General features: G+C 71.4%; 54 protein-coding genes, 2 tRNA genes and 1 riboswitch (1 of these 57 running past the window's edge). Of the genes, 20 read left to right on the top strand and 36 right to left on the bottom strand.

Annotation, left to right across the window (positions count from 1 at the left end; all coding sequences use genetic code 11):
* On the bottom strand, window positions 1-1,259 hold a 1,259-nt coding region (locus tag AC5YDA_RS07770; RefSeq protein WP_496192930.1), incomplete at its 3' end, for an IS256 family transposase.
* 99 nt (window positions 1,260-1,358) lie between these two features.
* Window positions 1,359-2,375, bottom strand: coding sequence for an ABC transporter substrate-binding protein (locus AC5YDA_RS07775; protein WP_496188307.1), 1,017 nt, complete (start codon window positions 2,373-2,375; stop codon window positions 1,359-1,361).
* Between the two features lie 180 nt (window positions 2,376-2,555).
* Between AC5YDA_RS07775 and AC5YDA_RS07780 the strand changes: the two genes are divergently transcribed.
* Window positions 2,556-3,665, top strand: a complete 1,110-nt coding sequence (locus AC5YDA_RS07780) for an adenosine deaminase (RefSeq protein ID WP_496188306.1) — start codon at window positions 2,556-2,558, stop codon at window positions 3,663-3,665.
* Here AC5YDA_RS07780 and trxA read toward each other — a convergent pair.
* The 4 genes from trxA to AC5YDA_RS07800 all read right to left on the bottom strand — a co-directional run bounded on the left by trxA (window position 3,632) and on the right by AC5YDA_RS07800 (window position 5,546).
* The gene (gene trxA, locus AC5YDA_RS07785) at window positions 3,632-4,051 is read right to left on the bottom strand and encodes a thioredoxin (RefSeq protein ID WP_496188305.1); all 420 of its coding nucleotides are present in this window, start codon (window positions 4,049-4,051) and stop codon (window positions 3,632-3,634) included. The genes AC5YDA_RS07780 and trxA overlap by 34 nt on opposite strands.
* Window positions 4,052-4,104: 53 nt before the next feature.
* Window positions 4,105-4,689 carry a DNA-3-methyladenine glycosylase gene (locus AC5YDA_RS07790; RefSeq protein ID WP_496188304.1) on the bottom strand — a complete coding sequence of 195 codons (585 nt, stop codon included), beginning with the start codon at window positions 4,687-4,689 and terminating at the stop codon, window positions 4,105-4,107.
* On the bottom strand, window positions 4,679-4,951 hold the full coding sequence (locus tag AC5YDA_RS07795; protein WP_496188303.1) for a DUF2277 domain-containing protein: 273 nt from the start codon (window positions 4,949-4,951) through the stop codon (window positions 4,679-4,681). Before AC5YDA_RS07795 ends, AC5YDA_RS07790 begins: the two co-directional genes overlap by 11 nt.
* Window positions 4,952-5,114: 163 nt before the next feature.
* Window positions 5,115-5,546 (bottom strand): tautomerase family protein, encoded by a 432-nt coding sequence (locus AC5YDA_RS07800; protein WP_496188302.1) that lies wholly within the window; start codon window positions 5,544-5,546, stop codon window positions 5,115-5,117.
* Window positions 5,547-5,893: 347 nt separating this feature from the next.
* Between AC5YDA_RS07800 and AC5YDA_RS07805 the strand changes: the two genes are divergently transcribed.
* Together AC5YDA_RS07805 and AC5YDA_RS07810 are read left to right on the top strand one after the other, a co-directional pair.
* Window positions 5,894-6,529: an NADPH-dependent F420 reductase gene (locus AC5YDA_RS07805; protein ID WP_496188301.1), complete on the top strand. Its 636-nt coding sequence runs from the start codon at window positions 5,894-5,896 to the stop codon at window positions 6,527-6,529.
* A 41-nt stretch (window positions 6,530-6,570) separates the two neighbouring features.
* Window positions 6,571-7,302 (top strand): PIG-L deacetylase family protein, encoded by a 732-nt coding sequence (locus AC5YDA_RS07810; RefSeq protein WP_496188300.1) that lies wholly within the window; start codon window positions 6,571-6,573, stop codon window positions 7,300-7,302.
* A gap of 3 nt (window positions 7,303-7,305) precedes the next feature.
* Here AC5YDA_RS07810 and AC5YDA_RS07815 read toward each other — a convergent pair whose 3' ends face one another.
* The 6 genes from AC5YDA_RS07815 to tmk all read right to left on the bottom strand — a co-directional run bounded on the left by AC5YDA_RS07815 (window position 7,306) and on the right by tmk (window position 11,834).
* Window positions 7,306-8,274, bottom strand: a complete 969-nt coding sequence (locus tag AC5YDA_RS07815; RefSeq protein WP_496188299.1) for a bile acid:sodium symporter family protein — start codon at window positions 8,272-8,274, stop codon at window positions 7,306-7,308.
* A 41-nt stretch (window positions 8,275-8,315) separates the two neighbouring features.
* Complete coding sequence (locus AC5YDA_RS07820; RefSeq protein WP_496188298.1) at window positions 8,316-8,849, bottom strand: NUDIX hydrolase; 534 nt, start codon at window positions 8,847-8,849, stop codon at window positions 8,316-8,318.
* A gap of 26 nt (window positions 8,850-8,875) precedes the next feature.
* Window positions 8,876-8,948, bottom strand: a tRNA-Thr gene (locus AC5YDA_RS07825).
* A gap of 64 nt (window positions 8,949-9,012) precedes the next feature.
* The gene (locus tag AC5YDA_RS07830; protein WP_496188297.1) at window positions 9,013-9,864 is read right to left on the bottom strand and encodes a DoxX family protein; all 852 of its coding nucleotides are present in this window, start codon (window positions 9,862-9,864) and stop codon (window positions 9,013-9,015) included.
* 78 nt (window positions 9,865-9,942) lie between these two features.
* Window positions 9,943-11,103, bottom strand: coding sequence for a DNA polymerase III subunit delta' (locus AC5YDA_RS07835; protein ID WP_496188296.1), 1,161 nt, complete (start codon window positions 11,101-11,103; stop codon window positions 9,943-9,945).
* Window positions 11,100-11,834 carry a dTMP kinase gene (gene tmk / locus AC5YDA_RS07840; protein WP_496188295.1) on the bottom strand — a complete coding sequence of 245 codons (735 nt, stop codon included), beginning with the start codon at window positions 11,832-11,834 and terminating at the stop codon, window positions 11,100-11,102. Before tmk ends, AC5YDA_RS07835 begins: the two co-directional genes overlap by 4 nt.
* Before the next feature lie 110 nt (window positions 11,835-11,944).
* On the opposite strand from tmk, the gene AC5YDA_RS07845 reads away from it, so the two are divergent.
* Window positions 11,945-13,444: a catalase gene (locus tag AC5YDA_RS07845; protein ID WP_496188294.1), complete on the top strand. Its 1,500-nt coding sequence runs from the start codon at window positions 11,945-11,947 to the stop codon at window positions 13,442-13,444.
* An 82-nt stretch (window positions 13,445-13,526) separates the two neighbouring features.
* Here AC5YDA_RS07845 and AC5YDA_RS07850 read toward each other — a convergent pair whose 3' ends face one another.
* Window positions 13,527-14,177 carry an HAD-IA family hydrolase gene (locus AC5YDA_RS07850; protein WP_496188413.1) on the bottom strand — a complete coding sequence of 217 codons (651 nt, stop codon included), beginning with the start codon at window positions 14,175-14,177 and terminating at the stop codon, window positions 13,527-13,529.
* Window positions 14,178-14,249: 72 nt separating this feature from the next.
* On the opposite strand from AC5YDA_RS07850, the gene AC5YDA_RS07855 reads away from it, so the two are divergent.
* Window positions 14,250-14,684, top strand: coding sequence for an NUDIX hydrolase (locus tag AC5YDA_RS07855; protein WP_496188293.1), 435 nt, complete (start codon window positions 14,250-14,252; stop codon window positions 14,682-14,684).
* Between the two features lie 22 nt (window positions 14,685-14,706).
* Here AC5YDA_RS07855 and topA read toward each other — a convergent pair whose 3' ends face one another.
* Window positions 14,707-17,394, bottom strand: coding sequence for a type I DNA topoisomerase (topA, locus tag AC5YDA_RS07860; RefSeq protein ID WP_496188292.1), 2,688 nt, complete (start codon window positions 17,392-17,394; stop codon window positions 14,707-14,709).
* Window positions 17,395-17,552: 158 nt separating this feature from the next.
* Here topA and AC5YDA_RS07865 point away from each other — a divergent pair, with 158 nt between their 5' ends.
* Both AC5YDA_RS07865 and AC5YDA_RS07870 read left to right on the top strand, forming a co-directional pair.
* Window positions 17,553-18,701, top strand: a complete 1,149-nt coding sequence (locus AC5YDA_RS07865) for a S1C family serine protease (RefSeq protein ID WP_496188291.1) — start codon at window positions 17,553-17,555, stop codon at window positions 18,699-18,701.
* A 63-nt stretch (window positions 18,702-18,764) separates the two neighbouring features.
* Window positions 18,765-19,775, top strand: a complete 1,011-nt coding sequence (locus AC5YDA_RS07870; protein WP_496188290.1) for a S1C family serine protease — start codon at window positions 18,765-18,767, stop codon at window positions 19,773-19,775.
* Window positions 19,776-19,790: 15 nt separating this feature from the next.
* On the opposite strand, the gene AC5YDA_RS07875 is transcribed toward AC5YDA_RS07870, so the two are convergent.
* A complete protein-coding gene (locus AC5YDA_RS07875) occupies window positions 19,791-21,272 on the bottom strand; it encodes a methyltransferase (RefSeq protein WP_496188289.1) in 1,482 nt (493 codons plus the stop codon).
* Between the two features lie 67 nt (window positions 21,273-21,339).
* On the opposite strand from AC5YDA_RS07875, the gene AC5YDA_RS07880 reads away from it, so the two are divergent.
* Both AC5YDA_RS07880 and AC5YDA_RS07885 read left to right on the top strand, forming a co-directional pair.
* A complete protein-coding gene (locus tag AC5YDA_RS07880) occupies window positions 21,340-22,845 on the top strand; it encodes an amidohydrolase (RefSeq protein WP_496188288.1) in 1,506 nt (501 codons plus the stop codon).
* Window positions 22,846-25,137 (top strand): DEAD/DEAH box helicase, encoded by a 2,292-nt coding sequence (locus AC5YDA_RS07885; RefSeq protein WP_496188287.1) that lies wholly within the window; start codon window positions 22,846-22,848, stop codon window positions 25,135-25,137.
* Window positions 25,138-25,151: 14 nt separating this feature from the next.
* Here the strand turns inward: AC5YDA_RS07885 and AC5YDA_RS07890 are convergent, their stop codons facing one another.
* The 7 genes from AC5YDA_RS07890 to ssd form a co-directional block, all read right to left on the bottom strand.
* Window positions 25,152-25,523: an Rv3654c family TadE-like protein gene (locus tag AC5YDA_RS07890; RefSeq protein ID WP_496188286.1), complete on the bottom strand. Its 372-nt coding sequence runs from the start codon at window positions 25,521-25,523 to the stop codon at window positions 25,152-25,154.
* Window positions 25,520-25,825 carry a TadE family type IV pilus minor pilin gene (locus AC5YDA_RS07895; RefSeq protein ID WP_496188285.1) on the bottom strand — a complete coding sequence of 102 codons (306 nt, stop codon included), beginning with the start codon at window positions 25,823-25,825 and terminating at the stop codon, window positions 25,520-25,522. Before AC5YDA_RS07895 ends, AC5YDA_RS07890 begins: the two co-directional genes overlap by 4 nt.
* A gap of 71 nt (window positions 25,826-25,896) precedes the next feature.
* A complete protein-coding gene (locus AC5YDA_RS07900) occupies window positions 25,897-26,130 on the bottom strand; it encodes a DUF4244 domain-containing protein (RefSeq protein ID WP_496188284.1) in 234 nt (77 codons plus the stop codon).
* A 143-nt stretch (window positions 26,131-26,273) separates the two neighbouring features.
* A complete protein-coding gene (locus tag AC5YDA_RS07905; protein ID WP_496188412.1) occupies window positions 26,274-26,891 on the bottom strand; it encodes a type II secretion system F family protein in 618 nt (205 codons plus the stop codon).
* Complete coding sequence (locus AC5YDA_RS07910) at window positions 26,891-27,700, bottom strand: type II secretion system F family protein (protein ID WP_496188283.1); 810 nt, start codon at window positions 27,698-27,700, stop codon at window positions 26,891-26,893. Before AC5YDA_RS07910 ends, AC5YDA_RS07905 begins: the two co-directional genes overlap by 1 nt.
* The gene (locus tag AC5YDA_RS07915) at window positions 27,700-28,833 is read right to left on the bottom strand and encodes a TadA family conjugal transfer-associated ATPase (RefSeq protein ID WP_496188282.1); all 1,134 of its coding nucleotides are present in this window, start codon (window positions 28,831-28,833) and stop codon (window positions 27,700-27,702) included. Before AC5YDA_RS07915 ends, AC5YDA_RS07910 begins: the two co-directional genes overlap by 1 nt.
* Complete coding sequence (gene ssd, locus AC5YDA_RS07920; protein WP_496188281.1) at window positions 28,823-29,860, bottom strand: septum site-determining protein Ssd; 1,038 nt, start codon at window positions 29,858-29,860, stop codon at window positions 28,823-28,825. Before ssd ends, AC5YDA_RS07915 begins: the two co-directional genes overlap by 11 nt.
* A gap of 133 nt (window positions 29,861-29,993) precedes the next feature.
* Here ssd and AC5YDA_RS07925 point away from each other — a divergent pair, with 133 nt between their 5' ends.
* Window positions 29,994-30,764, top strand: a complete 771-nt coding sequence (locus AC5YDA_RS07925) for a class I SAM-dependent methyltransferase (RefSeq protein ID WP_496188280.1) — start codon at window positions 29,994-29,996, stop codon at window positions 30,762-30,764.
* A gap of 52 nt (window positions 30,765-30,816) precedes the next feature.
* Window positions 30,817-31,296, top strand: a complete 480-nt coding sequence (locus AC5YDA_RS07930) for a phage holin family protein (protein ID WP_496188279.1) — start codon at window positions 30,817-30,819, stop codon at window positions 31,294-31,296.
* On the opposite strand, the gene AC5YDA_RS07935 is transcribed toward AC5YDA_RS07930, so the two are convergent.
* A complete protein-coding gene (locus AC5YDA_RS07935; RefSeq protein WP_496188278.1) occupies window positions 31,286-32,974 on the bottom strand; it encodes an alpha-glucosidase in 1,689 nt (562 codons plus the stop codon). The genes AC5YDA_RS07930 and AC5YDA_RS07935 overlap by 11 nt on opposite strands.
* A gap of 70 nt (window positions 32,975-33,044) precedes the next feature.
* Between AC5YDA_RS07935 and AC5YDA_RS07940 the strand changes: the two genes are divergently transcribed.
* Window positions 33,045-33,911, top strand: coding sequence for a carbon-nitrogen hydrolase family protein (locus tag AC5YDA_RS07940; RefSeq protein WP_496188277.1), 867 nt, complete (start codon window positions 33,045-33,047; stop codon window positions 33,909-33,911).
* Between the two features lie 3 nt (window positions 33,912-33,914).
* Here the strand turns inward: AC5YDA_RS07940 and AC5YDA_RS07945 are convergent, their stop codons facing one another.
* From AC5YDA_RS07945 to AC5YDA_RS07970, 6 genes are read right to left on the bottom strand one after another with little or no spacing between them, the layout of a single operon-like run.
* Window positions 33,915-34,589 carry an NUDIX hydrolase gene (locus tag AC5YDA_RS07945; protein ID WP_496188276.1) on the bottom strand — a complete coding sequence of 225 codons (675 nt, stop codon included), beginning with the start codon at window positions 34,587-34,589 and terminating at the stop codon, window positions 33,915-33,917.
* Complete coding sequence (locus AC5YDA_RS07950) at window positions 34,586-35,194, bottom strand: TlpA family protein disulfide reductase (protein WP_496188275.1); 609 nt, start codon at window positions 35,192-35,194, stop codon at window positions 34,586-34,588. Before AC5YDA_RS07950 ends, AC5YDA_RS07945 begins: the two co-directional genes overlap by 4 nt.
* Window positions 35,191-35,862 carry an endonuclease III gene (nth, locus tag AC5YDA_RS07955; protein WP_496188274.1) on the bottom strand — a complete coding sequence of 224 codons (672 nt, stop codon included), beginning with the start codon at window positions 35,860-35,862 and terminating at the stop codon, window positions 35,191-35,193. The genes AC5YDA_RS07950 and nth overlap by 4 nt, the downstream gene beginning before the upstream one ends.
* A gap of 3 nt (window positions 35,863-35,865) precedes the next feature.
* On the bottom strand, window positions 35,866-36,327 hold the full coding sequence (locus AC5YDA_RS07960; RefSeq protein ID WP_496188273.1) for a RidA family protein: 462 nt from the start codon (window positions 36,325-36,327) through the stop codon (window positions 35,866-35,868).
* Window positions 36,324-36,488: a Sp36 family protein gene (gene sp36, locus AC5YDA_RS07965; RefSeq protein ID WP_496188272.1), complete on the bottom strand. Its 165-nt coding sequence runs from the start codon at window positions 36,486-36,488 to the stop codon at window positions 36,324-36,326. Before sp36 ends, AC5YDA_RS07960 begins: the two co-directional genes overlap by 4 nt.
* Before the next feature lie 31 nt (window positions 36,489-36,519).
* Window positions 36,520-36,792, bottom strand: a complete 273-nt coding sequence (locus tag AC5YDA_RS07970; RefSeq protein ID WP_496188271.1) for a WhiB family transcriptional regulator — start codon at window positions 36,790-36,792, stop codon at window positions 36,520-36,522.
* A 184-nt stretch (window positions 36,793-36,976) separates the two neighbouring features.
* Between AC5YDA_RS07970 and AC5YDA_RS07975 the strand changes: the two genes are divergently transcribed.
* The 3 genes from AC5YDA_RS07975 to AC5YDA_RS07985 all read left to right on the top strand — a co-directional run bounded on the left by AC5YDA_RS07975 (window position 36,977) and on the right by AC5YDA_RS07985 (window position 40,531).
* Window positions 36,977-39,508, top strand: a complete 2,532-nt coding sequence (locus AC5YDA_RS07975; protein WP_496188270.1) for a transglycosylase domain-containing protein — start codon at window positions 36,977-36,979, stop codon at window positions 39,506-39,508.
* A complete protein-coding gene (locus tag AC5YDA_RS07980) occupies window positions 39,505-40,407 on the top strand; it encodes a metallophosphoesterase (RefSeq protein WP_496188269.1) in 903 nt (300 codons plus the stop codon). The genes AC5YDA_RS07975 and AC5YDA_RS07980 overlap by 4 nt, the downstream gene beginning before the upstream one ends.
* Window positions 40,408-40,454: 47 nt before the next feature.
* Window positions 40,455-40,531 (top strand) — tRNA-Pro (locus AC5YDA_RS07985).
* A 53-nt stretch (window positions 40,532-40,584) separates the two neighbouring features.
* Here AC5YDA_RS07985 and AC5YDA_RS07990 read toward each other — a convergent pair.
* Window positions 40,585-41,976, bottom strand: a complete 1,392-nt coding sequence (locus AC5YDA_RS07990) for an MFS transporter (RefSeq protein WP_496188268.1) — start codon at window positions 41,974-41,976, stop codon at window positions 40,585-40,587.
* A 79-nt stretch (window positions 41,977-42,055) separates the two neighbouring features.
* Between AC5YDA_RS07990 and AC5YDA_RS07995 the strand changes: the two genes are divergently transcribed.
* Window positions 42,056-42,829 carry an IclR family transcriptional regulator gene (locus tag AC5YDA_RS07995; protein ID WP_496188411.1) on the top strand — a complete coding sequence of 258 codons (774 nt, stop codon included), beginning with the start codon at window positions 42,056-42,058 and terminating at the stop codon, window positions 42,827-42,829.
* Window positions 42,830-42,833: 4 nt separating this feature from the next.
* On the opposite strand, the gene AC5YDA_RS08000 is transcribed toward AC5YDA_RS07995, so the two are convergent.
* The 4 genes from AC5YDA_RS08000 to AC5YDA_RS08015 form a co-directional block, all read right to left on the bottom strand.
* On the bottom strand, window positions 42,834-43,916 hold the full coding sequence (locus AC5YDA_RS08000) for an ABC transporter ATP-binding protein (RefSeq protein WP_496188267.1): 1,083 nt from the start codon (window positions 43,914-43,916) through the stop codon (window positions 42,834-42,836).
* The gene (locus AC5YDA_RS08005) at window positions 43,910-45,583 is read right to left on the bottom strand and encodes an ABC transporter permease (RefSeq protein WP_496192920.1); all 1,674 of its coding nucleotides are present in this window, start codon (window positions 45,581-45,583) and stop codon (window positions 43,910-43,912) included. Before AC5YDA_RS08005 ends, AC5YDA_RS08000 begins: the two co-directional genes overlap by 7 nt.
* A gap of 7 nt (window positions 45,584-45,590) precedes the next feature.
* Window positions 45,591-46,697, bottom strand: a complete 1,107-nt coding sequence (locus tag AC5YDA_RS08010; RefSeq protein ID WP_496188265.1) for a thiamine ABC transporter substrate-binding protein — start codon at window positions 46,695-46,697, stop codon at window positions 45,591-45,593.
* A 40-nt stretch (window positions 46,698-46,737) separates the two neighbouring features.
* Window positions 46,738-46,843, bottom strand: a riboswitch (TPP riboswitch).
* A gap of 15 nt (window positions 46,844-46,858) precedes the next feature.
* Window positions 46,859-48,118, bottom strand: coding sequence for an aspartate kinase (locus AC5YDA_RS08015; RefSeq protein WP_496188264.1), 1,260 nt, complete (start codon window positions 48,116-48,118; stop codon window positions 46,859-46,861).
* Window positions 48,119-48,240: 122 nt separating this feature from the next.
* Between AC5YDA_RS08015 and AC5YDA_RS08020 the strand changes: the two genes are divergently transcribed.
* Together AC5YDA_RS08020 and lplAB are read left to right on the top strand one after the other, a co-directional pair.
* Window positions 48,241-48,702 (top strand): DUF1707 SHOCT-like domain-containing protein, encoded by a 462-nt coding sequence (locus tag AC5YDA_RS08020; protein ID WP_496188263.1) that lies wholly within the window; start codon window positions 48,241-48,243, stop codon window positions 48,700-48,702.
* A gap of 17 nt (window positions 48,703-48,719) precedes the next feature.
* Window positions 48,720-49,769 (top strand): lipoate-protein ligase LplAB, encoded by a 1,050-nt coding sequence (gene lplAB / locus AC5YDA_RS08025; protein WP_496188262.1) that lies wholly within the window; start codon window positions 48,720-48,722, stop codon window positions 49,767-49,769.
* A 38-nt stretch (window positions 49,770-49,807) separates the two neighbouring features.
* Here lplAB and AC5YDA_RS08030 read toward each other — a convergent pair whose 3' ends face one another.
* Window positions 49,808-50,383 (bottom strand): PRC-barrel domain-containing protein, encoded by a 576-nt coding sequence (locus AC5YDA_RS08030; protein WP_496188261.1) that lies wholly within the window; start codon window positions 50,381-50,383, stop codon window positions 49,808-49,810.
* A gap of 237 nt (window positions 50,384-50,620) precedes the next feature.
* Here AC5YDA_RS08030 and AC5YDA_RS08035 point away from each other — a divergent pair, with 237 nt between their 5' ends.
* Complete coding sequence (locus AC5YDA_RS08035) at window positions 50,621-52,678, top strand: acyltransferase family protein (RefSeq protein WP_496188260.1); 2,058 nt, start codon at window positions 50,621-50,623, stop codon at window positions 52,676-52,678.
* Window positions 52,675-53,598, top strand: coding sequence for an alpha/beta hydrolase family protein (locus AC5YDA_RS08040; protein ID WP_496188259.1), 924 nt, complete (start codon window positions 52,675-52,677; stop codon window positions 53,596-53,598). The genes AC5YDA_RS08035 and AC5YDA_RS08040 overlap by 4 nt, the downstream gene beginning before the upstream one ends.
* Before the next feature lie 80 nt (window positions 53,599-53,678).
* Here AC5YDA_RS08040 and ileS read toward each other — a convergent pair whose 3' ends face one another.
* Window positions 53,679-56,183, bottom strand: the 3' portion of a protein-coding gene (gene ileS / locus AC5YDA_RS08045) for an isoleucine--tRNA ligase (protein WP_496188258.1). Its footprint extends 630 nt past the window's final position; the window shows 2,505 of its 3,135 coding nt (coding positions 631-3,135); the start codon falls outside the window, past its right edge; its stop codon occupies window positions 53,679-53,681.

Below are 56,183 nucleotides of genomic sequence, written 5' to 3' on the forward strand. Positions count from 1 at the left end.
TAGTGAGTGGCTCTCTCGAACCTGCCTGCGAAGGTGATCGCGAAGGCGTTCAGGGCGGGCTTCCACCTGACGACCCAGCGTGCCTTTCCGTGGCCGGTGGGGTCAAGCGATCGGGTGGTCAGGTACAGGCACTTCATCGCGGCGGCCTCGTTGGGGAAGTGGCCGCGGGCGTTCACCGCCCGGCGGTAACGGGCGTTGATGCTCTCGATCGCGTTCGTCGTACAGATCACGCGTCGGATCTCCACGTCGTACTCCAGAAACGGCACGAACTCGGCCCACGCGTTCTCCCACAACCTGACGATCGCCGGATAGCGCCCGCCCCAATCGTGGGCGAACTCGGCGAACCGATCCCTGGCCGCGGCCTCCGACGGGGCGGTGTACACCGGCTTGAGGGCCTTGACGATGGCGTCGCGGTGTTGCCGGCCGGCATAGCGGAACGAGTTTCTGATGAGGTGGACGATGCACTGCTGGACGACGGTGCGGTCCCAGGTGGTGGTGATCGCCTCCGGCAGTCCCTTCAGCCCGTCGCACACGGCGATCAGCACGTCGTCGACGCCGCGGTTCTTCAGCTCGGAGAACACCTGCAGCCAGAACCTGGCGCCCTCGGCGCCGTCGCCGGCCCAGATCCCCAGGATGTCTCGTTCGCCGTTGGTGGTGACGCCCATCACCACGTAGAACGGGGTGTTGCGGACCTGGCCGTCGCGGACCTTGACCACGATCGCGTCGACGAAGATCACCGGATAGAGCGGGTCCAGTGGCCGGCTGGACCATTCAGCGAGCTCGCCGGCGACCTTCTCGGTGATCCGGCTGATGGTGTCCTTGGACACCTTCGCCCCATACACCTCCTCGAAATGGGCGGCGATCTCACCGGTCGTCAGGCCGCGGGCCGACAGCGACAACACGATCTGGTCGATCCCGTCCAGGCGCCGTTTCCGCTTCGGCACGATCACCGGCGTGAACGAGCCGTCCCGGTCCCTGGGCACCTCGATCTCGACCGGCCCGATCTCGGTCAACACCGTCTTCGACCGGGTGCCGTTGCGCATGTTCGTGCCCAGCGGCGCTGCGCCGTGCTCGTGGCCCAGGTGCTCGGTCAGTTCCGCCTCCAGCGCGGTCTCCAGGACCTGCTTGGTCAGCCCCGACAACAACCCGCCCGGGCCGACCAGGGACATTCCCTGAGCCTTGGCCTGGGCGAGCAGCTGCTCGGCGAGCTGCTTCTGATCGATGATCTCTCCCGTCACGGGGTCGATCATCTCGGTCATCTCGGTCGTGTCAGTCACGGCCATCTCCTTTCGGATCAGGCCGGACCCCCACACACCGTTACTCCGACAGTCCCTCCCGCTCCGAAAGCGCTGTCGAGGTCACCCGAGGAGGCCCTTGGTGTCGACAGGCTTGTCCGTCATGCCGTACTTGAGGCCCTCATCGGCCAGCTTCTGCAGGGCGGCCTGGTCGATGGAGGTCGGCCACTTCGGCAGGACGACGGCCTTCTGGACCGTCGGGTCGATCTTGGTGTAGGTCGACAGGAAGGCGCGCAGTTCGTCCGGGTTCGCGGTGGCGTACTCGTTGGACTTCGTGAGCGCCTCGCCGAAGGCCTTGATCACGTTCGGGTTGCTGGACGCGTACTCCTTCGTGGTGAAGAAGCCGCCGATCTGCAGGTTCTTGTCGAAGCCGGCGAGGTTGTAGTCGACGACCTTGCCACCCTGGCCCTTGATGATCGAGGTGTAGGGCTCGACGGTCCACGCGGCGTCGATGTTGCCACCGGCGAGCTGGCCGGCCATGTCGGGGAAGCCCATCTCGACGAACTTGATGTTGGCGGGGTCGCCGCCGTCCTTCTCCACGCCGTAGCGGACGAGGACCTCACCGATGTTCTTGAGGGTGTTGACCGCGACGGTCTTGCCCGCGAGGTCCTTGGCGGAGGCGATCGGCGAGTCGCCCTTGGCGACGACGCCGCCGAAGTCCTCGGACGGGTCACCGGTGGTGGCCACACCGGCCGCCACGAGTTGAACCGGCAGGTTGCGCGACTGGGCGACGATCAGGCTCGACAGGTTGGAGAAGCCGATCTGGTTGGAGCCGGACATCACGGCCGGGACGATCGCCGCGCCACCCTGGGCGTCCTGCACGGTGATGTCGAGGCCCTTCTCGCTGAAGAAACCCTTGCTGACGCCGAGGCGGAAGGGAGCGGTGTCGACGATCGGGATGACGCCGACGGTGAGCTTGGTGGAGGCGGGGACCGCGGCCGTCTGGCCGGGGGCCGCAGCCGTGTTCGCGGGAGCAGGGCTCCCGCCACTGCACGCGGCGAGCACGACAGCGGTGATGCTGGCGAGGACGACGAGGGCGCCCTGGCGGCGACGGCGGGGCTTCGATGCCGTGTTCTTCATGCGTACGGACCTTCCATGAGTGCGACGGCTGTCGGGGCGGGGTCTGCGATGTCCCGGCAGTACCGAACAGCCAGTTGAAGTTGTCAACGATTGATAGAATCCATGGCTAATGCTTCCCTGTCAATGGAAAGCTTCCCTCGGCGGACGGCCGTTGCGTCATTGTGACCTAGCATCGACGCCATGGATGCGGGGGTGGCTGGAGGGGGACACCTCGCGGCGCTCCCCAAGGCCCACCTGCACCTGCACTTCACGGGTTCGCTGTCGGTACCGACCCTGCAGTCCCTGGCGCACGCACGTGGCATCGAACTGCCCGAACAACTCGTGGACTCGATCGCCCTCGACGTGCCGGCCGACAAGCGCGGCTGGTTCCGGTTCCAGCGCCTCTACGACATCGCGCGCGCCGCCGTGACCGGCGAGGACGCGCTGCGCACGGTGGTCTCGTCGGCCGCCGCGGAGGACGCCGCGGAAGGGTCGCGCCGCCTCGAGTTGCAGGTCGACCCCACCTCGTACGCACCGTCCGTGGGCGGGCTGCAGCCGGCGCTCGAGATCATCCTCGACGAGGCCAGGGTCGCCTCGGCCGCGACCGGCGTTCAGGTCGGCATCGTGGTGGCGGCCTCACGCGTCCGGCACCCGTTCGACGCGCGGACGCTGGCCCGACTCGCCGCTCGCCACGCCGGGCAGGGGGCCGGCGAGGTGTGCGCCTTCGGGCTGAACAACAACGAGTGGGAGGGCGACACGTCCGAGTGGGACGGCGCCTTCCGGATCGCGCGCCGTGCGGGCCTCCCCGGGGTCCCGCACGGTGGTGAACTGCGCGGACCCGAACACCTCGCGGAGGTCGTCGAGCACCTGGAGCCGACACGGATCGGACACGGCGTCCGTGCCGTGGAGGACGCCACCCTCCTGGCGAGGCTGGTCGACGCAGGGATCGTCTTCGAGGTGTGCCCGGCATCCAACGTCCACCTGGGCGTCTACCCCACGCTGGCCGACGTCCCCCTGACCACCCTGCTGGACGCCGGCGCCCGGGTCGCCCTGGGCGCGGACGACCCGCTCCTCTTCCTGTCGCGGCTGGTCGACCAGTACCAGACGGCTCGGGACGTCCACGGGCTGACCGATCCCGAACTGGCCGACCTGGCCAGGACGTCCATCAACGCGTCGTTCGCCTCCGAAGCCGACAAGGCCCGATGGCTGTCCGAGGTGGACGACTGGCTCGTGGCACTGCACCCTGAACCCGGCCGACCCTCCTCGGGAACCGCCGCTCAGCGCAGCGCGGCGTCGATGCGCTGGCGGTAGGCCTGCGGCGACTGGGCGCCGATCACGGTGTCGACGGTGTTCCCGTCCTTCAGCAGGACGACCAACGGGATGCTCTGCACGGCGAACCGCGCCGACACGGCCGGGTTGTCGTCGACGTTCACCTTCACCCCCTTGACGCGTCCGGCGTACTCGGCGGAGATCTTCTCCAGCGTCGGTGCGATCATCCGGCACGGGCCGCACCACGGCGCCCACAGGTCGAGCACCACGAGCAGGCTCGTGTCGACGACCGCATCGAAGTCGGCGTCCTGTGCACCGACCAGCCAGGGCAGCGCCGCCTTGCACGAGGCGCAACGCGGGTGCCCCGTCGCCGCCGCCGGAACCCTGTTCTTCGTGCCGCACCGGGGGCACGCCACCACCTTCGCCATGGGTCCAATCTAGTGAGTCCCACACGCGTGGCCACCGCGCCGGCGTCCGTCGGTCACGCGCCGGGGCTCGCCGTCCGCGCGTTCGGGTGGGGCTTGTACACCGAGACGGACGCCGAAGCCTCGTCCCAGAACCGCCACGGCCACTCCCAGGCCCGGGAGACGTTGACTCGGGGACCCGACGCCACCAGCCCCGGGGCGCGTCCGGACTCCAACGCGAGCCCGCCGGCGCCGAAGACCGTCCCGTCGTCGGCACGCGTCACCCCGAGTGCCCGACACAGGTTCCCGGGACCGCGGGCCAGCCACGCGTCACGCACCCCCGGACGCCGTGCGCGCGCCTCCGCGGTGCCGGCCACCACCTCCCCCGCCCGGACGAGCACCGCCGACGCCACTCCCTCGGGGCCGCAGACGATGTTCAGGCAGGCGTGACCGTGCATGGTGTAGACGTAGATCCGTCCGCCCGGCTCGAACATGGACGCGTTGCGCGCGGTCCTGCCCCGCCAGGCGTGCGAAGCGGGGTCGTCCGCCCCCTCGTACGCCTCGACCTCGACGATCCGGACGGCCACCCCACCCAGGCGAAGCACACACCCGAGCAGGCCGGGTGCGACGCCGAGGGAGCGGTGGGACAGGTCAGGCAGCACCGAAGCGGGCCTCGCTGCGGGCTCGGGCCTTGGCACGCTCGACGTCGCGGTCCTTCGGGGCCGCCGTCGTCGACAGCGAGGAGACCAGCCGCTGGGTGGCCGCCTCGATCTCGGCCACGGCGGCGTCGAAGGCAGCCTGGTTGGCGATGGACGGCTTGTTCATGCCACTGATCTTGCGGACGTACTGGAGCGCGGCCTCGTGCACCTCGTCCGGGTGGGCGGGCGGCTCGAAGTTGAACAGCGGACGAATGTTGCGGCACATGCCCTCCACCATGCCAGCTGACCCCTGCCGCGGTAACTCCTGCCCCGCGACGAAGTCCTCGTACGCTGCCGGCGCCACTCCCCGTCGTCGACGAGGCACCCGTGGTGGTGGCGCTCGAACGGCAGCCCGCGCAGGGCGAGCAGAAACGGGAAGTCGTCGGCCCTCAGGCCCCGAGGTGCTCACGATCCTCGGGAGCGAGGGACGCCAGCCACGCCGACTCGCCACCTGCTGCCGGAAGCACATACCCGTACTCGACCATGTTCGTCGGCGGCAGCTCGAGCAGGTACACCCACACGGATCGGCGCTTCACGCCGAGAGTGCTCGTGACGGCTTGGATCAGGCCATCCAGGAGCAGGTGCTTCTGCTCGGGCGTCCGGCCGTCCCGGATCTGTCCCTGGACGAAGACCACCTCGTCGGCCAGGGGCACGCCTCCGACGAAGTGCCGACCCGAGTCGACCTCGTCGAACACGACCTGGGCGAAGAAGCCCGGCGCTCCGGTGGCGGCGGTGTGTGCTGCGGTGATCTGTTGGGCGAGGCGCTCGCGGGCGTTGACATCCAAGCGCCCCGTCGCCGTGCGGACGGTGTAGGTCGGCATTGGCCCAGTCTGCCAGTCCACCCCTTCGATCGGCCGCCGGGCGAACCCGGGCCCACGCAGCGTGGAGCACCGTGGGCCACCTTGGCAAGGGGTGTGCCCAGCCTGGGGGGGCTGGGCCTGAGCGGTGCTCATGTACCCCTCGGGAGACGCCGGAAACGTGTCCGCACTCCGCTTGCTTCCGGCGTTTGCCGAGGAAGCCGGCGTCCGGGCAAGTCCGCGTACGGTCAGGGCCGTGACCGTGCCACATCACCGGGACCGTCACCTCCTCGAACGTGATCTGATCTCGGGTCGACCCAGGGGTCGCCCGGGCTCGGGAATGCCCGTCGGTGGGTCGACGTTTCTCTGGTGTGGACAAGCGACTCGGGATCATCGGTGCCGGCAAGGTCGGCACCACGCTCGGACGTCTCGCGTTGGCCGCGGGTTGGGAGGTGCTCATCTCCGGGAGCCCGACCCGACCCATGCAGGCGATGATCGTCGAGACGATGCTGCCGGGCGCTCGCCTGCTCCCCGAGGCCGAGGTCGTGGCCGACTCCGACATCGTGGTGCTGGCCATCCCGATGTCGAAGATCCGGACCGTGGACCTGGCGAGACTCTCGGGCAAGATCGTCGTCGATGCGATGAACCACTGGTACCCCGTCGACGGCGAGTTGCCCGGGGTGGCGGAGGCCCCCTCGAGCAGCCACTGGGTTTGGTCGCTCAACCCCGAGATGCGTCTGGTGAAGTCCCTCAACCACCTCGGCTACCACGACATGGAGACGGACGCGCGTCCCGCGGGCCACGTCGAGCGCCGGGCCGTCGCCGCGGCGTCCGACGACGGCGAGGCGCGCGCGGCCGTCGCCGACCTGCTGGACGCGCTGGGCTTCGACCCGGTCGAGCTCAGCTTCGCCGACGGACGCCACCTCGAGGGCGACGCCCCCGTGTTCGGCCGTTGGGTGGACGCCGAGGGCCTCCACCGCGCGGTGGCGCGGACCCAGGCCGCCTAGCCGGGTACCGGACGGGCACCGGTGGGCCTAGGCTGCACCTCATGCCGGACGCCGCCGTCCTCGAGACCCTGCCCGATGAGGAGTTCACCCGCGTGCTGTGCGTGGTGGCCCACCCCGATGACATGGAGTACGGCGCCTCCGCCGCCGTCCACCGGTGGACGAGCCGGGGGGTCGAGGTCGGCTACCTGCTCCTGACCGGTGGCGAGGCGGGCATGCAGTCCCCGCCCGCGGTCGTCCGGCCGTTGCGTGCCCGCGAGCAGCGCGAGGCCTGCGACCGGGTCGGCGTGAAGGACCTCACGATCCTGACCCACCCCGACGGCATGCTCATGCCGAGCCTGGACCTGCGCCGCGACATCACCCGCGCCATCCGGCGGTTCCGGCCCGACGCCGTCGTCACCGGCACGTGGGACGTCGAGGTGCCGTGGGGGCTCAACCAGGCCGACCACCGGGCGGCCGGTCTCGCAACGCTGGACGCCTGCCGCGACGCCGACAACACGTGGGTGTTCCCCGAGCTGGCTACCGAGGAACACCTGCCGAAGTGGGCGACCAGGTGGCTCCTCGTCACGGGATCCGCCCGGCCCAGCCACGGCGTCGAGGTCTCGGACGCCGACGTCCAGGCGTCCGTGGCCTCGCTGTCGGCCCATCGCGCCTACCTCGACGACCTGCCCTCCCACCCGTTGCCCCGGGAGTTGATCCCCGGGATGCTGCGGGAGGGCGGCCGGGCGTTGGGCGTGCGCCATGCGGTGCTGTTCCGCGCACACGCGTTGGCGTAGGAGTCAGACCGTGGGGCCGGCGAGGTCGGCCCGCTCACGGTCCTTCCGGTTGGCCGCGCGCCGGTAGACCATCGCCAGGAGCGCACCGGACAGGTTGTGCCAGATGGAGAAGATCGCTCCCGGCAGCGCCGCGGTCGGGTTGAGGAACTGGGCCGCCAGGCCGGCCGCGAGGCCGGAGTTCTGCATGCCCACCTCGATGGACATGGTCCGGGACACGCGCTCCGGCTGACGGCACAGGCGTCCGGCCACGTAGCCGAGCAGGTAGCCCAGACCGTTGTGCAGCACCACGGCCGCCAACACGATGAGGCCGGCGGAGACGACCTTGGCCGCCGAACCACCCACGACCGCCGCGACGACGCCCGAGATCGCCACCACGGACAGCCACGGCATGACCGGGAGGAGGGGCTCGATCACCTGGGGGAGGAGCAGGCGGACCACCAGTCCCCCGACGACGGGGATCAGGACGATCTGCAGGATGCTCAGGGCCATCGCACCGCCGTCGATGGGCATGTACCGGCCCGCCAGCAGCAGGGTGAGGGTGGGGGTGAGGATCGGCGCGAGCATGGTCGACACCGAGGTCATCGCGACCGAGAGGGCCGTGTCGGCCTTGGAGAGGTACGTGACGACGTTGGACGAGGTGCCCCCGGGGGCGCAGCCGACGAGGATGACGCCAGCGGCGAGCTCCGGCGGCAGCTGCAGCACCCAGGCCACCAGGACGCCCACGAGCGGCATGATGACGTACTGCGCGACCACGCCGATGAGGATGGGCCACGGACGGGTCAGGACGAGCTTGAAGTCGGGGATCGTGAGCGTGAGGCCCATCCCGAACATGATGATCATCAGCAGGGTGCTCACGTGCGGTCCCAGCTGGCGTGCCACGGGGGCGTTGAAGAACCCAAAGAACGCCGCGGCGAGGACGAGCAGGGGGAAGATCGTCACGGCCAGGGTGGCGCTGCGATCCTCACGTGACAAGGAGCGAGATTGTGCATTCACCAGCCGATTATGCCTGCATCTCAGGCAGTGAGATGGCGATCTCGCTCGTTGGACGCGGCGTCAACCGGGGGCATCGCACCCAGTCCGCACTCGGGTGTGTCCGCGACGAGGACACCCATGGCACGGGCATAGTCCTCGCGCAGGGGCGGGAAGTCGCCCTCGGGGAAGAAGGCGGCCTCGGTGTTCTCACCGTCGGCCGGGTGTGGCTCCCCCGAGACCCAGCGGCAGCGGAACGTGTGGTTGATGTACTGCGTCCGGTCGCCGTTCTCGTAGGTGACCATGGGGCCGACGTCCTGCCAGACCAGCCGCTCCACCTCGACCGCGACGCCCGCCTCCTCGAGTGCCTCCCGGACGGCGGCCTCCGCCGGGTGCTCGCCGGGGTCGACGATCCCGGTCACGACGGACCACCCGCCGGTGTCGGCACGGCGGACGAACAGCCACTCGGGTGTGCCGTCGGGGCGCCTGCGGTGGATGCCGGCCGTGGCCCCCGACAACCACAGGGGGCTGGTGCCGATGTGCCGGCGCAGGTCCAGGATGAAGTCGGGCGTTGCCATGCTTCCCCTCCTGCGGGCATGAAGAGAGCCACCTACCAGATTCGAACTGGTGACCTACGCATTACGAGTGCGTTGCTCTACCAACTGAGCTAAGGTGGCGCGGCCCTGCGGACCGAGGCCACACTCTAGCAACCTCAGGCCCGCAGCGTGAAACCGAGCGGGATCAGGCGCCGCGGGTCTCGGTTCGCCGGGTGCGGAAGCCCCGGTCGACCGACCAGCCGCCGGCCCCGACCAACAGGAAGAGCGCGCCGACGGCCACCAGCAGGAGTTCCAGCTCGCCGGTGAACCCCGCCTGCCCGGCGATGAACGGGCTCCAGGGACCCCACAGCACGAAGCCGAGCGCCCCGCCCGCGACGAGCATGAGGCCGATCCCCGCGAGGCGGGTCAGCAGGCCGAAGACCAGGGCGACCGCGATCGCGACCTCGGCCGCGCCGAGCGCGATGGCCAGGATGCTGGCGTACGGCAGGACCGTGCCCTGGACCAACTCGGTCGTGGCCGGCAGGTTGAGCAGGTGGTACAACCCGCGGATCCCGACGATCGCCGCGACCACCAGGCGCAGCAGGAACAAGGCCAACGCGCCCGCGAACTTGTCGGTGCTGCGTTCGGTGACGCGGACCGTCTCCGTGCGCACCGGAACGGTGTCCGCCGCACTGGCCCCACTGCCGAGGGTGGCGCCGGCCGCCGGGGCCGGCCGCCCCACCTGACGCGCCGGGGAGGCCTGCACCTGTGGGTCGGGCTCGACGGGAGCCAGCGCCGCGAGCCTCGCCTCGCGGCGTGCAGCCCGCTCGGCGAGGAGGCGTTCACGCTCGGCGTCCGCCTGGGCGCGGGCGGCGTCCTCGCGCTCGTCCCGCTCCTCACGGAACAGCGACTGCTCGCGCGCCCGCTCGCCCCCCGTCCCGCCCGCTGATGCGGTCGCACCGGTGCGCTCCACCGAGTGCGCGCGCTTCGGTTCGGCATCCCAGTCCGTGCGCGGCTCCGACTGCTCGTCAGGTCCGTCGTTGAGGTTGTCGGCCATGGGGAAGTCCTTTGCTGGCAGGGGCATACGTCCACTCCCATCCTCCCAAAGCCTCTCCCCGAAGCCGGGGAGCGACACTCACGCCGCGTGGAGGCTGATCATGAGCGACTCCATCGCGAGCAGCGGGGCCACGTTGGTCTCGAGGGCCTCGCGGCAGGCGAGGATCGCATCCAGCTTGGCGATCGTCTGCTCCGGGTGGGTGCGCCGGGCCACCGTGGTGAGGTCGACGGCAAGGTCGGCGTTGATCAGCCGTTGGGTCGCCTTGCTCTGCAGGGCGAACACGTCCCGGTAGTAGCCGGTGAGTTCGGTGAGGACCCGGTCGAGGGCGTCGCGCTGGAGCCGCTTGGCACGCGCCTTCTGCTGCTCCTCCAGGTCCTTGAGCGCGGCCTGGGCGTGCCGTGGACGCGCCCCCTTGGCCGTCATGCCGAGCGCCTCGGAGAGGTCGGCGCGCTCCTTGGCGTCCAGCGACTCGGTCGCGGCGGTCGCCTCCTCGGACGCCGCGGCCACGAGGTTGGCGGCCGCCTGGAGGCAGGCGCCCAGGGTCGTGAGCTGGGCCGGGATGTGCAGGATCTCGCTGCGGCGACGCCGTGCGTCCTCGTTGCGGGCGATCGCGCGAGCCCGTCCGATGTGGCCCTGCGCGACCCGCGCCGCGTGCGCCGCCATCTCGCCGGGGACGCCGTCGCGGTGCTCCAGGAGGTGGGCGATCGCCGCCTCGCTCGGGGTGGCCAACTCCACCCGCCGGCTGCGGGAGCGGACCGTGATGATGACGTCCTCGGGTGTGGGGGCGCACAGCAGCCAGACGGTGCGCGGCGCGGGCTCCTCGATGGCCTTCAGCAGGGCGTCCGCGCCTCGCTCGGTGACGCGGTCGGCGTCCTCCACCACCAGCACCTGCCGGCGTCCGAGGGTGGGCGCCATGGCGGCACGCCGGACGAGGTCGCGCACCTCGTCCACGCCGATGGAGAGTTGCTCGGTGCGGACCAGCGTGACGTCCGGATGTGCGCCCGACAGGGAGGTCCGGCAGGCGTTGCACTCGCCACACCCCCCGCGCTCGCACTGGAGGGCGGCGGCGAAGGCCCGGGCGGCGTTCGAGCGTCCGGAGCCGGGTGGACCGGTGATGAGCCAGGCGTGCGTCATCGCGTGCCGCTGGCCGGCGACCGCGCGGCGCAGCACCTCGACGGCCCGATCCTGTCCGACGAGGTCGGCCCAGATGCCGGAGCCGACGGGCGGTGAAGTCGTCACTCCTCCACCCTGTCGCGTCCGGCCGACACTTCATCGGCCGCCGGCTCCCGCTCGGGGGTGAACAAGGCACTCAGGAAGCCGCGGCGTCCGACTTCGGGCTCGCCCCCGGGGCGGCTGATCAAGGCCGCGACCGCCTCTCGGATACGCACGGCGACGGCCTCGATCGGGTCGCGCGCCGGGAGGACCAGGTAGCGCTCGGGGTGACGTTCGGCCAGCTCCAGGAAGCCGGCGCGCACTCGCTGGTGGAAGGCGGCGCCGGCGGATTCCATCCGGTCGTGCTCGTCGATGCCGGCCAGCCCGGTCTCGGGTTCCAGGTCGAGGAGGACGGTGAGGTCGGGGCGGAGGTCGTCCGTTCCCCACCAGTTGATGCGCTCCACGTCGTCCAGGTCGAGGACGCGGCCGGCGCCCTGGTAGGCAAGCGTCGAGTCGACGTAGCGGTCACAGACCACCACGGCTCCCCGCTCGAGGGCGGGCCGGATGATCGAGTGGACGTGCTGGGCCTTGTCGGCGGCGAACAGGAGGGCCTCGGCCCGGGGCGCAAGGTCCTCGGTGGACCGCGACAGCAGGATCGTCCGGATCTGCGCGTTGACCGGGCCGTCGCCCGGCTCGAACGTCCGGACGACCTCGTGGCCCCGCTCGCTCAGCCAGTCGGCGAGCAGGCGCGACTGCGTCGTCTTGCCGACGCCGTCCCCGCCCTCGAACACCACGAAAGTCCCTCGCACGGTGCTCATCCTAGGCGGAGCGATCCGAGGTGCCCGCCGGAATAGGGGGGCTGCGAAAAGCGTTCACCTCTGGGACCCTGTCTGGGACAGCCCACGACTGTGCACGGAAGGAATCAACGATGACCGAATCCCGTACCAGCGGCGGCGCGCCGGTTGAGAGCGACGCCCACTCCCTGAGCATCGGCCCCAACGGCCCGCTGCTCCTCCACGACGCCCATCTCGTCGAGACACTCGCCCACTTCAACCGCGAGAACGTCGTCGAGCGCCGCCCCCACGCCAAGGGCGCCGGTGCCTTCGGCACGTTCACGGTGACCCAGGACGTCTCCGGCTGGACCAAAGCCGCCGTCTTCCAGCCCGGAACCCAGACCAAGACGCTGCTGCGTTTCTCCACCGTCGCCGGCGAGCTCGGCTCGCCCGACACCTGGCGCGACGTGCGCGGTTTCGCGCTGCGCCACTACACGACCGAGGGCAACCTCGACATCGTCGGCAACAACACGCCGATCTTCTTCCTCCGCGACCCCATGAAGTTCCCGCACTTCATCCGCTCGCAGAAGCGCCTGGCCAGCAACGGCCTGCGTGACGCCGACATGCAGTGGGACTTCTGGACCCTCTCCCCCGAGTCGGCCCACCAGGTGACCTACCTCATGGGTGATCGCGGCCTGCCCCGGACGTGGCGCAACATGAACGGCTACGGCTCGCACACCTACCAGTGGGTCAACGCGGCCGGCGAGCGCTTCTGGGTGAAGTTCCACTACCACACGCAGCAGGGCATGGAGTTCCTCACCAACGAGGAGGCCGCGCGCCTCGCCGGCGAGGACGCCGAGTTCCACCGCCGCGACCTGTGGGAGGCCATCGAGCGCGGCGACTTCCCGAAGTGGACGCTGTCGGTCCAGGTCATGCCCTACGAGGAGGCCAAGACCTACCGCTTCAACCCGTTCGACCTCACCAAGGTCTGGCCGCACGCGGACTACCCGCTGCACGAGGTCGGTGTCCTGGAGCTCAACAAGAACCCCGACAACTTCTTCGCCCAGATCGAGCAGGCCGCCTTCGGGCCGTCCAACATGGTGCCCGGCATGGGCGTCTCCCCCGACAAGATGCTGCTCGGCCGCGTGTTCGGCTACGCGGACGCCCAGCGCTACCGCATCGGCCCGAACTTCCACCAGCTGCCGGTCAACCAGCCCCAGGGAGTCGAGGGCGGCTACGAGGCCGTCAACCAGTGGATGTTCGACGGCAACCAGGCGTACCACCACTCCGGCGGTGCCCCGGTCTACGCTCCGAACTCGCTCGGCCGTGAGTACAGCGACTGGCAGGGCAGCACCGCCGAGGGCTGGGAGGCCGACGGCGAGATGGTCCGCCAGGCGTACACGCTGCACGCCGAGGACGACGACTTCGGCCAGCCCGGGACCCTGGTCCGCGAGGTGTTCGACGATGCAGCGCGCGACCGCCTCGTCGAGACCCTGACCGGCGCCCTGTCGGGCATCAAGCGCCAGGAGGTCCTGGAGCGGGCGTTCTGGTACTGGAAGTCGGTCGACGAGGGCATCGGCACCCGCGTCGAGCAGGCCGTCCGCGCCGGTCGGGACGAGGTCACCATCCCGGGCATGGGCGCCGAGAACGCCTGACCGTTCCGCCTGAAGGGGTCGGCCCGTTGGGGCCGGCCCCTTCTTGCTCGGCGTCTCGGCCTTGACGACCGGGCAGGCGTCGTCAGGCCAGGGTGAGCGTGAGACGCATTCCGGCTCCGTCGCGTGCCGGCCCGATGTCGGCGACGGAGCCGACCGCCCAGGTCGGGTGGTGGTCGGCCGCCCCCGGCCCCACGCCGATGACGCGCATGCCCGCCGCCAGCCCCGCCCGGATGCCGTTGGCGGAATCCTCGACCACCACACACGCCGCAGGATCGACGCCGAGCAACCCGGCTGCCGTGCGGAAACCTTCCGGGTCGGGCTTGCCCACGTGGACATCCTCACCCGTGACGGCGACGTCCGGCATCGGGACCCCGGCCGCACCCATGCGCGCCGAGGCCAGTTCGCGGGTCGCCGACGTGACCAGCGCGTGCGGCAGGCCGGCCAGGCGGGCCAGCAGGTCCGTCGCGCCCGGGATGGCGACGACGCCCTCGAGTTCGAGGGTCTCCCGCGCCAGCAACGCCCGGTTCTCGCGAACGTTCTCCTCGTGCGGGCGGTCGGGCAGCAGCAGGGCCATGCTGTCCTGCCCCTGACGGCCGTGGATGACGGCGAGGGTCCGCTCGGGGTCGATGCCGTGGGCGAGCGACCACTCCGTCCACAATCGCTCCACGATCGGCGTCGAGTCGACCAAGGTTCCATCCATGTCCAGCAGGAGCGCGGCGACATCGTTGACCATCACACCGATGACCCTATCCTTCCCCCGCCCCTGCGTCCGGGCCGCGGCCCCGGGAGTGGTTGGATGGACGCCGTGAACCACCGCCCCGATCGCCCCGTCGACTTCTTCGTGGTGTCGATCACCCTGCGCAACGCGCAGGGCGACCTGTTGCTGGTGCGGAAACGGGGCACCGATCGGTTCATGCTGCCCGGGGGCAAGGTCGAGCCGGGCGAGAGCCACCTGGCGGCCATCCTCCGTGAGGTGGCCGAGGAGGTGTCGCTCATGCTCACGCCCCCATCGGTGTCGCTGCTGGGGCACTGGACCGCCGGCGCGGCCAACGAACCGGGGATGGTCATCGCGTCGGACGTCTTCACGGCGCCACTACCCGGCGAACCCACCGCATCGGCCGAGATCGAGGAGCTGCGCTGGCTGCCCATCGACGGCGACCACGACTACGCCGACGACCATACCCTCTCACCCATGCTGACCGAGCACGTGATCCCGGCGCTCCTGGCCCCGCAGGTGTGACTCCCGAGGCCTCCCTCGGCCGCTACGCCTTGGGCGCAGCCGCCTTCTTCGCGGGCGCCTTGCGGGTGGTGGTCGTGCGCCGCGGGGTGGTCTTCTTCGGAGCCGGCCCCTTGGCCCGCTTCTCGGAGAGCAGTTCAGCCGCGCGCTCGAGGGTGATCTCCTCGATCGAGTCCGACTTGCGCAGGGTCGCATTCGTCTCGCCGTCGGTCACGTACGGCCCGAAACGACCGTCCTTGACGACCACCGGCTTGCCGGACGCGGGGTCGGCGCCGAGTTCCTTGAGCGGCCCGGCTGCGGCACGGCGTCCGCGCGCCTTGGGCTGCGCGAAGATCGCGGTGGCCTCTTCCGCCGTGACCGTGAAGAGTTGGTCCTCGCTCTCCAGCGAGCGTGAGTCGGTGCCCTTCTTCAGATAGGGCCCGTAGCGTCCGTTCTGGGCGGTGACGTCCTCACCCTCGATCTGGCCCACGACGCGCGGCAGCGACATGAGTTGCAGCGCCTGCTCGAGGGTGACGGTCTCCAGCGACATCTCCTTGAACAGGGACGCCGTCCGCGGCTTGGCGGTCTTGGGGGACCCCTCGGCCAGCACCTCGGTGACGTAGGGACCGAACCGCCCGTTCCTGGCGACGACCGGGTTGCCGGACTGCGGGTCGGCGCCCAGCTCGCGCTCCATGCCGGCGGGAGTGGCGAGCAGCTCCTGGGCCTTCTCCAGCGTCAACTCGTCCGGGGGCAGGTCGTCGTCGACGTTGGCGCGGTTGCCGTCCGCATCCTCGACGTAGGTGCCGTAGCGACCCACGCGGACGTCGATCCCCGACTCCTCCCCACCGACGGGGGAGAAGGTCGACAGGGCCCGGGCATCGATCTCACCCAGGTCGTTCACCAGCGATTCGAGGCCGTCGTGGCCGTCGGCGCCGAAGTAGAAGTTCTTCAGCGTCTGCACGCGGTCGGCGTTGCCCTTGGCGATCTCATCGAGGATGTCCTCCATGCCGGCGGTGAACTGGTAGTCCACCAGATCGGTGAAGTGCTCCTCCAGCAGGCGCGTCACGGCGAAGGCCAGCCACGTCGGAACGAGCGCCGACCCCTTCTTGAACACGTAGTCGCGCGCGGTGATCGTCCTGATGATCGACGCATAGGTGGACGGCCGCCCGATCTCGAGTTCCTCGAGCTTGGCGACCAGCGACGGCTCGGTGTAGCGGGCCGGCGGACGCGTGGCGTGCGCTTCGGCCTCGACTCCCGCGACGGCGAGGGTCTCCCCCGCCTTCACCGCAGGCAGGTTGGCGGTCGCGTCGTCGGCCTCGCCCTCGTCCCGTGCCTCGACGTACGCCTTGAGGAACCCCGGGAACGTGATCGTCCGGCCGGACGCCGTGAGCCCGGCCCGGTCGATCCGCCGCAGCTCACCGGTGGTGGCGTCCGCGACCTCCGGGGCGGACGCCGGCGTGGCGGTCATGCTGATGGTCACCGTCTGGCCCTCGGCGTCCTTCATCTGCGAGGCGACCGTGCGCTTCCAGATGAGGTCGTAGAGCCGGAACTCGTCCCCGCGCAGGCCGGTCGCCTGCGGCGTCCGGAAGTGGTCACCGGCGGGACGGATCGCCTCGTGCGCCTCTTGGGCGTTCTTCACCTTCGAGGAGTAGACGCGCGGCTTCTCGGGCAGGAAGGCGTCCCCGTAGAGCTCCTTGACCTGCTTGCGCGCCGCAGCGATGGCGGCACCGGACAGGGTCACCGAGTCGGTTCGCATGTAGGTGATGAAACCGCCCTCGTACAGCGACTGGGCGACCGACATGGTGCGCTGGGCGGTGAAGCCCAGCTTGCGGCCGGCGTCCTGCTGCAGCGTCGTGGTGCGGAAGGGCGGGTAGGGACGCCGCGTGTACGGCTTGGCCTCCACGCCGTCGACGACGACGGAACCGCCGGTGAGGGCGTCGGCCAACGCCTGGGCCCCGGCGAGGTCCAGGTGCAGGGCGTTCCTGGTGTTCAACGTGCCGACGGAGTCGAAGTCCCGACCCGACGCGACCTTGAGCCCGGCGGCCGTGGCGACGCGGGCGGTGAAGGCGTCCGGCTCGTGTCCGGCGGCGTCCAGGGTGACCTCGAGATCGGCGTAGCTCGCCGACCGGAACGCCATGCGCTCACGCTCCTTGTCGACGACCAGGCGCGTCGCCACCGACTGCACCCGCCCCGCGGACAGGCGCGGCATGACCTTCTTCCACAGCACGGGGCTGACCTCGTAGCCGTAGAGGCGGTCGAGGATGCGCCGGGTCTCCTGCGCGTCGACGAGGTCGGTGTCGAGCTCGCGCGGGGCGGCGACGGCCGCGCGGATGGCGTCGGGGGTGATCTCGTGGAACACCATGCGCTTGACCGGCACCTTGGGCTTGAGCTCCTGGAGCAGGTGCCACGCGATGGCCTCGCCCTCGCGGTCCTCATCGGTGGCGAGGTAGAGCTCGTCGACACCCTTGAGTGCATCCTTCAGCTTGCGGATCGTGGCCTTCTTGTCGGCCTGCACCACGTACAGCGGCTCGAAGTCGTTGTCGATGTTGACACCGGTGCGCGCCCACTTCTCACCCTTGTACTTGGCCGGCACCTCGGCGGCACCGGTGGGGAGGTCGCGGACGTGGCCGATCGATGCCTCGACGACGTACCCCTCGCCGAGGTACTGGGCAATGCTGCGCACCTTGCCGGGGGACTCGACGATCACGAGTCTGCGCTTGGTGTCTGTGGCCACGTTCTGCTCTCTGCGGTTGCGGGAATGCCGAGGGTACGCCCTTCGACACGTCCGGATGCTAGCGCCTCCCGTCAAGACGGACGCACCTTGTTGCCCTTGGCCGTCCTCGTAAACTGCCCCACGTGACTGCCCCGTGGCCCCCGCCGAAGACACGTCCGGTGTCTCGCCCACCCTCCTTGGTGCTGGTGGTGCTGGGTGTGCTGCTCGCCATGGCGTCACAGTTCGGTGCCGCGATCGCGGTGACCGGATCGACCGGACTCTGGGCGCAGCGCCTGCAGCCGAGGCCCCCGGCCGCCACGACGGTGCCGCTGCCCCGGCCGACGGTGGACCCGCTCCAGCCGACCACACCCGCGGCGTCCCCCCGGCCGATGCCGGAGCAGTCGGTGGGGCCGGTCGAGGTGACCGACGATGTGAAGCGCGGTGTCGTGCTGATCTCGGGCCGGACGCCGAACGAGGGTGTCGCCGGAACCGGCATGGTGCTGTCCGAGGACGGCTACGTCCTCACCAACTACCACGTGGTCCGCTCGACCGAGTCGATCACGGTGACCATCGCCAGCAGCGGACGTCGCTACAACGCCGAGATGGTCGGGCGTGACGCGACCAAGGACGTCGCCCTGCTCAAGCTCGAGCGCGCCCGGAACCTCGAGTCGGTGACCATCGACGGCGAGGACGTCCGCCTCGGCGACGTCGTGGTGGCGGCCGGCAACGCGAACGGGCAGGGGTTCGTCACCGCTCACCGCGGCAACGTGCTCGGGCTGGGCCGCTCCATCAACGTCCGGGGCGCCAGCGAGAACGACCCGCCCCAGCGCCTCAACGGCCTCATCGAGACCAATGCGCCGGCCTGGCCGGGTGACTCCGGGGGCCCGATGTTCGACGGCGAGGGCGAGGTCCTCGGCATGACGACGGCGGGCAGCAGCGCTTCCGACGCGGCGGGCGGCGAGGACAAGCAGGTGTACGCGGTCCCGATCCACGAGGCCCTGGCGGTCGTCGAGAAGATCCGGGGCGGCGACGAGTCGGGCACGGTCGTGATCGGACCCAAGGCGTATCTGGGTGTCATCGCCGAGGTCGACGACTCCTCGGGCCTGCGGGTGCGCAACGTGCTGGAGGACTCCCCCGCCGGCCGCACCGGCCTGAGGGAGGGCGACACCATCCTCTCCCTGGACGGCCGACGCGTCCGCACGCGGGCTGAACTGTCCGACGTCCTGGACACCATCGAGCCGGACACGACCACCACCATCTCCTGGGCCACCAGCGCCGGGCGCGAGCGCACGGCCCAGATCACGGTCGCCGCCAACCCGCTGAACTGACTCACACCGACCCTTGGGGCTACCCACAGCCGACCCACAGGGTCCGGCGGTCGACTGGCTGCCATGAACAAGCCGCTCCTCATCGCCGCCGCCCTGGCCACGAACGTGGCCCTCATCGCCGCCGTGCCCACCGTCGCAGCCGATCTGCGCGGCCCGCTCGACCCGACCTCCGGGGTCGTGCTCATCGCGACGACGCTCCCCCACGGTGAGGCGGCCGGAACGGGCATGGTGCTCACGGCGGACGGGCAGGTGCTGACCAACTACCACGTGGTCGAGGGTTCGACGCAGATCGCGGTGGAGGTGCCCGGCACCGGGCGCACCTACACCGCGACCGTGGTCGGCCACGACGCGAGCGCCGACGTCGCGCTGTTGCACCTGACGGACGCCTCGGGCCTGGCCACGATCACCCCGGACAAGGACCCGGTGACCGTCGGGGACAGCGTCACGGCGATCGGCAACGCGTCGGGTGGCGGGTCGTTGGTCAAGGCGTCCGGACGGGTCACGTCGCTTTCCGAGGACGTCACCGTGGGCAAGGAGACCGGCGGCACCGAGACGCTGCACGGCGTCATCGAGACGACCGCGGGCGCGGTGCCCGGGGATTCCGGCGGCGCGATGGTGGACGCCGAGGGCGAGGTGCTCGGCATGACCACGGCGGGGTCGCAGACCGCGACCCGTGCTCCTCGCGGGCGCGGCGGCCCCGTGGCCGCCCCGGTCACGACCGCGAGCTACGCGGTTCCGATCAAGGACGCGCTGGCCGTGGTCGAACGGATCCGCTCGGGCAACGAGGACGCCTCGGTCCAGATCGGCCCGCGGGCCTACTTGGGCGTGAGCGTGCTGGGAGCCTCGGGCCTGGTCATCGGCTCCGTGGTCGCGGACGGTCCGGCCGCTGCCGCCGGCGTCACCGAGGGGTCATTCATCACCGCCATCGACGGGACCGCGGTCAGCACGCACGCGGAGCTCTCCTCCGCGCTCGCGATCCTGCAGCCCGGCCAGGCGGTCGACCTGTCCTGGACCGACGCCCGTGGCCTCCGGCACACGGCATCGGTCACGCTGGGCAGCAGCCCGGTCAACTGAGGGTGGGCTTCCCCCTCAGGCTTCCAACCACCCCTGGCGCACCAGCTCGCGGAGACGGGGCGTCAGGTCCTCGGCCAGGGCCGTGTGCTCGACCCCGAGGATGTCGGCGACGGCCGCGATCAACTGCCCCGCGGTGAGCTCGCCGTCACTCGCCCCCAGCACCGCCCCCAGGGCCGTGTCGACCTCGACGGCCCGGCCGAAGCCGTACCGCTGGCGGTGGATGATGTGCTCGGGATCCTCCGCGCCGGGGCGGCCGAGGGTTTCGACGTCGATCCGCTCGTGGAGCCGCCAGGCGGTGGCGAGGAGGTCGGCGTCCGACACCGTGCCTGCGGCGACGCCGGCCTGGTGGGCGGCGAAGGCGTCCCCCACCGGTTGGTGGACCGCGTGCGGCCACTCCTCGACCACCACGTCGGGGGTGGGGCGTCCGGCCTTGTGGAGCATGATCCACCCCATGCCGACCCCCGTGATCCCCAGGGAGTCGAAGTAGTCGAGCCACTGTCGGTACCGAGGGGCGTACTCCGTCGTGCCGACCCAGCCGGCGTCGTTCAGCCACAGCTCGATGTACTCGTACGGGTCCAGGAACTCGCGCTGGAGCACGAGGGCGTCGCAGCCGGTCGGCTCGATCCAGCCGCGCACCCGCTCCTCCCACGGCTCCCGGCCGGTGTCCGCCCAGTTGCCGAGCACTTGCAGCGTGCCGCCCGGCGCGAGGCGGTCGGCGCCCTCGACGACGACTCGACGGACGAGTTCATCAGCGGTGAACTGCCCTTCGCGGTAGACCAGTCGCTCCCCGGTGGGCGGGCTCATCACGTACGGGGGGTTGGTGACGATGAGGTCGAACACCTCATCGGCCACCGGCTCGTAGAGCGACCCCTCGCGGACGTCGAGCTCGAGCCCGTTGAGGCCGGCGGTGAGGCGGGCCATGGCGACCGCCCGCGGGTTGAGGTCGGTCGCGACCACGTGGTCGGCATGGCCGGCCAGCAGCAGGCTCTGGACGCCGCAGCCGGTGCCCAGATCGAGTGCGCGCGCGACCGGCCGACGGATCGTCATCTGCGCCAGCGTCGTCGAGGCCGGCGAGGCCCCGAGCACGAAGTCGGGGCGGGACCGCCCCAGGCGGCCGTCCAGGATCGGGATGAGGTCACCCGTGATCCAGCCGTCGAAGTCCACGCCGGCGCCCGCCGCCGCGTAGGGGCGGATCTCCAGGCCGGCCCGCACGCCCCCGGCGTCGGGGACGACGATGCCGGCGTCCACGAGCGGGGTGAGGTCGCCGAGGGCCGCGCCCGCGGCATCCGGGGCCAGGGTGTCGTGCAGCAGGAACAGCCGGACCAGGGACGCCTGCGTGTCGACGGCGTCCCCGAGTGCGTCCCGGGCCGCGAAGGTGGTGTTGCGGGCCAGCGCGTCCGTCGCCTCGGGGCCGAGCCGGTCGGTCGTGTCGGCGAAGGTGAAGCCGGCATCGCGGAGGCGATCGGCGAGGGCTGCGGCATCGGTACGGCTGAGCATGGTCCCAGCCTGTCACGCCGGACTGTCGGAGCGCCCCCCTAGGCTTGAGAGCCGGGAGGATGTCGACGTGGGTGAATCGGTGCTGGTCCGTGGCGGCCGGGTCGTGGGGTTGGCCGAGGGCGAGGCGACGCGGGCCGCCGACGTCCGCATCCGCGACGGGTTGATCGTGGAGGTCGGGCCCGACCTGGCCGTGGCCGGTGAGCGGCTCATCGACGCCGCGGGCGCCTGGCTCATCCCGGGGCTGTGGGACGCCCACGTCCACTTCACGCAGTACGTGCGCGCCTCGACGTGGGTGGACGTCGCCGGGACGAGCGGCCCCGAGGAGGTCTGTGCCCGCATCGCGGGTGACCTGGCCGGACGCCCCGACGACGGCCGGGCGGTGATCGCGTTCGGGTACCGCTCCGGGCCGTGGTCGCGCGTCGGAACCGTCGCCGAGCTGGACGCCCTGAGCGGCGGCCGCCCCGTCGTCGCCATCGCGGGCGATGTCCACAACGGCTGGCTGAACAGCGCCGCACTGGCCGCGTTCGGGCTGCCACCGCGCGAGGGTCCCCTGGTCGAGAACGACTGGTTCGAGGTGTTCGGACGCCTCGACGACCTGCCCGGCGCCACGCCCACTCCTCATCGGGAGGACGCGGTCGCGGCCGAACTCGCTGCTCGTGGGTTGGTGGGGCTCGTCGACCTGGAGTTCGACTCACCCTTCCGGGCGTGGCCCACCAGGGTCGAGCGGGGCCTGCGGTCGCTCCGCGTCCGGGCGGGCGTCTACCCGCATCAACTGGACGACGTGCTCGCCGCGGGCTGGCGCACCGGCGACGCGTTGCCCGGCGGCCTGGGTCTGGTCACGATGGGCCCGCTGAAGATCATCGTGGACGGGTCCATGGGCACGCGCACCGCGTGGTGCTGCGCCCCCTACTGCGACGCCTCCCCGACCGACCCGCATCCGGCGGGCGCTCCGAACCACAGCACGGAGGAGCTCCGGGCCCTGTTCACCCGCGCCCGCACCGCCGGCCTGGCGGTGGCCGCGCACGCCATCGGCGACCGCGCCAACGCCGCGGTGCTGGACGCCTTCGCCGCGACGGGGGCGTCCGGTTCTGTGGAGCACGCGCAGTTGCTGCAACGGCAGGACGTCGAGCGCTTCGGTCGGCTCGAGGTCACCGCGAGCATGCAGCCGCACCACCTCGTCGCCGACCGTGACCCCGCCGGCGTGCTCTGGGCCGACCGGACCGACCGGCTCTACCTCGCCCGATCCCTGCTGCGGTCGGGCGCGCGGCTCGCGCTCGGGTCCGACGCCCCCGTCTCCCCACCCGACCCGTGGCTGGCCATCGCCACGGCGGTGCACCGCTCCGGCGACGGGCGCGCGGGCTGGCATCCCGAGGAGTCGCTCAGCCCACGGGAGGCGTTGGCCGCCTCGGTGGACGGCCAGCGCCTCGCCCCGGGGCGTCCCGGCGACTTGGTCGTGCTGGGTGCCGACCCGCTGTGGGAGTCCGACGAGCCGGCTGAGACAGCGGCCCACCTGCGCGCGATGCCCGTCCGCCACACCATCTGTGCGGGCCGGCTCACCCACGGGGAGGCCTGAGTGGCACTCCCGGACTGGCTCGCGACCGAGCAGAAGGTCGTGCACGTCCATCACCGTCCGGCGCGCCCAGGCCAGGTCGTCGACTGGCCGGATTGGGTGTCCGACCGGGTTCGGGCAGCCTTCGCGGCTCGCGGCATCGATCGACCCTGGGCACACCAGGTGGCGGCCGCACAGGCCTCGTTCGCCGGACTCCACGTCGCGATCGCGACGGGGACGGCGTCCGGCAAGTCGTTGGCGTTCCTGCTGCCCGTGCTCGCCGGGGGGCTCGACGGGCGGGTCCCAGCCGGCACGCGCGCCCCGCAGAGCCGAGGTGGCTCCTCCGGCCTGCGGGTGTCGGCCCGGCCCACGGCGCTCTACCTCGCCCCCACGAAGGCCTTGGCCCACGACCAACGCCGCTCCGCGGAGGGGCTCGGCCTCGAGGGGTGGCGCATCTCCACGCTCGATGGCGACTCCGATCCCGACGAGCGCCGGTTCGCGCGCGAGTTCGCTTCCTTCGTGCTCACCAACCCGGACATGCTGCACCGCTCGATCCTGCCCAGCCACACCCGCTACGCGAGGCTGCTCGGCGGTCTGACCCACGTGGTCGTCGACGAGGCCCATCGCTACAAGGGTGTGTTCGGCGCGCACGTCTCGGCGGTGCTGCGCCGCCTGCGTCGCCTGGCCCACCACTACGGGGCTGACCCCGTGTTCGTCTGCGCCTCGGCGACCATCAGCGAGCCGGACGTCGTGGCCGCGGCCCTGACCGGCGTCGACCACGTGGTTCCCGTGACCGACGACGCCTCCCCAGCCCCCGCCCTCGACGTCGTCCTCCTGGAGCCCACGCCGGCGCTCACCGAGACCACCGCCAAGCTCCTCGCCGGGTTCACCCGCGACGGACAGGCGATCGCGTTCACGAGCTCGCGCATCCAGGCCGAACTCGTGGCACTGCGGGCCCGCGAGCTGTCCGACGGGGCGATCGCCGCCTACCGCGGTGGCTACCTCGCCGAGGACCGGCGCGAGCTCGAGGCCGCCCTCTCCGACGGGAGGCTTCGGGGCGTGGCCTCGACCAGCGCCCTGGAACTCGGCATCGACATCGCCGGCATGGACGCCGTGGTCACGGCCGGCTTCCCGGGCACGCTGGCCGCCTTCTGGCAGCAGGTCGGCCGGGCCGGACGCGCTGGGCGCGACGCGATCGCCGTGCTCGCCGCCCGCGAGGACCCGCTCGATGCCTACCTCGTCGAGCATCCCGAGCTGGTCTTCGAACGGCCGGTCGAGCGGACGGTCGTGCCGGTCGACAACGCATTCGTGCTGGGCCCGCACCTGTGCGCCGCGGCCCAGGAGCGCCCACTGACCCCGGATGATGCCCGTTGGTTCGGGCCCACCACCGTCGCACTCGCGGAGCGGCTCACCGCCCAGGGGGCCCTGCGCCGGCGCCCGCTGGGCTGGTTCTGGACGCATCCGGCGCGGGCCGTGGACTCGATCGACCTGCGCTCCCTCCAGGGCAAGGCGGTGGAGGTGGTCGACTCCTCGACCGGGCGCGTGATCGGCCAGGTCGACGCTTCGGCCGCCGACCGGACGCTGCACCCCGAGGCGGTGTACGTGCACCAGGGCGAGACGTGGTTCGTCGACGAGCTCGACCTGCACGACCGGGTGGCCCTCGTCCACCGCGCCGACCCCCTGTGGTTCACCCAGGCCCAATCGACCAGCGGGGTCCGGATCCTGTCGACCTCGGCCTCGCGCCGGCTGGGCCTGGGGGAGGTGCACGTGGGCTCGATCGAGCTCTCGAACCAGGTGGTCTCCTACCTGCGCCGCGACTCCGAGACCGGCGAGGTGTGGGATTCCACCCCCTTGGAGTTCCCCGAGCGGCGCATGGTGACGCGCGCCACGTGGTGGACGATCCCCGACAGCGTGCTGGCGGCCCTGGACGGGGTGGCCTCCGGCCCGATCTCCCCCCTCGACCTGGCCGGGGCGGTGCACGCCGCGGAGCACTGTGCGATCGGACTGCTCCCCGCCTTCGTGCCCTCGGACCGCTGGGACATCGGCGGGCTCTCCACCGTGCTCCACCCCGACACCGGCCAGCTCACCGTCTTCGTGCACGACGGGCTCCCCGGGGGGTCCGGCATCGCCGAGCGTGGCTACGAGCTGGCCGAGCAGTGGTGGGCGGCGACGCTGGCCCGGCTGCTCACCTGCCCCTGCCAGGAGGGTTGCCCCGCGTGCGTGGTCTCCCCGAAGTGCGGCAACGGCAACAACCCGCTCGACAAGCGCGGTGCCGCCGGGCTGGTCGAGCTGCTCGTGGGCCCCGCGAAGCCGTAGAACCCGGGCCGTTCTCACTCCGGTGCTCCCGTGACCATCCCGGCATGGGCGCGGGCGGCCAGCCAGTGCTGCGTGGGTCCGGCAAGGAACGCCGCTCGGACCTCGACCGACACCACGAACTCGACCTCGTCGCCGGCGATGCGGCACCCCACCACCTCGACCCCGCTCAACCGGGCGGCGGTACGGGCAGCCGCGCACCCGTCGGTCGCCCGGCCCTGCTCCCGTGCACCGGTCAGGGCCGCCAGGTCAGCGGCGCCCTTGACGCGCTCTCCCTCGGCGCGCAGGACCCCTGCCAGGACCAGGAGCGCCGCGCAGCACACCAGCACCAGGGCGATCACGCACGACCACAGCACCGCGGATCCCCGTTCGTCACGACAACGGGTCATCGCTCCGCCAGGACGTGTGCGCGGGCGACGAGCGGCCAGGAGGCCACGCCGAGTGGCGCTTCCCACCGAACCTCCACGACCACGGCGTCAGCTTCTCGCCGGGAGGTCACCCTCGCCCCGGGCGGCGCGTCGGCGGTCGCGCGCGCCACGGCGACGGAGTCACCGCGCGCCAGCTGCCGGGCCACCTCGTTGGCCGTCACCTGGCACTGGCCGAGCACGAAAGCCGCGCCGCCGACGAGGAGCACGAACGCCAGCACCCCGGCCAGGAACAGGGTCGCGAAGGCCGTCTCGACCGTCACCATGCCGCGTTCCCGCCACGCGCCCGTGGGGCCGGACGCGCTGCGTCCGACCCCACGGCCCCGTTCCCCTGGGGTCACGGCTTCGGGAAGAAGCTCGGGATCGGGACGCTGAACGCCTGCGTGATCCAGCCCAGGATCGCCTTGATGAGCTGTTCGACCAGCTCGCCGAACGAGCCGGTCTGGATGGCGACCACGATCACGCCGATGATGACGATCACCACGACCACGCCGAGGGCGTACTCGACGGTGGCCATGCCACGCTCGCGCAGGGACGTGCGCTGCATGCGCGCGATGGGGGTGTCGGACATGGTGTTTCCTCTCACTTCGTCGCCGCCCAACTGCGGCACCCCAGACGATGGGCGGAACCGGGACGATCCGGTCACCGATCTTCTGGCCCGGTGGACAATGCGGAGCGGGACCTCGGGGCTGTGGATGAACCCTGAGCCGCGCCTCACAACAGCCGCAGGACGAGCGAACCGAACAGGGGCACCACGCCCAGCAGCACGAAGGCCGGCAGGAAGCAGACCATCAGGGGCACGACACTCCTCACGCCCGCACCCCGGGCCCGGACCAGCGCGCGTGCCGCTCGCGTCGCCCTCGCATCCGCAGCGTGCTGCCTGAGGAGTCCTGCAAGCCCGAGGCCCGAGCGCACCGAGCGCGACAGGTCCCGTGCCACCTCCCGGTACCCGCTGACCCGCGCCAGCGCGCCCCACGCCTCGGCTTCGTCGACGCCCAGGTCGATCCGGGCCAGCACACCGGCCAGTGCCTCGGCGGCCGGTCCGTCCACGACCTCGACCACGACGCGCAGGGCTGTCCGGGGCGGGCGCCCGGCGTCGAGGCACACGGCGAGCAGGTCACAGACGACGGGCACGGACGCCCGCAGGGCCTCGCCCCGTTGGGCGTCACCCCGCGCGCGCCACACCAACCGCAGGCGGTCGACCAGCGCAACCCGGCACCCCGCCAGTTGCTCCTCCCACCGCCCCCGACGGAGCCGCGCCAGACCCGGCGGAGGCACCCACCACCAGACCGCCAGCCCGGCGGACGCCGCGGCGAGCAGATCCCAGGACATCACCGGCCACCGGCTCGTTCGGCCACGGTGTCGATCCACCAGACGCCGGCGCACCCGAGCCCGACCCCGACGTTCAGGCACGCCCAACCCAGCACCGACCCGGTGAGGAAGGCGACGGGATCGCCACCGAACCCGAAGCCCAGGGCCAGGCCGACGAGGGGCAGCACGGCCATGACCCGTCCACCCAGGCGGGACGAGGCCAGCTCCGCGTCCACCACCCGGGCGACGTCGTCCTCGGCGGCCAGCCGGGATGCCGCGGCGTCGACCGCCCCGACCAAGGAGCCACCGGTGCGGGTGGAGACCTCCCACGCGGCGGCCAGGTCGCGGAGACCCTCGTGACCGACGCCCCGCGCCGACCTGCGCAACGCCCCTGAGACCTCGCCGCCGGCACGCAGCTCGGCGGCCGCCTCGCCGAGCACCGGAGCGTCCTCGGCGGCCTCGAGGAGCGCAGCGGTGGGGACGCGACCGACCCGCAGGAGGCCCGCCACGAGCTCGCCGGCGTGGACCACGTCCGCCCTGCCCCTGATCCGGGCACGACGCCCCGCCCGCCGGGCGGCCAGGCCGAGACCGCAGGCCACCACCTGCCCACAGGCCAGGGCCGACGCTGCGGACCCCGGCCCCACCAGGACGGCGGTCAGCACCAGGCCGACGGCCACTCCCAGGGCCAGCCACCCCCAGCGGGCCCGCGCCGAGCCGCGACCACCCTCCCGTGGCTCGGCGGGCACGGCCGCCAACCGATCCAGACCTCCTCCGGACGGGAGCACCCACCACACCGCGCACGCCGCGGCGAAGGCGGCCACCCAGGCCATCACGTCCACCTCCCCAGGCGCTGCCAGCCGGGGCCGCGTGTCTCCGTCCCGGACGCGGACCACGACACCGCGGGCACGGCCCGCACGATCCCGTCGCTCCCGGCCTCCAGGACGGCGACCTGCTCCACGAATCGCCGGCCCGTCCGATCCCGACGGACGTGCACGACGGCGTCCAGCCCCGCGGCCGCCTGGGCGTGCAGCGCCGGCCGGGAGAGTCCCCCCAGGGCTCCGAGCGCCTCCAACCTGGCCGGCACGGACGCAGCGCTGTTCGCGTGGACCGTGCCGCAGCCGCCCTCGTGACCGGTGTTGAGCGCCGCCAGCAGATCCGCCAACTCGGCTCCGCGCACCTCGCCGACGACCAGCCGGTCGGGACGCATGCGGAGGGCGTTGCGGACCAGGTCGGTCAAGGTCACCGACCCGACCCGTTCGGCATTCGCGGTACGTCCCTCGAGGTGGACGACGTGGGGGTGGTCGGGGTTCAACTCACGGGAATCCTCGACGATGACGAGCCGCTCGTGGGGGGCGGCCTCGCCGAGCAGCGTGGCCAGCAGGGTGGTCTTGCCCGAACCCGTGCCCCCCGAGACCAGCATCGCCGCCCGACCCGCCACCAACCCCCGCAGCACCGTCGCCCCACCGGGCGTGAGCGACCCGCGCGCCACCCAGTCCGCCACGGTGAAGCGCACCCCTGCCGGGACGCGCAGCGAGATGCAGGTGCGCTCGGCGACGCAGCCCAGCACGGCGTGGACACGCGTGCCGTCCGGCAATCGCGCGTCGACGAAGGGCGAGGCGTCGTCCAGGCGTCGCCCGACCAGCGCGGCCAGCCGGACGGCCAGCCTCCTGACCGCCTCGTCCGACTCGAACCGGACACCCGCCCGCTCGAGTCCTGTTCCCCGGTCGACCCACACCTCGTCGGGGCCGTTCACGAGCACATCGGTCACACCGGGCAGGGCGAGCAGGTCGTCCAACGGCCCGGCTCCCTGGGACTCGCGGCGCAGCGCCGCGACGGTCTCCAGCACCGCCGTGTCGCTGACCACGTGCCCGAGCCACGTCAGCGCATCCGCCACCTCGGCCGGACGCGCCCCGTGGCCCAGGGCGCTCAGCCGTGCACGGACCTCGTCCAGGTCAATCGCCATGCCGCGCCTCCGCCCACACACGATCCAGCAGGCGCTCGACCGCGCGGCTCCAGCGCGACCGCGGGCGCCCCGGAGGTTCTCCGGACTCGGCGTCGGCGCTCACGTGACGGTCGACGGGCACCTCTCCCCACAGCGGCAGGCCCAGAGCATCCGCCACGACGCCGCCGGGTGGACCACCCGGCGTCACCCGGACCGCCACACCGACCCCGCTCGGCTCCAGGCCGGCACCGACGCGCGCCGCCGCAGCCACGGCGCGGACGCCGTCCCCCACGGCCAGCACGGTGGCGTCCGCCGACCGGAGGGCCTGCCGTGCCGCCGGTACCGGCGTCCGCCCCCCGTCGACCACGACCAACTCGTGGTGTCGGGCCAGGGAACCCAGCACCGCATGCACCGACTCCGGCGTCAGGGCCGGCGCCGGAGTGCCTCGCGCCATCGCGACCACGGTCACGCCCGACACCACGGGCAGGACGCCGCGCACGTCGCCCACCTCGCCCCGCGCGCCGAGCAGGCGTGGCCAGCGCCATCCGGCGGCGCCCTCCGCACCCAGGAGGAGGTCGATGCCACCGCCGAGCGGGTCGAGGTCCACCAGCGCGCATCCCCGCCCCCGCCGAGCGGCCGTGAGCGCCAGCCCCGCGGCCAACGTGGAGGCACCCACGCCGCCGGAGCCGCCCACCACGGCCACGCACCGGGAGTCGGGCTCGTCCGCGGCCAACACGCCCGCCAGCCACGCCACGCCCCGGGGCAGTGGGATGACCTCGGCGCCCAGTGGCATCGACCACGTCCCCAACTCGGCCGCGTCGAAGCCCACCAAGTGCACCTTGGCCCGCTGCGCGGGCGCGACGGACGCCACGGCCGCGGCCTGGTCGCCACCCACCAGCACCACCCGCGCACCCGGCCAGCGCGGCAGCGCCGCCTCGGCGGTCGCCACCGTCACCACGCGCAGGGCGAGCGCGGCCGCGGTCGACTCCACGGCGTCCCGCACCCGGGCATCAGCCGTGACCAGCATCACATCTCCCTCGGGCTCCATGCCCGGACAGTGGGCGGAGCGTCCCCGATCACGGCAGTGAGTTCGTCGCCTGTGGACAACACCCGATCGCCATCCACAACGCGCCCGGCCCCTTGACGAGCGCACGGTGGGGTGCTCGCCTACCATCGGGCGCATGACCTCCACCAGCCAGCCGGCGTTCCCGCAGGCCGCACTCGACTGGCTGGCTCCCTCCGGCGCTGACGGCCGGGTGCTGCCGTCGCCCCGCGTCCTGCTGCTGGGCCGCTCCGCGGCACCGCTCGCGACCCTCCTGGACCGCCGCGGCGCGGCGCTGGTGGCCTGCGACACGAGCCGCGCGGGCGTCCGGACGCTGCTCAACCGCGCCCCCCGCGCGCTTCCGGCGGTGGCCTCGCCGGACCGCCTGCCGTTCACCCCGCTGGCCTTCGACGCCGTCCACGTCCACCAGTCGCTGCACACCCTCGCGGACGCCGCCCTGGCGTCCATCGCCCGCACCCTGGCGCCGGGTGGGCACCTCGCGGTCAGCTACACCGTCCGGGACGACTCGGTGCCGTGGGTGCGCCGCCTCACCGCGCTGCTGCGGGACGTGGACTCCGGCTCCATGGCCGGCGCGTACGGCACCGAGAGCATCGACCGCCTCGAGGCGTCCCCGCACTACGCGGAGGTGTCCGAGCGGAGCCACCGCCTGTGGGTGCCGATCAGCCGGGTCGACCTGCTCGGCATGGTCGCGAAGCGCTTCCCGGACCTGGAGCAGGACCGCCTCAGCCGGCTGATGGCCGACGTGGGTGAGTTGTACGAGACGTCAGCGCGCGTCCCGGAGCCCCTGCTACTGCCCTACCGGGTCATCTGTTGGCGGGCCACGGTCGACCACAGTGAGTTCACCTCCCGGCTGGGCGCGCCGGAGGACGGCGTCCGCATCCGCCTGTGAGGGGCCGCACGTGGCCGCTAGCATGACGCATAGTCGACGAAGGGATCGAGTCATGGAACAGCCGGAGATCGGTGAGGTCATCAAGGACATCACTGCCGACGTCCAGACCATCGTCCGAGGTGAGATCGAGCTGGCCAAGGCCGAGCTGATGCCCCAGGTGAAGAGCGCGGGCATCGGGGCGGGCCTGTTCGGAGCTGCGGGCTACCTCGCCGTGCAGGCCGCGACGCTGCTGTTCATCTGCGGCGGCCTCGCGTTGAGCGCCCTCTACCAGGGGGCCGTGCCCCTCATCTGGGCGTTCGTGCTCGGATTCCTCACCATGGCCGTCCTGCTGCTCATCATCGCGGGCGTGCTCGTGCTGGTCGGCAAGGGCAAGTTCGCCTTCAAGGGTCCCGAGCGCACGATCACCGAGGCCAACCGGAGCATCGAGGCCGTCACCGGCGCGGTGGACCAGGGCAACGCCAACGTGCGGGCGATCGTCGCGGGCGCTCCGCGTCCGGTGCGCGGCGAGGCCGCCCCGGCCGTCAGGCCTTGAGCCGGTAGACCCTCGCCTCCCACGGGGAGAGGGTCCGCTCGTCCGTGCCCCGGTGCACGGACGGGAGCACGAGCTCGGCACCCTCCACCGAGGGAAGTTCGGCCACCGGGAACCCGGTGGGGCGTGAGGCCATGTTCGCCACGACGAGGAGGCGTTCCGGCCCGAGCGTCCGCGTGAAGGCCCAGAGGGCCTCGTCCTCGGGCAACAGCAACGCGAACGCACCGTCGCGCACGACGGCCTCCTTCTTCCGCAGCGCGATGAGCGCCTTGTAGTGCGCCAGGACGCCGTCCGGATCGGCCTCGGCGTCCGCCACGTTGACCTCGGCGGTGCTGGCGTTGAGGGGGAGCCACGGCGTCCCCGTCGTGAAGCCGCCCTCGCGCGTCCACGGCATGGGCGTCCGCGCGTTGTCGCGCCCCATCAGAGCCAGCGCGGCCAGCACGTCCTCGGCCGGCATCCCGGCCGCGGTCGCCTGGGCGTACTGGCCCAGCGCCTCGACGTCGGCGTACTGCTCGATGCGGGTGAAACCGGCGTTCGTCACGCCGATCTCCTGGCCCTGGTAGACGTACGGCGTCCCCTGGTGGAGGTGGAGCACGGTCGCCAATGCCTTGGCCGAGGCCACGCGGAACTCGGGCCTGTCGTCGCCCCAGCGGCTCACCGATCGGGGCTGATCGTGGTTCTCGAAATACAGGGAGTTCCAGCCCTCGTCGGCCAACCCCTCCTGCCAGCGGGCCAGGTTCTTCTTGAGGTCCGGCAGGTGCAGCCGCTTGGGCGACAGCTTCGAACCGGAGTGGTCCACCGAGACGTGCTCGAACGTGAACACCATGCCGAGGCGTTCGTGGTGGCGGGACGTGTACTCCCGGGCGTGGTCGACACCACACGCCACCATCTCCCCGACCGTGAACAGCTTCCGGGAGGTGATGCCCACGGCCGCGTTCATCTCCTCGAGGAACTCGACCAGGCGCGGGCCGTTGGCCACCTTGGCGATCTCGAAGCTGTAGGGGTCACCCGGCACGATGATGCCGTCCGTGAGCGGGTAGGTCTTGGAGATGAGGTTGATCACGTCCATCCGGAACCCGTCGACGCCCCGGTCGACCCACCAGTTCATCATCGTATGAACCGCCTCGCGGACGGCCGGGTTCTCCCAGTTGAGGTCGGGCTGTTTGCGGCTGAACAGGTGGAGGTAGTACTCCCGGGACGCCTCGTCCCACGTCCAGGCCGAGCCGCCGAAGAACGAGCCCCAGTTGGTGGGCTCGGCCCCGGGTGCGCCCGGCTCGAATCCCTCGCGGGCCGGCCGCCAGATGTACCAGTCGCGCTTGTCGGAGTCCGGGCGTCGCGACTCGGTGAACCACGCGTGCTCGTCAGAGGTGTGGTTGACGACGAGGTCCATCACGAGCTTCATGCCGCGCGCGTGCACGGCGGCCACGAGCTCGTCGAAGTCGTCGAGGGTGCCGAACATCGGGTCGATCGCCTGGTAGTCGGCGATGTCGTAGCCGTTGTCGTCCTGGGGCGAGGCGTAGATCGGTGACAGCCACACCACGTCGGCCCCGAGGTCGGCGACGTGGTCGAGGTGCTGGATGATGCCACGCAGGTCCCCGAACCCGTCGCCGTCGGTGTCGGCGAAGGAGCGCGGGTAGATCTGGTAGACGACGGAACTGGACCACCACGGTGTCTCGACCATGCGGGCCATTCTTGCGTTTCGTCCCGGAAAAAACTACACAGCCGGCGGTGAGTCTTTCCGTGGGAGACTGGTGGGGACACCACTTCCCTCGATCGAGAAGGAACGAGCCACGTCCAGGCCGCAGCCGCGTCCCCGCACGACACTCCGGGTGACCGCCGTCCAGCACTTCGCCCCGCTCAACAACCCCGACGAAACCCTCAAGCTGGGCCGCGGGATCGTGCGCGAGGCGGCCGCGGCGGGCGCCGACCTCGTCCTGTTCCCCGAGATGTGGTCCACCGGCTACGCCCTCCCCATCGACCTCACCCGGGCCGTCGGTGTGGACGGGCCCTGGGTGGAGGGTTTCCGCGACGTGGCGGCCGACCTGGGCGTCGGAGTCGCGATCACGCTGCTCGCCGAGCACCCGGGCGGCCCCACCAACACGACCCTCGTCATCGGACGCCGCGGCGAGGTGCTGTTGCGCCACGACAAGGTGCACACGCTGCGCTTCGATGCCGAGCGCCACCTGACGCCCGGAACGGGGTTCGACACCTGCGTGTTCGACGGGGTCACGCTGGGCGTGATGACCTGCTTCGACCGCGAATTCCCCGAGAGTGCCCGCGAGCTCATGCTCGCGGGGGCGGAGCTCGTGCTCGTCCCGAACGCGACGGCCTGGAACCCCGTCCGCGCCCACCAGCTCGAGGCGCGCGCGTTCGAGAACATGCTGGCCATCGCGTCCGCCAACTACCCCGGCGACGGGTGGGGCCAGTCGTCGGCCTACACCCCTGTGGTGTTCGCCCCGGACGGACGTCCCCTGGACCCGCTCATCGGCCGGGCGGGGGCGCTGCCCCAGCTGGTGCCGTTCCGCTTCGACATGGAGGCCATCCGCGACTGGCGCGAGCGCGAGGTCTGGGGCACCAGCCATCGGCGTCCGGACGCCTACCGGCGCCTCGCGCGGTGAGCCCTACTGGCCCGTGTCCAGCCCGGCACGGTGCAGGAACCGCTCGGGCACCATGCGCCGGGTGCGGACGTCCCACGGCTCGGCCCAGCCGGCCAGGTCCAGCAACCCATCGATGAGATGGGCGGTGAAGCCCCAGATGAACAGGTCGCCCACCACGAACGCGGGCCCCTCATACCCCATCGGCAGCCGCCAGGTCACCCGGTTCCCGGGGTTGACCAGGTCGGCGACGCGGACGCTGTGCACCGCGCTGATCTCCACCTTGTCGACGATCTCCAGGGGGTGGGGCTCGCGCCACCAGGCGATGACGGGCGTCACGTCGTAGCCCGTGACGGCGACCCGGGCCGGCGGCAGCACCCCGAGCAGTTCGACGCTGGCGGCGTCGATGCCGACCTCTTCGCGGGCCTCGCGCAGCGCCGCCTCCTCGCTCGAGGCGTCCGCCTCCTCCACGCCGCCGCCGGGGAAGGCGCACTGTCCGGCGTGCTTGCGCAGGTGCTTCGACTTCTCGATGACCACGAGTTCGAGTTCGGCGGGGGTGGCCCCGGGCGGTCCCGAGAACAGGATCAGGACGGCGGCCTTGCGCCCACCGCGTCCGGGACGCCCCCGCACGACCCGGGCGCCACCGCCCGGCTCGGCCAGGATGGCGGCCAGGTCCCTCAGCACCGGGGGGACCGCGGTCACACGCTCACCCCCAGGAAGGTCTCGGCGTCACGCACCATCTGGTCGGTGGACGCGATGGCACCGATCGAGCGGTACTGGACGCGCCCGTCGGCGTCGACGTAGACCGTCACCGGGATCCCTTGGAACCCGACCGGTCCGGCCGTCCGCTTCAAGGGGTCGGTGAGGTGCGGGTACGTCCAGCCGGCCAGTTCGGCGAACTCGAGCGCGAGCCCGGGTTCGGGGTCGGCGAAGTCGACGCCGAGCACCAGGACGCGGTCACCGGCCCGCTCGGCGAACTCCTTGAGGTGGGGCGCCTCGAGCCGGCACGGCGCACACCACTGCGCCCAGAAGTTGATGACCATCGGCTTGCCGCGCAGCGCGGCGAGGTTGACCTGACGGCCCGAGCCCAGGCACCCCAGCAGCAGGTCGGGCAGCCCACCCTCGACGGGCTGGGCGGACGCCGGCGTCTCGGGACAGTCCGGGATCCCGGCGGCCTCGCGTTGCGCGACCAGCGCCGGATCCACCTTCTTGACGGGCGCCGGACCGGTCGACGCGGGAGCACCGGCACAGCCGGCCAGCAGGGCCAGGACCGCCACGGCGGCGACAGCCGTCCGCACGCCCCTCATGCCCGCGGCTCCCGGACCAGCGCGGCCGCCACCACGGGATCCGTCGGCCCCTCACCGAAGCTCGGGCACAGCCCCTCCAGCGGGCAGGCCCCACAGGCCGGACGCCGTGCGTGGCACCGGCGGCGTCCGTGCCAGATGACCCGATGGCTGAGCATGACCCACTCGGACGGGTCGAAGAGCTCACCGACCACCTGTTCGACCGCGTCCGGGTTCTTCGACGCGACCCAACCGAAGCGGTTGGCGAGCCGGATGAAGTGGGTGTCCGGCGTGATGCCGGGCACCCCGAACGCGTTCCCGAGCACGACGTTCGCGGTCTTGCGGCCGACACCCGGCAGGGTGACGAGGTCGGAGAGGACCCCGGGCACCACGCCGCCGAACCGCTCGACCAGCGCTTGCCCGATGCCGATGAGGTGACCCGTCTTCGCCCGGAAGAACCCGGTGGGACGGATCAACTCCTCCATCTCGGTCGGGTCGGCGCCGGCATAGGCGGCGGCGTCCGGGTAGCGCGCGAAGAGCGCGGGCGTGATCGCGTTGACGCGCCGGTCGGTCGACTGGGCCGACAGGACCGTCGCGACGAGGAGTTCCAGGGGCGTGGTGAAGTCGAGCTCGCAGCGGGCCTCCGGGTACAGGTCGGCGAGGGCGGCGTGGATCGCTCGGGGCTGCTCCATGGCTCAGGCGAGCTCGACGACCAACTCGACCTCGACCGGGGAGTCCAGCGGGAGAACCGGGACGCCGACCGCACTGCGCACGTGCTGCCCCGCCTCACCGAAGACGTCGACGAACAACTGCGAAGCGCCGTTCGCCACCTGTGGCTGGCCCGTGAAGTCGGACGTGGAGGCCACGAAGACGGTGGCCTTGACGATGCGGGCGATCCCGTCCAGGCCACCGGCCTGGGACGCGGCCGCCGCCAGCGCGTTGAGCGCGGCCGTACGGGCGGCCTCCGTGGCCTGTTCGGGCGAGACCTCCGCGCCGACCTTGCCCGTGGCGACGAGCCGGCCGGCCACCGTGGGGAGCTGACCCGAGGTGAGGACCTGTGAGCCCGAGCGCGTCGCCGGCACGTAGGCGGCCACGGGGGCCGCGACCGGCGGCAGTTCGAGGCCGAGAGCGGTGAGACGCTCGGAGGCCGTCGTCACCGGGACTCCGCCAGGGGGCGCTTGAAGTAGGCGACAACGTTCTGGGGGTTGGGGCCGGGCACGATGGAGACGAGCTCCCAGCCGTCGGCACCCCAGTTGTCGAGGATCTGCTTGGTTGCGTGCACCAGAACCGGTGCGGTGGCGTACTCCCACTTGATCATGGGCGCAGCCTAGTCCAGCGACGGACAGGACTCACTTGGCCTGTTTGCCACACAGAACGGACTGCCAGGAGTTGATGTCGGTCCGCTGGCGCAGGAGCTGGCGGCGCTCACGCTCGGTCATGCCGCCCCAGACACCCCACTCGATGCGATTGTCGAGGGCCTCTGCCAAGCACTCGGATCGGACGGAACAACCCATGCACACCGCTCGCGCGCGCTTCTGGTCGGCACCCTCGGGAAAGAGCTTGTCCTGCATGCCGCGGCACTTCGCCTGTAGTGTCCAGTCATCCGCCTCGATGAGCGTCATTGCCCAGCCCTTTCGACTTTTCACTGCCCGGGTGCCCGTCACCGGCGTAACATTATGGTAAATGGGGCGCTGCAACTTTCACAATGCAGGTTGCCAACGGATTGCATGTTAACGAACCTCACACCGCTGGAGCCGCGCCCGTGGGACGTGCGGGCCTGACAGACCCATCACGTACTCTGTCCCCATGCGTGCACCAACCGTGGGTCGCAAGTTGTACTCGGCCTTGATGTTCGTCCTCGTGAGTGCCTTGGGAGGCGTCCTCGTGGCCGGCCTTGCCGTCCCCACGGTGGGGATCGGGTCCGAACTGGCCCGGGCGAGCGCCGGCGCTCTCCAGGCCATCCCCAAGGAAATCGAGACGCCCCCGCCCTCCGAGGGTTCAACGGTGCTGATGGCGGACGGCTCGGTGCTGACCAATTTCTTCGACGAGAACCGGGCCTATGTGGGGCTGGACGACATCTCTCCGATGATGAAGCAGGCCCAGTTGGCCGTGGAGGACCAACGGTTCTACAGCCATGGCGCCCTGGACTTCCGCGGCACCCTGCGCGCCCTCGTCCGCACGTCCAGCGGCAACACCCAGGGCGGCTCCACGCTCACGCAGCAGTACGTGAAGCTGGCCCTCCTCGACAAGGCCGTGTCCGAGGATGACGCCGAGGGCAAGGCCGCCGCGTACGACCGCACCTTCTCCCGCAAGCTGCTGGAACTCCGGTACGCGATCGCGCTGGAGGAGCGCCTCTCCAAGGACGAGATCCTCGAGCGCTACCTGAACCTCTCCTACTACGGGGCGGGCGCCTACGGCGTCCAGGCCGCGGCGAAGCGCTACTTCGGCATCGACGCCAAGGACCTGGACCTCGCCCAGTCCGCGATGCTCGCGGGCCTGGTGCGCAACCCCGCCACCACCGACCCGATCAGCTACGAGAAGATCGCCCTCGAGCGGCGCAACAATGTGCTCGACATCATGCTGTCCCAGGCCGACCGGCCCGAGGTGTGGCACTTCACCGACCCGATCACCAAGGCGCAGGTGGCCGAGGCCAAGGCCATCGGGTTCGATCGCTCGAAGGTGACCACCACCCCGCACGGCTGTGCCGCCTCGGAGTTCCAGAACCTCTGCAGCGTGGTCCACAGCCAGCTGCTCAAGCTCCCGAGCCTGGGCCCGGACAAGGCCACCCGTGAGCGGCTGATCAAGCGCGGCGGCCTCACCATCCAGACCGAGATCGACCCCCGCACCCAGCGTGCGGCGCAGAAGGCCGTCTCCGAGTACGTGTACCCCACCGACCCGGTCATCGGCCTCATGGTGATGGTCCAGCCCGGCACCGGGCTCATCAAGGCCGCAGCCCAGAGCCGTCCGGAGATCGGCACCAATCCCGGCCAGACCTACCTCAGCTACGCGATGGAGAGGGAGGTCGGCAACTCCAGCGGCTTCTTCGGCGGCTCGACCTACAAGATGTTCGTCCTGGCCGCTGCCATCAACAAGGGCTTCCCCACCACCCGCACCTACGACGCCCCCAAGACGAAGGACTGGGAGGGTGAGACCTTCACCAACTGCCAAGGACCCTTCACCTTCAAGAGCCGGAAGAAGGAATGGACGGTGACCAATGCCGGGGGCGGGGGCGAGTTCGACATGTACTCCGGCACCAAGAGCTCGGTCAACAACTATTTCCTCGCTCTGGAGCAGGACGTCGGCATCTGCGAGAGCGTCAAGATGGCGGAGACCCTGGGCCTGAAGATCCAGTACGGCAAGGTGAGGAAGGGGGACGGAACGTCCCGTCCCGAGACCATCGACGACGTCGGCAGCAACCCGTCGTTCACCCTGGGGACCGCCGCATCTTCCCCGGTCTCGCTGGCGAACGCCTACGCGACGATGGCGGCTCGCGGCCTCCGTTGCGACCCGATCGTGCTGAAGGGCATCACCAACAAGGCGGGCAAGCCCTTCGAGGTGCCTTCGGCGAACTGCCAGCAGGTCATCGCCCCGGAGGTCGCCGACCGGATCAACGACGTCATGCGTGGCCCGTTCAACGGCGGTACCGCCTCCAGCTCCCGCATCCCCGGCTACAACCTGGCGGGGAAGACCGGTACGGACGGGCGCAACACCAAGGCCATCTGGCTGGTCGGCTACACGCCGAACCTCGCCGGGGCGGCCATGATCGGCCTCGACCGCGCGGATCCCCGCTTCAAGGGGATCAAGGATGAGGATCTCCGCATCCAGGGCGTGCCGATCCGGGACGGCAAGTACCGCCTGCGCGGCAGCTCCGGCGGAGAGGCCGGCGTCGGCATCTGGCTCCCCGCCATGCGCGTGGCGCTCGAGGGAATGCCGCGGGACGACTTCGTACCGCCCACCACGGTCGAGCAGCCGATGATCGACATCCCGAGTTGCTCGCGCATGGGCCTCGAGGAGTGCCGCACCGTCCTGCACCAGGCCGGCTTCGCCACCACCATCACGCGGGTGGAGAACGCGCGCCCCGCGGGGACGTTCCTCGGCACCCGGCCGACCGGACAGGCCGAGCGCTACAGCACGGTTCGCCTGCTGGTGTCGTCCGGTCCCCGACCCGCGCCGCAGCCCACGCAGCCCGCCCCCTCCGCTCCCCAGCCGTCACCGACGCAGCCCCCGCCCACGCAGCCCCCGCCCACGCAACCCCCGCCCACGCAACCCCCGCCCACGCAGCCCCCGCCCGGGCAGGGGCCTCCCGGGCAGGACCCACCGGGCCGGGGCCACCCGTGATCGGGCGGGTTGCCGTCGGCGCCCTGGCTGCCGGGGCCGCGTGCTTCGCCTACGGGGTCGGCATCGAGCGGACGGCCTTCCAGGTGCGCCGCTTCGACGTCCCGGTCCTGCCTGCGGGCGCTGAACCGCTTCGCGTCCTCCACATCTCGGACATCCACCTGCTGCCCCGGCAGGGCCGCAAGCGGGACTTCCTCCGCGGCCTCTCCGGCCTGGAGCCCGACCTCGTCGTGAGCACGGGCGACCACATCGCGTCCGCGGACGCCCTCGGGGCCCTGACCGAATCGTTGGGTCGCCTCTCCGGAGTGCCGGGTGTGTTCGTGTTCGGCTCCAACGACTTCGACGCTCCGCAGTTCAAGCTGCCCGTCCGCTACTTGTTCGGCGCCACCACGGACGGTTCCGGCAAGCCGATCCCCCCGCTGCCGACCGACGAACTCCGGGCGGCCCTGGAGGGCCTCGGCTGGGTCTACCTGGAGGAGCGACGGGCCGAGGTCGGCGTCGCCGGCCGGACCATCCGGTTCCGCGGCACGGGGGACGCCCACCACCACCGCGACGACTACGCGGCCGTGGCCGGTCCGGCGTCGGACGACGTGCTGGAGATCGGCGTGACCCACGCGCCCTACCTGCGCCTGCTCGACGCGATGACCGCCGACGGTGTCCCGCTGATCCTGGCCGGGCACACGCACGGCGGCCAGGTGGCCCTGCCGATCAAGGGGGCACTGGTCACCAACTGCGACCTGCCCCGGGACAAGGCCAAGGGACTGTTCACCCACGAGGCGGGGGGCCACAAGGCCCAGGTCCACGTGTCGGCGGGCATCGGCATGTCCCCCTTCGCGCCCTACCGGTTCGCCTGCCCGCCCGAGGTGACCCTGCTGAGGCTCACTCCGCGACCGTCGATGTGAACTCCGGGCGCGAGTGGGTTATGATCTACCTCGGCTCACGGGCCAATCGGGGTGTGGCGCAGCTTGGTAGCGCGCATCGTTCGGGACGATGAGGTCGCAGGTTCAAATCCTGTCACCCCGACCAAGTGTGAAGGCCGGACCCTTGCGGGTCCGGCCTTCACCTGTCTTCCGGGCTGATCAGTGCGCCATGACGGGGCCGGAGGACTTCTCCGACGTCGGGCGGGAGATCAGCAGCGTGATGAGCAGCGTCACCGCGGCCAGGGCAGCACCGACGGCGAACATGATGAAGTTCGCGCTCGTTCCCACGGAGACGTTGGCGCCGGCGACCGTCACCAGCGCGCCGCCGAGGATCGGGGCGGTGATGGCGCCGATGCGGCCCATGCCGCTGCTGAAGCCCAGAGCCGAGCCGCGGAGCTTGGCCGGGTAGTGGCTCGCGATGGCGGCCAGCACCAGGCACTGGGTGCCGTGGGTGCCGATGCCCGCCAGGACGAGCGCGAGGTTGGCCATGATCGGGCTGTCGGGGTACGTGAGCAGGAAGGCCAGCCCCAGCGCCGCGAACAGCGCGGCGACGATGCCCGACGGCAGCGGTCCGAACCGGACGCCCGCCCACGCGGTCGCGAAGGACCCGATGACGGCGCCGATGTTCAGGCTGAGCAGGAACAACAGCGGATTGAACATCAAGGTGGTGTAGTGCGGGTCGGCGCCCATCAGCTTGGGGAGCCAGGTGCCGAGGCCGTACCAGGTGAAGAGCGTGAAGATGGACGCCGTCGCGAACATGGCCGTGGCAATGCCCCAGCGGGGCGAGAACAGCGCGCGGAGGCCCTGGGGGTGCGGGGAAGCGGATTCGGCCTCGGCCTCGGCCGGGGTCTCGTCGTGGGAGGCGACGACCTCCTCGAGGGTGTGGTCGACCCCCCACTCCGCCGCCACCCGTCGCGCCTCTGCCTCCCGCCCCTTGGAGCGGAGCCACGCGGGCGACTCGGGCATGATCCAGGCAGCCACGGCCAGGATGACGATGCCGACGCCGGCGACGAGGTACATGGCTCGCCATCCGGGAACGGGCAGCATGACGAGACCGAGCAGGGCTGCGATCGAGCCGCCGATGGGGATGCCGGACATCATGATCGTCGAGATGAAGGAGCGCTGGCGCACGCGCACGAACTCCGCGGTGATGGCGTTCGCCGAAGGCACCAGGCCGCCGAGGCCCACGCCCGCGATGAACCGGAAGGCGCCGAACATCTCCTTGTTGATCGCGAAGTAGATCGCCATGGTGAACACCGTGAAGAGGAGGCCACACGCGATGATGGTCTTCTTGCGACCGAGGCGGTCGGCGATGTCCCCGGCGCCCAGTGCTCCGAAGAGGGCCCCCACGAACACGAGCGAGCCCATGAAGCCAGCCTCGGTGGGGTTGAGCCCCCACCCGGGCTCCTTCATCGCCATGATGGCGGGCAGCGTCGTGCCGTAAACGATGAGGTCGTAGCCGTCGAGGACCACGATCAACCAGCAGAGCAGGATCACCAGCCAAGCCGGCTTGGAGCGCACCGCGGTGCGCGGAGACAGCGATGTCGTCATGAGGATACTGTGCTCCACGGAGCGGTCCGCGCGTAAGGTTGTTCTCCAGAGCAGAATCCCCCGAGTGGACAGCGTGAGCATGGTCAGACAGGCAACATCGTCCAAGGAGCGTCCGTCCTACGCCATCAGCAGCGTGGACCACGCCCTGCGGCTCGCGGCGCTCCTCCAACTCGAGGGCACCACGACCGTGTCGCACGCGGCCGCGCACCTGGGGGTGGCCCCCAGCACGGCGCACCGTCTGCTGGCGATGCTGGTCTACCGCGACTTCGCGACGCGCGACGGCCGCTCCTACCGGGTGGGACCGGTCCTCGCCCAGGTGGATCAGCCGCCCGGCACGACGGGCCACCTCCGCGATGCCGCGTTGGGACCCATGACGCGCCTGATGAACGCGACGGGCGAGACCGTCACCATGATGATCCTGACTCAGCGGCACATCCGCTTCGTGGCCGAGGTGGAATGCGCCCACCACCTCCGGGTGGGTCACCGGACCGGCATGGTGTTCCCGGCCCATCGCACGTCAGGCGGCCTGGCGATGCTGGCCGAGTGGGACGACGACGCGATCCGCAAGCTCTACGCCCAGGCACCCGAGGGGGAGGAACCGCCGGACTTCCACATGCTGTTCGCCCGGTTGGAGTCGGTGCGGCAACAGGGCTTCGCGATGAACAACGGCCTCTCCGAGCGCGGCGTGCTCGCGCTGGGCCACACCATCCGGGGTTCGGAGGGCGTCGCGGTCGCCTCCCTGTCCATCGCCATGCCGGCGAGCCGCTTCGAGCCCACCGCCGTCCGCGGTCTGGTGTCATCCCTGCGGCGCGCAACCCGTGAAGTGGAGGGCGCTCTCGCCGGGCCCCCGTAGGCGATCAGCCGATCACGGCCACGGCATCGGCGTCCGTGCGGACGCCCACGGTTGCGGCTCCCAGCTTCTCGGGGAGCCGCATCTCGGCCTTGGCTCCACTGGGCAACACCACGGTGACCTGGACATGGCCACGGCGCACCTTCTGGTCCTTGACCAACAGGTGGAGCCCACCGGGATCGACGCTGAGGCTGTTCGGCCCCAGCGCGATCACGTGATCGGCGGCCAGCGCCCCCAACCCGAGGGCGTCGGCGTCCTTCTGCGTGAGGAAGCCCGAGTACCCGAGGAACGTCGCGACCTCGGCCGAGACGGGGTGGCGCCAGAGGTTCCCGGGCGTGTCGATCTGGAGCATCCTGCCGTCGGCGAGGATCGCGACACGGTCGGCGAGTGCGAAGGCCTCGTCCTGGTCGTGGGTGACGTGGACGGCGGTGGTCCTCGTCTCGCGGAGCACCTCCGCCAGCACCTCGACCAGGCGCTCGCGGAGCCCCCGGTCCAGCGCGGACAGGGGCTCGTCCAGCAGCAGCAACCGGGGGGAGGGTGCGAGCGACCGCGCGAGCGCAACCCGCTGGGCCTGTCCTCCCGAGAGCTCGGTGGTCTTCCGGCCGGCGAAACCGGGCAGCCCCACGAGTTCGAGGACGTGCTCCACGATCGCGGCTCGCTGCCCGCGCGGCACCTGGTGGAGGCCGTAGGCGACGTTCTTCCCGACATTGAGGCTGGGGAACAGCGCGGGATCCTGGAACATCATCCCGAAGTTGCGCTTGTGGGTGGGGGTGGCGGAGATGTCGCGCCCGGCCCAGGTGATGCGGCCGGCCGCCAAGGGTTCCAGGCCGGCGATCGCGCGCAGGAGCGAGGACTTGCCCGAGCCGGACGCCCCGAGCAGGGCCACGATCTCGCCCGGCGCGACGTCCAACGAGACGTCGTCGATCGCGGTCACGACCCGGCCCTCGTCCGGCTCCACCGGGCGCCGCTTGGGCGAGGCCCACGAGAGGATCGGTCGCTTGGCCGGGGTCGTGTATCCCGGCTGCTGGGTCGAGACCCGGTAGCGCACGACCACGTCGTGCACGCCGAGCCCGGCCTGGTCGGTCACCATGTCGTCGCCTCCTGCGGCCTCATCCTCTCAGCCAACCCCATCACGATCGCACAGCCGACCGCCAACAGGACGGCCGCCGCGAAGCCCATGCCCTGGTTGTCCGCGCCGGGACGTCCGATGAGGCGGAACACCACCACGGGCAGGGTGGGTTGGTCGGGTCGCGCCAGGAACGACGTCGCGCCGAACTCCCCCAGCGCGGTGGCGAAGGCGAATCCGGTCGCCAACCCCAGGCCACGCCCGAGGAACGCCAGGTCGATGTCGCGCAGCACCTTGCCCGGGCCGGCCCCGAGCACGGCCGCGGCCTCGCGCAGGCGGGGGTCGATGGCGCGCAGCACCGGCAGCAACACCCGGACCACCAGCGGCAGCGCCACGATGGCCTGGGCGATGGGCACGAGTGCGAGCGAGCTGCGGAGGTCCAGCGGCGGCCTGTTGAGCGTGATCAGGAACCCGAAGCCGACGGTCACCGCGCTCACGCCCAAGGGCAGCATGAAGGCACCGTCCAGCAGGCCGAGCGCACGGCGTCCGGCCTCGTTGCGGGGGCGGCGGGAGACGACGAGGCTGACGAGCAGGCCCAGCACGAGCGCGAGCACGGTCGCGACGGACGCCGTACGCAGCGAGTTCGCCGCGGCCACCCAGACGGGCACCGACAGCGTCCCACCGCCGGTGGTGGCGAGGTTGGCGTAGTGCTCCAGCCCGTGGCCGGATGCCGTGGCGAGGCTCCGCTGGACCAACGTCGCCAGGGGGAACACCAGCAGGCCGAGGACGACCACCGCGGTGACAAGGCTGGGACCCCCGTCGCGGCGCCGCGACCAGGGCGCCTCCATGGACTCATCGGTCCGCAGGCGCTGCGCGCGGGCCTGCGTGGCCTGCAGGCGGCTGGCGATGATGAGGGCGGTCCCGCCCACGACCAGCTGGACGATCGACAGCGCGGCGGCGCCGGTCAGGTCGAGCAACTGGGTGGTGAGGAACCAGATCTCGGTCTCGATGGTCCCGTAGGAGGCCCCACCCAGCACCATGACCACGCCATAGGCCGACGCGCAGAACAGGAACACCAAGGCGGCCGCCGAGGCGATCGCGGGAGCCAGCGCCGGGATGGTGATGGTCCAGAAGACGCGGCGCGGCGAGGCGCCGAGCACGGACGCCGCCTGTTCGGTCCGCGGGTCGAGGGAGGCCCACAGGGCCCCGACCGTGCGGACGACCACCGCATAGTTGAAGAACACGAGGCTGGCCACGATGACCGCGAACTCGCCGTCGAGGTTGAGGTGCCCCAGCGGTCCCGTCGAGATGACCAATCCCTTGAACGCGACGCCGACGACCACGCTCGGCAGGACGAACGGAACCGTCACGACGGCGCGGACGAGCCACCGGCCGGGGAAGCGCGTCCGGTACAGCACCCACGCCCCCGGGACGCCCAGCAGCACGGAGACCACCGTGCCGGCCGCCGCCTGGGCCAGCGTCGTGCGGATGACGCGCCAGGTCCGGTCCTCGGAGAAGACCTGGAGGAACCCGTCGAGGGTGAAGAACCCGTCCGGGAAGAAGCCCCGGCCCACCAGCGTCACGACCGGCCAGGCGAAGAAGATCGTGAGGAACGCCAGCGGGATCGCGCCCGCCGACGTCCAGGCGAGGACGGTTCCCCCGTGCGGTGCCCGGGGGAACCTCCTCGTCACGACCCGGTCAGCCAACGACCGTCGACGTCCAGGTACGGATCCAACCATCCCGCTTCGCGGCGATCTCCTCGGCCGGGACCTGGAACGGGGAGTCGGACAGCGGCGCGTACTTCACCCACTCCTCGGGCAGGGCCGTGGAACGGACGGCCGGGTACATGTACATCTGGCCCGGGATGTCGGCCTGCACCTCGGGGCTCAGCATGAAGTCGATGAACTCCTTCGCGCCCTCGGGGTTGGCAGCCCCCTTGATGACGCCCGCGTACTCGACCTGGCGGAAACAGGTCTGCAGCAGTGACGTGGTCGGGGGCTCCTTGCCATCGACGACCTCGAACGCCGGGGACGTCGAGTAGCTCAGCACGAGCGGACGCGGGCCCTTGCCGGTGCTGCCGGAGAACTGGACGGTGTAGGCCTCGGTCCAGTCCTTGGCCACGAGCACGCCGTTGTCCTTGAGCTGCTTCCAGTAATCGACCCAACCCGGGTCACCCTTCGCACCCACGGTCGCCACGAGGAAGGCCAGGCCCGGCGAGCTGGACGCGGCGTTCGGGACGACGAGCAGCTTGGCGTACTCGGGCTTGGTGAGGTCGTCGAGGCTGGTCGGGACGGCCTTGCCGTTGGCCTGGAACCACGCGGAGTCGGCGTTGATGCACACGTCGCCGAAGTCGATCGGGACGAGGCGGCCGGAACCGTCGGCCTTGAGCGCCTCGGCGTCCGCGGCGGGGAGGGCTGCGCTCCGGTACGGGGCGATGATGTCCTCCGACAGCGCGCGCCCCGCGAAGGTGTTGTCGATGCCGAAGACGACGTCGCCGAGAGGGGAGTCCTTGGTCAGGACGAGCTGGTTGGTCAGGGTCCCCGCATCCCCGGGGGCGACGAACGTCACGTCCAGGCCGGAGTCGGTCCTGAACTTCGTCAGCAATTCCTCGCTGACGTTGAACGAGTCGTGGGTCACCACGGTCAGCTTGGTGCTCTTCGCCGGTGTCGCGGACGCGGCGCCCGGCGCCGCCGACGAACCCGCGGCTCCCGACGACGTGGCCGTCGGGGCGCTCACGCAGGACGCCAGGGCCAACGACAGGCCTGCCACGAGGGCGACCGCCGGCAGGCGGATGGGCTGGTACACGCTTGCTTCCTCCTCTTCTGGAGGGGCCGACCATCACTGGCCGGGTGAGAACTCGACTCCCTACGCCGGTGCTGACCGGATCAGGTTCGAGGGTCTGCGGTGCTCCGCACTCTCAGCGCCCCTGCGGCGCTCCCCTGTCGAGGGCCAAGCATACCCCGTTGTCAGCGACCCGTGCCCGCGTAGACGACCGCTTGCCCCTCGGCGTCCAGGCCGAAGGCGGTGTGGACGGCCCGCACGGCCTTGTCGAGCTCGTCGACGTCCACCAGCACCGAGATCCGGATCTCCGAGGTGGAGATCATCTCGATGTTGATGCCGGCCTCGGCCAGTGCACGGAACGCGGTCGCCGAGACGCCGGGGTGCGAGCGCATGCCGACGCCGATGATCGAGAGCTTGCCGATCCTGTCGTTGTAGATCAGCTCGGTGAAGCCGATCGTCGGCTGGGCTGCGCGCAGGACCTCCATGGCCTTGTCGCCGTCCGACTGCGGGAGCGTGAAGGAGATCGCCGTGGTGCCACCCTCGACGGACACGTTCTGGACGATCATGTCGATGTTGATGCCCGCGTTCGCCACGGTGGTGAAGACCTCGGCGGCGGCACCCACCCGGTCCGGCACGCCGACCACGGTGATCTTGGCCTCGCGGCGGTCGTGCGCGATGCCGGTGATGATCGGGTTCTCCACGGAATCCTCCTCGTCGATGTGCTGGACCCAGGTGCCGGGCTTGTCGGAGAACGACGACCGGACGTGCACCGGGACGTTCTCGCGGCGGGCGTACTCAACGCAGCGCAGATGCAGGATCTTGGCGCCGTTCGCGGCCATCTCCAGCATCTCGTCGTAGCTGATCTCCGGGAGGCGCTGCGCACCCGGCACGATCCGGGGGTCGGCGGTGAAGACACCGTCGACGTCGGAGTAGATCTCGCAGTAGCCGGCCTTGAGGGCGGCGGCCAGGGCGACGGCCGTGGTGTCGGACGCCCCGCGCCCGAGCGTGGTGATGTCCTTGGTGGTCTGCGAGACGCCCTGGAAGCCCGCGACGATGACGATGTCACCCTCATCGAGGGCCGACTCGATGCGACCGGGCGTGATGTCGATGATGCGGGCGTCGCCGTGCTTGTCGGACGTGATGACCCCGGCCTGGGAGCCCGTGAAGGAGCGCGCCGTGTGACCGAGGTCGTTGATGGCCATGGCCAGGAGCGCCGCCGACATGCGCTCACCCGCGGTCAGCAGCATGTCCATCTCGCGGGCGCGCGGGTGGGGGCTGACCTGCTGGGCCAGGTCGAGGAGCTCGTCCGTGGTGTCGCCCATGGCCGACACCACCACGGTGACCTCGAAGCCCTGCTCCTTCGTCGCGACGATGCGCTGGGCGACGCGCTTGATGCTGGCGGCGTCCGCCACCGACGAGCCACCGAACTTCTGCACCACACGCACTGTCGGGTCCCCTTCCTTCGTGAGCGGGACCAACTCTGCCACGGCGCCGGCCGGAGCACAGGGCGTTCCCAACCGCCGGGCGCCGGGCACCGTGCGAGGATGGTCCCGGACAGGAGAGATGCATGACCCACGACCCGGTACCCCAACGGTTGTCGGACGCCGAGCGGGACACCGCGTCCCAGATGCTCCGCGATCACTTCGAGGCCGGACGCCTGGACGCTGGCGAGTTCGACGAGCGACTCTCCGCGGCACTGGCCGCGCGCATCGCCGCGGACTTCCAGCCGCTGTTCGCCGACCTGCCCGCCCCCCGCCCGGACACCTCCGGCCCCAGCGCCCCGCCGCTCGGTTGGGCGCCGGCCCACGGTTCGTCGGTCACGGCCCGGCCCACAGCATCGCCCCCGGGGACGGGCGGCGGCACCGACTGGATCGGCGTGGCGCGCCGCGTCATCTGGCCGGCCGCGATCGTCATGGGCATCCTCACCGGGAGCTGGTGGACCTTCATCGGGATCGCGATCGTCGGCTCGATCATCCTGAGCCAGCTCGCCAGCAACCAGCGAAAGCCACCGCCGTACCTGCAGCGCTAGCTGGCTAGGCTGCCACCATGCGTGGCGAGTACAAGGTCCCGGGCGGCAAGTTGGTCGCGGTCGACGTCGACGTGGCGGACGGGGTCATCACCCGGGCGGCCGTCCACGGCGACTTCTTCCTCGAACCGGACGACGCGCTCGAGGACATCAACGCCGCCCTCGCCGGGCAGCCGGACACCGCGAGCGCGGAGACGCTGGGGCGCGCCATCGAGGCGGCGCTGCCCGAGCACGTCGAGATGATCGGGTTCACCCCGGCGTCCGTCGGCATCGCCGTCCGGCGGGCACTCGGCAAGGCGACCGGCTGGGCCAACCACACCTTCGACCTCATCGGACCGGTGACGTTGGATCCGGCGATGCACGTCGCCCTCGACGAGGTGCTCACCCGCGAGGTCGCCGCGGGGACGCGGCCGCCCACGCTGCGGTTCTGGGACTGGGACTCCGCGCTCGTCGTGATGGGCAGCTTCCAGAGCTACGTGAACGAGATCGACCAGGAGGGCGCCGACCGGCACGGCATCCGGGTCGTGCGGCGCATCTCGGGCGGCGGGGCGATGTTCATGGAGCCGGGCAACTGCATCACCTACTCGTTGCACGTCCCGACCTCGCTGGTCGAGGGGCTGAGCTTCGAGCAGAGCTACGCCTTCCTCGACGACTGGGTGATGACCGCCCTGGCGGACGTCGGGATCAAGGCGCGCTATGTCCCGCTCAACGACATCGCCTCGGACAAGGGCAAGATCGCCGGAGCCGCCCAGAAGCGGTTCGCGGCGGGGTCGGTCCTGCACCACGTGACGATGGCGTACGACATCGACGCCGACAAGATGCTGGACGTGCTGCGCATCGGCCGGGAGAAGATGTCGGACAAGGGCACGAAGTCGGCCAACAAGCGCGTGGACCCCATGCGCTCACAGACGGGCCTCCCGCGGGACGAGATCATCCGGCGCTTCATGGCGTCCTTCGCTGCCACGCACCAGACCCGCCCGGGCTCGTACTCGGGCTCCGAGTTGGCCGAAGCCCGCGAGCTGATGGAGACCAAGTTCCTCACCGACGCCTGGACGCACCGCGTCCCCTGACCCGGGGGTCAGGGGACGCGGGGTGTCCCGCCGGGCCGTCAGGGACGCGGGCCCCGCGGGTCGTCCGGAGCGTCGAGGCCCCCGGTGTCCCCGGCATAACCGCGGTTGCCGTGCGGGTTGTGTTCGCGGTCGCCACGGGTGTCGGTGGGCGAGCCGTCGGGACCGTCCAGAACCTCCGCCACCGGGCCGCGCCCGTCATTGTCACGGTCGAACAGCGGACCGTCATCGCGGCCATCGCGCGCGTGCTCGCGCTCGTCCGACCAGCGGCGGGTCCGCATCGCGTCGGAGGCCACCTCGTCCGCGCTCACGCCGTAGTAGCGGTAGAGCTCGTCCTCCTGGGAACGGTCGAGGTGCCCATCCTCGGAGATGTTCGGCGCGTCCTTGACGACGTCCTTGTGGTGGGCGACGACGAGGTGGTCGTCATCGGAGAACCTGGCTCCCGCGAGCGGCACGAAGCTGGTCCTCAGGCCGAAGAAGCCGGTGTGGACGGTGACCCACATGGGCTTGCCCGTCTGGTCGTCGAGGTAGACCTCGCCGATGCCACCGATGCGCTCCCCGTTGGGGTCGTGGGCCGTTGCACTCCGCAGGCGGTCGATGTCGCTCTCGTGGAACATGGTGCCTCCTTCGTTCGATGTCGTTCAGTGATGACAACATCCCGGTTGAGCGGGATTCCCTCGGACAGAGGACGTACTCATCACCCTTGCCCACAAACCCGTCGGCCACAAGGGTGGATGACGAGCTGGGCCCGGAATTGGGTTTCCTCACCCACGACCCCGCACGGCCCACTCCGGGGGGACTCAGGGAGACCCCGGCTACGCTGGGACGGCCCCACCGTCGACCCAAGAGGAACCATGCCGCCACCACCATCCGGCTTCCGCCCGGAGATCCATGGGCTGCGCGGCCTTGGGATCCTGCTCGTCGTGGCCTACCACCTGTGGACCTCGGGCCGCGTCTCGGGGGGCGTCGACGTCTTCCTGTTCGTCTCCGCGTTCCTGATGACCGGGAGCTTCGTGCGCAAGGGGACGGCGTTCACGTTGTCCGACTTCCTGGTCCAGCGCTTCCGGCGCCTCGTGCCGATGGCGGCGATCGTCGCCGCGGCGACCACGGCGGTGGGCTGGCTCGTCCTCCCGCCGACCCGCTACGAGAGTCTGCTCAACCACGCCCGGGCCTCCCTCATCTACCGGGAGAACTGGCGCCTCATCGCCGACCAGGCCAACTACATGGTGGCGGACCCCCAGCGCCTCAACCCGTTCCAGCACTTCTGGAGCCTGTCGCTCCAGGGCCAGTTGTTCGTCCTGCTCCCCTTGGTCTTCGTCGCCTCGGCGTTCCTGGAGCGGAGGGCCCACATCCCGGTCAGGCGGACGCTCGCGGTCGTGCTGGGCGCGGCCACGGTGGCCTCGTTCGCGTGGGCGGTCCACCGGGTCGGGGTCGACCCGGCCGCCGCCTACTTCGAGACCTGGACACGCGCCTGGGAGTTCACGGGCGCGGGGCTGGTCGCCCTGCTGCCCGGCGCCCGCCCGCCGGTCCGGGTCGCACGCGCCCTGTCGTGGGCGGGGGTGGCCCTGCTGCTGGTCACCGGCTTCATCTGGGGACGCGGCGCGTTCCCGGCCTGGGCGGCGGTGCCGCCGCTGGCGGCCGCAGCGCTCGTGATCATGGCGGGTCCCAACGCCGACGACCCCGGACACGCCGCCTGGTGGCTGTCCCGGCGTCCGGTCACGTTCATCGCCAACCGCGCCTACTCGCTGTACCTGTGGCACTGGCCGGTCTACGTCTTCACCGTCGTGCTGACCTCGAACGGCGACCCGCGCACCGGCGTCCGGGACTCGGTGACGATCCTGCTGCTCTCCCTTGTCCTGGCCGACCTGTCGACCCGGCTGGTGGAGCGGCGGTTCCACCAGCTCGACCTGCTGCGGTCCAAGCGGTACGCGGCCACCGCGATCGCGGCGTTCACCCTCATGGCGGTGTCCGTCCTGGGCGGCGTCTCGGCGCTCATCGACCGGGACGAGCGCGCCACGGCGGACCTCCCGCCCGAGCAGCGGCCGGGCGCCCGCGCACTCTCGCCCGCGCCCTCCCCCACCACCTCCCCGACCCCGGACACCCCGCCCCTCCCCTCGCTCCCGGCACCGGCACCCGAGCCCACCCCCGGTCGCGGTATCGCCCCGGGCGACCGGGCGATCGCCCTCGACTGGCCGCGGGAGCTCCCTCCGTGCGACCCCTCGCGCGAGGACCACCCACCGCGTCCGGACCTGGGGTGGTGTGGGGTGATCGAGCCTGACGGCGACCCCACGCGGGTGGTGGCCGTCGTCGGCGACAGCCACGCGTTCCAGTGGCTGACGACGATCATTCCGCTGGCCGAGGAACGCGGCTGGCGCGTCATGGCCTACGGCCGCGCCGCCTGTCGTGTCGGCTCACCGAACCCGGATGCCGGATGCCAGGAGTACACGCAGGAGGCGATCGCCTGGCTGCTGCACACCCGTCCGGACCACGTGGTCAGCGTCGGTTCCTCGACGGTGGCCGAGGGACCCGAGCACGACGACTGGGGCTGGGCCGCGGCGATCGCGCCGGTCGCCCACGACGGGATAGCGGTGGTCAACATCCGCGACAACCCGCGCTGGACCTTCGACATGCCCGAGTGCGTCCAGCGCTACGGGACGGACGACCCGCGCTGCTCCGACAGCCGTGCCGTCAAGCTCGCCGCCGAGTGGCCCAAGGGCGCCCTGGCGGATCTGCCGAACCAGTACTACCTCGACTTCTCCGACTGGTTGTGCCCCCCGGCCGCTCCGGGCAGGTGCCCCGGCGTCATCGGAAACACCTACGTCTACATGGATTCCAACCACCTCTCGCGGGCCTACCTTGAATCCATGGACGAGGTGTTCGCAGCCGCTTGGGACGAGCAGGTGGGCGGGTGAGGCGGCTGGCAGCCGTGGGCACCCTGGTGGCGTCGCTCGCGTTGAACGCGTGCGCGCAGGCCCCCCTCGCCCAGCCGCTGCGCGGCGACCTGGCGCACACCACCCGGGTGGCGGGTGCCGCGTTGGCCTACTGCGCGCGGCTCCCCCTGGAGGAGTGGACCGACGACGTCCGGCACGTCATCGTGGCGGTGCACGGCCTGGAACGGAACGCCTGCGGCATGCGCCGGGCCGTCGTGGCCGGGCTGGGGGCTGAGGGCGAGGACACGGTGGTCGTGGCCCCCCTCTTCGCCAGCCGCGTGGACGCCCCGGCCGGCGGCCATGTCTGGGGCGAGATGGTGTGGCCCGCGGGTGCGACATCCTCGGCGGGGGCCTCGTCGTACGAGGTGCTGGACGACCTCGTCGCCTCGTTCGGTGACCGCCGGGTCTCGCTCGTCGGGTTCTCCGGAGGGGCGCAGTTCACCAACCGGTACGCGGCGGTCTCCCCCGTGACCCTGCACTCCTACCTCGTGCTGAACCCGTCCACCTACCTGTGGTTCTCACCGGACCGGCCGGGACCCACGGCGTCCTGCCCCGAGTACGACCACTGGCGTTACGGCCTGGCCCACCGCGACGGCTACGCCGCGCGGCTGTCGGCGCGGGAGGTCCAGGAGCAGTACGCCGCCCGGACCGTCCGCTACCTCGTCGGCTCGGCCGACGACGACCCGCGTTCAGGCTCTCTCGACCGCACCTGCGCGGCGATGGCCCAGGGTGACGACCGGGAGGAGCGCGCCCTCAACTACCACCGGCACCTGCTGGACCACCTGGGCGTCGGCACGGGGATCCAGCACCGCGTGGTCGTCGTGCCGGGCGTGGGGCATGACGCGGCCGGCATGCTCACCAGCCCCGAGGGGCGGGCCGCCCTGCTGTGGGGGACGGCCTAGGCGCCGTCTCACAGGGGGCCCCTCCGGGACCGGCCACCGAACCGCAGCCGGCACGCCGCCCGCGCACCTCCGTGCCCGCGTCAGGCCTTGGCCACCGAGAAGCTCAGTCCCAGCTCGTCGTCGGACACGACCGTGCCCGTCGGCTCCCCCTCGGCCATCGCGGTCGCCAGCACCTCGTCCGCCACGAAGTCGGACGCCTCGCGGAGCGCCTCGCCCAGCTCGCCGCCCGCCGACCACGTCAGGGAGATCCGGTCGGAGACCTCCAGGCCCTGGCGCTTGCGCGCGTCCTGGACCATGCGGACGACCTCGCGGACGAGACCCGCGCGCACCAGTTCGGGGGTCAGCTCGAGGTCGAGCGCGACGGTCTCGCCCTGCTCGTTCACGACCGACCAGCCCTCGCGCGGACGCTCGGACACGATCACCTCGTCGGCGGTCACCACGGTGCCGCCGTCCCACGGCACGGTCGCCCGGCCGGTCTCGGCCAGCGCGGCGGCCAGGGCCGCGGCGTCCGCCTCGGCGATCGCCTGGGCGACCTTCGGGGTGTCCTTGCCGAAGCGCTTGCCCAGCGCCCGGAAGTTGCCCTTGGCGGAGTGGTCGACGAGGTCACCGGCCGACGCGAAGGACTCGACCGCGCCGACGTTGAGCTCGGCCGCGATCTCGGCGACCAACTCGTCGCTCAGCCGGGCGAAGGACGCGCTCGGCACCAGCAGTCGCCTCAGCGGCTGGCGGGTCTTGACCTGCGCCTCCGAGCGTGCGCCGCGTCCGAGCTCGACCAGACGGCGGGTCAGGCGCATGGCCTCGACCAGGTCGTGGTCCTCGCCGGCGGGGTCCGGCAGCGGCCAGGTGGCCAGGTGGACCGACTCCGGGGCGTCCGGGACGGCGGCGACCACGAGGTCCTGCCACACGCGCTCGGTGATGAACGGCGCCATCGGGGCCATGAGGCGGGTGACGACGTCGATGGTCTCGTGCAGGGTCCACAGGGCCGACGCCTCGCCGTCCCAGAAGCGGCGGCGCGAGCGGCGCACGTACCAGTTCGACAGGTCGTCGACGAACTCGCTCAGCAGGGAGCCCGCGCGCTGGGTGTCGAAGTTCTCCAGCGCGTCGGTCACGTCGTCGACGAGTTCGTTGCGGACGGCCACCAGCCAGCGGTCCATGACGGGGCGCCCGGCGAGGTCGGGGGCCTCCCCGACCGGGACCCACCCGTTGGTGCGGGCGTACAGCGACTGGAAGCTGACCGCGTTCCAGAACGTCAGCAACACCTTGCGCACGGTCTCCTGGATGGCCCCGTGACCCACCCGGCGCGACGACCACGGCGAGCCGGCCGCGGCCATGAACCAGCGCACGGCGTCCGCGCCGTGCTGGTCCATCAGCGGGATCGGCTCGAGGATGTTCCCCAGGTGCTTGGACATCTTGCGGCCGTCCTCGGCGAGGATGTGGCCGAGGCACAGCACGTTCCTGAAGTCGGACTGGTCGAACACCAGCGTGCTGACCGCCATCTGGGAGTAGAACCAGCCGCGGGTCTGGTCGATCGCCTCGCAGATGAAGTCGGCGGGGAACGCCTGTTCGAACTTCTCCTTCGAACCCTCCGCCCACGGGAAGCCCCACTGGGCGAACGGCATGGAGCCCGAGTCGTACCAGGCGTCGATCACCTCGGGCACCCGGTGGGAGGGCTTCCCACAGGTCGGGCAGCCGAAGGTGATGTCGTCCACGAACGGACGGTGCGGGTCCAGCTCCGACAGGTCGCGCCCCGTCAGCTCGGACAGCTCCGCGAGCGACCCGACGCACACCTGGTGGTCGTCCTCGCAGCGCCAGATGGGCAGCGGCGTGCCCCAGTAACGCTTGCGCGACAGGGCCCAGTCGACGTTGTTGTTCAGCCAGTCGCCGTAGCGGCCGTGCTTGATGTGCTCGGGGTACCAGTTGGTCTGCTCGTTCTCGCGGACGAGCGCGTCCTTGATCGCGGTCGTGCGGATGTACCACGACGGCTGCGCGTAGTAGAGCAGCGTGGTGTGGCAGCGCCAGCAGTGCGGGTAACTGTGGTCGTAGTCGAGGACGCGGAACATGAGGCCCCGGGCCTGCAGATCGGCGACGAGCGCCTTGTCGGCGGTCTTGAAGAACTGGCCGCCCACGAGGGGGACCGACTCCTCGAAGGTGCCGTCCGGACGGATGGGGTTCACCATCGGCAGCCCGTAGGCGCGGCAGGTGATCATGTCGTCCTCACCGAAGGCGGGCGCCTGGTGGACGAGACCCGTTCCGTCCTCGACGGTCACGTACTCGGCGTTGACGACGTAGTGGGTGCCGCCGACGACGTCCGGGAACTCCACGAGGTCGAACGGACGCTGGTAGCGCCAGCCCTCCATCTCCTTGCCGGAGAAGGACGGCCCGAGCATCCAGCCGTCGCCCAGCACCTTCTCGGCGAGCGGCTCGGCGATGACGAGGGTGTCGTCGCCGGAGGACGCGAGGACGTACGTGACGTCGGGGTGGGCGGCGACCGCGGTGTTGGAGACGAGCGTCCAGGGCGTCGTGGTCCAGACGAGCAGGTCGGCCTTGCCCTCGAACGGCCCGGACGTGAGCGGGAACCGGACGTA

It is taken from the genome of Propioniciclava sp. LT294, assembly GCF_059516005.1.

Coding starts and splice junctions, on each gene's coding strand:
- AC5YDA_RS07775 (WP_496188307.1), bottom strand. CDS start 2,375: ATGAAGAACACGGCATCGAAGCCCCGCCGTCGCCGCCAGGGCGCCCTC.
- AC5YDA_RS07780 (WP_496188306.1), top strand. CDS start 2,556: ATGGATGCGGGGGTGGCTGGAGGGGGACACCTCGCGGCGCTCCCCAAG.
- trxA (WP_496188305.1), bottom strand. CDS start 4,051: ATGGCGAAGGTGGTGGCGTGCCCCCGGTGCGGCACGAAGAACAGGGTT.
- AC5YDA_RS07795 (WP_496188303.1), bottom strand. CDS start 4,951: ATGTGCCGCAACATTCGTCCGCTGTTCAACTTCGAGCCGCCCGCCCAC.
- AC5YDA_RS07800 (WP_496188302.1), bottom strand. CDS start 5,546: ATGCCGACCTACACCGTCCGCACGGCGACGGGGCGCTTGGATGTCAAC.
- AC5YDA_RS07810 (WP_496188300.1), top strand. CDS start 6,571: ATGCCGGACGCCGCCGTCCTCGAGACCCTGCCCGATGAGGAGTTCACC.
- AC5YDA_RS07820 (WP_496188298.1), bottom strand. CDS start 8,849: ATGGCAACGCCCGACTTCATCCTGGACCTGCGCCGGCACATCGGCACC.
- AC5YDA_RS07830 (WP_496188297.1), bottom strand. CDS start 9,864: ATGGCCGACAACCTCAACGACGGACCTGACGAGCAGTCGGAGCCGCGC.
- tmk (WP_496188295.1), bottom strand. CDS start 11,834: ATGAGCACCGTGCGAGGGACTTTCGTGGTGTTCGAGGGCGGGGACGGC.
- AC5YDA_RS07845 (WP_496188294.1), top strand. CDS start 11,945: ATGACCGAATCCCGTACCAGCGGCGGCGCGCCGGTTGAGAGCGACGCC.
- AC5YDA_RS07850 (WP_496188413.1), bottom strand. CDS start 14,177: ATGGTCAACGATGTCGCCGCGCTCCTGCTGGACATGGATGGAACCTTG.
- AC5YDA_RS07870 (WP_496188290.1), top strand. CDS start 18,765: ATGAACAAGCCGCTCCTCATCGCCGCCGCCCTGGCCACGAACGTGGCC.
- AC5YDA_RS07875 (WP_496188289.1), bottom strand. CDS start 21,272: ATGCTCAGCCGTACCGATGCCGCAGCCCTCGCCGATCGCCTCCGCGAT.
- AC5YDA_RS07890 (WP_496188286.1), bottom strand. CDS start 25,523: ATGACCCGTTGTCGTGACGAACGGGGATCCGCGGTGCTGTGGTCGTGC.
- AC5YDA_RS07895 (WP_496188285.1), bottom strand. CDS start 25,825: ATGGTGACGGTCGAGACGGCCTTCGCGACCCTGTTCCTGGCCGGGGTG.
- AC5YDA_RS07900 (WP_496188284.1), bottom strand. CDS start 26,130: ATGTCCGACACCCCCATCGCGCGCATGCAGCGCACGTCCCTGCGCGAG.
- AC5YDA_RS07905 (WP_496188412.1), bottom strand. CDS start 26,891: ATGTCCTGGGATCTGCTCGCCGCGGCGTCCGCCGGGCTGGCGGTCTGG.
- AC5YDA_RS07910 (WP_496188283.1), bottom strand. CDS start 27,700: ATGGCCTGGGTGGCCGCCTTCGCCGCGGCGTGCGCGGTGTGGTGGGTG.
- AC5YDA_RS07915 (WP_496188282.1), bottom strand. CDS start 28,833: ATGGCGATTGACCTGGACGAGGTCCGTGCACGGCTGAGCGCCCTGGGC.
- ssd (WP_496188281.1), bottom strand. CDS start 29,860: ATGGAGCCCGAGGGAGATGTGATGCTGGTCACGGCTGATGCCCGGGTG.
- AC5YDA_RS07925 (WP_496188280.1), top strand. CDS start 29,994: ATGACCTCCACCAGCCAGCCGGCGTTCCCGCAGGCCGCACTCGACTGG.
- AC5YDA_RS07930 (WP_496188279.1), top strand. CDS start 30,817: ATGGAACAGCCGGAGATCGGTGAGGTCATCAAGGACATCACTGCCGAC.
- AC5YDA_RS07935 (WP_496188278.1), bottom strand. CDS start 32,974: ATGGTCGAGACACCGTGGTGGTCCAGTTCCGTCGTCTACCAGATCTAC.
- AC5YDA_RS07950 (WP_496188275.1), bottom strand. CDS start 35,194: ATGAGGGGCGTGCGGACGGCTGTCGCCGCCGTGGCGGTCCTGGCCCTG.
- nth (WP_496188274.1), bottom strand. CDS start 35,862: ATGGAGCAGCCCCGAGCGATCCACGCCGCCCTCGCCGACCTGTACCCG.
- sp36 (WP_496188272.1), bottom strand. CDS start 36,488: ATGATCAAGTGGGAGTACGCCACCGCACCGGTTCTGGTGCACGCAACC.
- AC5YDA_RS07970 (WP_496188271.1), bottom strand. CDS start 36,792: ATGACGCTCATCGAGGCGGATGACTGGACACTACAGGCGAAGTGCCGC.
- AC5YDA_RS07975 (WP_496188270.1), top strand. CDS start 36,977: ATGCGTGCACCAACCGTGGGTCGCAAGTTGTACTCGGCCTTGATGTTC.
- AC5YDA_RS07990 (WP_496188268.1), bottom strand. CDS start 41,976: ATGACGACATCGCTGTCTCCGCGCACCGCGGTGCGCTCCAAGCCGGCT.
- AC5YDA_RS07995 (WP_496188411.1), top strand. CDS start 42,056: ATGGTCAGACAGGCAACATCGTCCAAGGAGCGTCCGTCCTACGCCATC.
- AC5YDA_RS08000 (WP_496188267.1), bottom strand. CDS start 43,916: ATGGTGACCGACCAGGCCGGGCTCGGCGTGCACGACGTGGTCGTGCGC.
- AC5YDA_RS08020 (WP_496188263.1), top strand. CDS start 48,241: ATGACCCACGACCCGGTACCCCAACGGTTGTCGGACGCCGAGCGGGAC.
- lplAB (WP_496188262.1), top strand. CDS start 48,720: ATGCGTGGCGAGTACAAGGTCCCGGGCGGCAAGTTGGTCGCGGTCGAC.
- AC5YDA_RS08030 (WP_496188261.1), bottom strand. CDS start 50,383: ATGTTCCACGAGAGCGACATCGACCGCCTGCGGAGTGCAACGGCCCAC.
- AC5YDA_RS08035 (WP_496188260.1), top strand. CDS start 50,621: ATGCCGCCACCACCATCCGGCTTCCGCCCGGAGATCCATGGGCTGCGC.